We start from the raw sequence: 57,671 nt of genomic DNA, 5'->3' as shown, positions 1-57,671 counted from the left end.
GTGCCGCCACATGGAACCTGGCAGCCGGTTTTTGGACACCCACGCTGACATTACCCCCTGAAGTGATCCGCATTCTTTCTACCGGCCCGCTTACTGATCCCGTAGTATGAAAGGTTAAATCCATTCCCTGTACCAATGCCGCATTTGCCTGGTAAATATTTATTCTTTCCGCCCGGATACGCGCGCCGATGAGGCCAGGCCCCACATCCCTCCATCCGTGAAAATCAATGTTATAAGCCCCCCCGGTAGGCGCCCATAATGGGACATTCTGGTTGCCGGGATCGCCGCTGCGGCCGATATCCAGCACAGGGATACTACTATCCATCGCCAACTTCGTGAATTGCGCATTGTAACGTTTAATGGAGTCCTGCGCAAAGCTTACCTGCGCCAGCAACAAACAGGTGGCAACAGTCAGATACCTCATAGGATGATCCATAAAGATCAGGGATAATTTCTTCATACATTATATTATTATGTCAGCAGAATACCAGGTGAAGGAAGGTGGTCGGTCAACAAACAATTCCTTGCTTACAATGATAAAAATAAATTCTCAGCCTGCAAATATCTTTTTAAAAAACCTACCTTATATCTTCGCAGTAAATCATACCATGGAGCTCTATAGCATTGTTATCTTTATATTGGCTATTATGATCATCTTATCGGCGATGGCCGATAAGATTAAGTTGCCTTACCCGGTATTGCTGATCAGCGCCGGTATTGGCATTGGCTTTATACCGGCGTTGCCCAATATTTCGTTGAACCCTGATGTGGTGTTCCTTATCTTTCTGCCCCCCCTGTTATACGATGCCGCCTTTAATATTTCGCCGCAGGAATTCAAAACCAATTTCAATACGATTGGTACGCTCGCCATTGGGCTTGTTTTTTTAACGGCAGCAGCTATCGCGGTGGTGGCACATTACTTAATCCCTGGTATGACCTGGCCCCTGGCCTTTGTATTAGGCGCTATCCTTTCTGCTACCGATGCGGTGGCCGCTATGAGCATCACCAAAGGATTAGGACTTTCCCATAAAACCATTACCATCCTTGAAGGTGAAAGTCTCATCAACGATGCCTCTGCCCTGGTCACCTACCGTTTTGCCATTGCCGCGGCCATGGGTACGGCCTTCGTGTTTTGGAAAGCATCACTGGAATTTATTGTACTGATGGCGGGCGGCGTATTGGTGGGACTTTCCATAGGTAAGCTGTTACATATTATCCTGAAAGTGGTACATAAAAACGACCTGGTAACGATCAGTTTTATGCTCCTGATGCCTTTTGTTACTTACCTGCTGGCAGAAGAACTGCATGTATCTGGCGTGATTGCCGTAGTAGTGCTGGGTCTCATGACTGCCAGGATCAGCAACAGGGCCTTCCCTGAAAAGTTAAAACAACAGTCCCGGGCAATCTGGGACATTATTATCTTCCTGCTCAACGGGCTCATTTTTATATTGATAGGATTACAGTTTCCTTATATCATTAAAGACATCCCAGCCGATATGATATTTCCCTACATCGGCTATGGAATTATAATTACCCTGGTAGCACTGGTGTTACGCATGGCCCGTATCTTCACCCAGCAACTCAACCTGGAACAAGCCTTTAAAAAAGGTAAAGGGAGGATCACAGAAAATGCGTTGCTGGATTTTAAGAACAGCCTGATTATCGGCTGGTCGGGCATGCGGGGCATTGTTTCCCTGGCCATCGCCATCGGGCTGCCGATGACGTTAGGTGATAACAAATCATTCCCCGAAAGAAATGCAATCGTATTTATTTCCGTAGTAGTGGTGTTGTTTACCCTGATCGTACAAGGTATTTCTCTGCCATGGATTGTAAAGGCGGTAAAGCTGCCAGGCGCACATCCCAAGAAAGTACATAGTGCCTGACAAGGAGCGCTTGCTTTTTATATCGCGGTACTAAAAACATAGTTTCCTGCCGGCAATTCATATGCTACCCCTCCATTTTGCCTGCGCTGCTTTTTAAGTGGCGCCTGGCCCGCACTAAGGCCTGCCGCTTCCTGCTCCGTCAACTCCAGCGTGGCCGAGCAGTTAGGTGGTACCGATAGTTGCAATGTTAAGTGGCCGTTCTCTTTTTTCCAGGATGTTTTAATTATTCCGGCAGAGGAGCCAAAACTAGTGTTAGCCCAGGTCATTGGAGGGCTATTGAAAGATGGCAGCCGCACCAGAAAATGCTGAAATCCTTTGGTAGAAGCAGGATCACGCCGTATGCCAGAGGCGCCGTTGATATACCAGGCGCCGGGGTAAAGAAAGGAACTATGTAAAAGAGAGTGTCCCGGTAAGTCCTTTTCCCACATTTCCCAGATAGTGGTGGCATCATTGGCTTTCATATAACCCCAACCGGGGTACGATGTCTGTGAAGTCATGCTATAGAGGAGGTCATCACGTCCTTCGTCGCGAAGCAAGCGGAACAACATGGCGCCACCGGTAATCCCCACATTGATATGTCCTTTGCGTACTACCAGGATTTCATTTTCCAGCCGTTTCATCACAGCGGCGCGCTGATCGGGTGTGGGAACTCCGGCCAGCAGTGCAGCGGCCATATTGGCCATGGAGCTGTCGGAGTAGCTATGGTCTGCTGCGTTATAAAACCGGGCATTGATAGCGCGACTGGATAACTCCGCCTGTTGTTGCCATTCGGCAGCTTCTTTAGTTTTGCCGAGCACCTTCGCTATTTTAACGGCTGTACGCAGGTTAAATACGCGGTAACAATTGTTCAGGCAAAGCGTTTGTGGTTTATTGTTATTCATTCCTTCGGCGGTAGCCCCCGGCCAGAGCCAATCTCCCAGGAAATCCCAGTTGCCGCCAAATCGCTGTAAGAGATGGTCTTTGGTTTGGGTATCCAGGAAAGCCAGCCAATTTTTTATCATCTCGAAGTTCCTTTCCAATACCCGCCGGTCACCTTCCTGCTGATAAATAAACCAGGGCAGGGACACGCAGATGCCTCCCCAGGGCGGACCACCTCCACCCATATATGTAGGTGCGGAATGAGGTTGTATTCCTTTATGCAGGTGACGGCCGCTCATCAGGCCTTTGTGGGCCCAGGCGGTATCGTACATGTTGCCTACAATGGCCTCTGATCCCTGCACATCGCGCCAGTCTTCCATCCACTTGGTATAAAAGGCGCCGAGATGATAGTTATACATGCCGGTTTCACAGGTAGCGTGGGCGTCGCCTCCATAGCCCAGTCGCTCCCGTTGCGGGCAATCTACAATATAACCGCCGAGCGACAGGTTTTCGTAGGTCCATCGTACCCGGTCGTAGATCCAGTTTTGGAGGGAGTCGGAGCAGGTGAAGCTGCTGGCAGCCATATATCCTGTTCGTACCAGCCAGCCACGGATATCAGTAAGTGCGGGCGCATATTTTAATCCCCGGATAGTGATCCAACGCCCGGAGCTGTAATTAAAACGATTGTGAAAAGTGGCCGTACCATCATAGCCAATCACCACCGCGCTATGCAACGCGAAAGTCATGGGTACGTGCGCCCTTTCTGAGTACTGGAACTGGATTGTATCACCGGGATGGCCATGCACCTGAATGGCTGTCCATCCGGCAAAGTTAACGCCCATATCTACAATATAGCTGCCATCAGGCGCTGGGGTGACCGATACCGGGTTTATTTCATTCATCACCAGGTTAGGCTCCACCATCTGGGCCGACAGCAACAGGGGCGGGTGATACACTACTGCCGGTTGCCAGGCACTGTCATCACATCCAACAGCATTCCAGTTTTTTATTTCCCTGCGGGCATCCCAGATCTCTCCTCCCATTTTGTGAAAGTCCCAGGTGCCCAATAGCCGGTTGGGGCTGGGATGTGTGCGCCAGGACCCGTCTGTTTTAATGAACATGAATGGCGTAGTGGCGTTCCCGTTATACAGTGCTGCCTGCGCAATTACAATAGGTGTATTGGGCTTACCTGGTGTAATGTATGGCCCGAATATAGACCAGGAAGTACCCAGCCAAAGGGCAATTACATTCTTTCCCGGCTTCAGTTCCTTTGCAATATCATAGGCTATATAGCGGGCTCTTTTCGTGTGATTACTTACTGCGGGGGCCATCACGCCATCCCCGATTTTTCTGCCGTTGACATACAATTCATGGAATCCTATAGAAGCCACAAACATATTGGCTTTGCGTGGCACTTCTGTTAAATCAATTGTTTTTCTCAGCCAGGGGTCGTTGATATTGCAATCGCGCTGATGCGGATCAAATACCTCTGCCGTGCCTATCCAGGAAGCCTGCCATTCGCCGGGCTGAAATAGTCCGGTGGTCCATTGTGCTGTTTCACTCCAGGGCGAAATGCGTCCCTGCTCGTCCTTTACACTTACTTTCCAGTAATACGACTGATCCGACTGTAAGGGTTTTCCTTTGTATTCAATCTGCTGCATGTCGCTGGAATTGATCCATCCAGACGACCACCATGACCCTTTGTTGTCGTTTAATTCTTCCAGTGTAGCCGCCACCAGGATGCGATAGGCGGTTTGCCGTTGCCCGAAAGCCTTTGGATCGGTGGCTTCAAATGTCCAGCCCAAGCGTGGATGCGGTTCATCTATGCCAGTGGGATTTACCAGGTATTCACAACGCAGATGAGCGGGTAACAGGGAGCTTCCCCCATTAGCTAATGTGGGGGCGGCCCATAGTAACAATAGCCAGCCCAGGAATAAAACCCTTTTCATAGTTGTTAATGCAGCTCTTTTATATTGATAGATAATACCCTGCCCATTTGCTTGCCGTTGCGGTACGTCACCACTTTGACATCGGAGGCGCCGGCAGGTATTGCCACCGGCGTACCGGTATATTTCAATGCGTACCGGTCGGGGCGTACGCCTTCAAACGTATAGTACAGCTCCAGGTCAGGCGCCTCGGTGAACAGGACCAGGTTTACGGCACCTGTGGCATTCTTTTCCGTGCGCACCTGGGGATCATAAATAGCGGGGGCATAGTTGACGCCGGCGTCAGACAAACGTACGAAATGCTTTTCTACCCTGCTAAGAAAATCCGGTAACACACGTTCTTTTTTTGGAGACCACAGTACCTCGGCCAGGGCGAAGGCCCGCGGCCAGGTCATATACTCCGCCCGCCCCGGAGAAGCAATGAACTCGGTCCACAGGTTGCCTTGTCCCCCGAGAATGTAAGCGGGATCTACTTCTTCGGGCACCGGTTCAAAGCGATAGGTATCCGTCAACGTTAGGTGGTTGCCGCCGATCTGTTCGATGTGCCAATCTGTTTGCAGGTAATCCAGGTAACAAAACTGCAGCGGTGTCATTACCACGGCATGCCCCGCTTTGCCGGCAGCAATACCGCCTTCTGGTCCCCGCCACGACATCACTGCCGCACCGGGAGCCAATCCCCCTTCGAGGATCTCGTCCCAGCCTATCAGCTTTTTGCCATATCGCTCTACGATCCTGCTCACTCTTTTAATAAAATAACTTTGTAATTCGTGTTCATCTTTCAACCCTTCCTGTTTCATACGGCGCTGGCATTTGGGGCATTGCTTCCAGAACGATTTATCCACCTCATCGCCGCCGATATGGAGGTAGGTACCAGGAAATAACGACGCCACTTCGCCCAGGATGCTGTCCAGCAGCACAAAGCTTTTTTCTTCTCCGGCACAGAGCACATTATCGCCGGGACCTTCACTGCTTCCCGGATACGTAGGATGGTGTTCGTGCTTGCAGGATACTTCCGGGAACGCGGCGATCAGGGCGCCGCTGTGACCTGGAACATCTATTTCCGGTACGATGGTAACATGCCTGGCGGCGGCGTATTGTACTACTTCGCGGATATCCTCCGCTGAATAAAATCCGCCATCAGTGGCCCGCTCTCCTGGTACAGGTCCGCTGTAAGTTCCCCAACGTCCTGTTCTGGGAACACGCCAGGCGCCGATCTCTGTGAGTTGTGGATATTTTTGGATGGCCAGTCTCCAACCCGGATCATCAGTAAGATGCCAGTGGAATACATTGAATTTGTATTTGGCCATCTGGTCGATATACTTCTTCACGAATGATTTAGAAAAGAAATGGCGGCTATCATCCAGCATCAATCCTCTCCAGCCGAAGCGGGGATAGTCTGTTACCGATACGGCTGGCAAAGTCAGTGCCTGCTGCATCAACTGCCTTTTTTCTATGGCTGGCGGGAGTAGCTGTAATAATGATTGTACGCCATAAAAAATGCCTGCTGGCGTATTGGCGCGGATAATGACGCCCGCCGGTGTAATATTCAGCCGGTAGCCTTCCTTCCCCAGGGCCGCTTCGTTGGAAGTATTGAGCTGCATGCGGATTGCCTTACCGGTATTGCGTGCTGACACTAACGGTAGCGGATACCCGGTAACTGCGGTTAGTTGTTCTCGCAGCAGCGCTGCTTCTCCATGTAATGCGGCATCGGCAGCGATAGCGGTTTCCCGGGAAATGGGGAAAGCGCCTTTACCGGTAACCATTTCTACCGGTATAGGAATCAACGGATTGGTTAACTGTGCCCGCAGTGATGATGCCGGCAGCAACAGGCATATTACGAGCATTGTCTTGCTAAATAAGTACATAACGGGAAAATTTAAATACCTGCATTTTGATTGTAATCAGATAACACCGGGCTGACAAGGAATGCTGCAAATTTCATTGTTCAGGGGCAGCACTTATCCAATATTACAGGTAAAATCCGATGATGGCATCCTGCCCCATCCTGTTCCTGCGTGTGAGGCATACCGTTATACCTTCTAAAACCTGGCGATCAGGTCTTCCATGCTGATCTCCTCGGTACTGAGTTGCCGGGGACTTCCATATTTTTTCAGGTACTTCCATTTATGTGCGGCGGCAATGGAAAGCGGCATAATTTGTTCGCTCAGGGTGTATACCTGGCGGCCGGTAAGCCTGGTAAATTCTTCGGGGTAGATATCAAAATTCAGGCAGGGCAACCGTTTGCTTAACTGGTAATTATTATCCCATAAATAGAGTACGGCGTCTGGTTTATAAGCGACCAGGTATAAATCGCCTTCATCCTCATATTCGGCTGCCAGCGCTATCTGTAGGGCATTTACCCTGGTAACGGTGAGCCTGTTTTGCATCAGCAGCGAGTTGGCGACCGACCATTTGCGTTTTATGCGCCTGTTGTTCTGGTATCTCTCAAAAGGGGCAAATAAGACAACAAAAAAACAAAGGCCAGCCAGCGTGCCAAATACGGCGACGCCCATACCGGATTTGATCATGGTGGCCATATCCGCAAAGGCGATGCCGGTGATAAAAATCAACAGCAAGTCATATACCTTCAGACGTGATACGGCCTTCTGACTGTATTTAAGTTTCAGCTTATTCAACAGGCGGATTTCATCCGGGAAAAAGGGTCTACTGATTAATTCCATATTGTTTGACAGGTATAGGAGCAGATAATAAAAATAGCCTGCGAGACCGCTACACCACTGCACTCCCCTCTTCTTCCGCCAACTGCCGCTGCAGGTCTTTGCTAGTTTGCGACTGTCCGTCGTGGCTCCATCCCGGCGCATAAAACAGGTATTTCAGTTTATCTGCCGGTGAATCAGCTTTTTTCATGTCCTGCCAGAGAGCAATAAACTCATGAAAAATAATGTTCACGGGGCCACGGTTCTCCAATTCTTTTACCAGTCCGTACTTTACCTTATCTTCCGGCAGTTCTTCCTGGAAGGTGCCAAATAGGCGGTCCCAGAGGATCAGCAGCATACCCATGTTTTTGTCGAGGTACCGGTAGTTACTGGCATGATGTACCCGATGGTGAGAGGGCGTCACAAATATATACTCAATTACCGGGTGCAGTTTTCCGATGGCCTGGGTATGCACCAGGTTACCGTATATCTGTGTAATATAGTAGGCAAACAGGATGTCCAGGGCGCTAAAGCCCAGCAGGCTCAATGGCACGAAGAAGAATAACCGGTACATAGGCTCAAATACGCTGGAACGGAATCCGGTAGTGAGGTTAAACTGTTCAGACGAATGATGGGTAACATGTACTGCCCAAAACAGCCTGATATAGTGCCCGGTGGCGTGCAGCAACCAGTACAGGAAATCCTGTAGCAGGATCAGCACCATCCAGTAAAGGAATGTGTTGGGAATGATAAAAAAACGATAGCGCCGATAGCAAAAATCCAGTAAAAGATAAGTTCCGGATTTCATGACCACGTTTACGAGGAAGTTAACGCTCATCAGGTAAACGGTGGTCAGGGTGTCTTTGGAATCATAGTATTTCTTATCATGTTTATAGCTGAAATAAGATTCCAGGAGGCTTAAAATAATAATAGTTCCGAACAAATAAACAATAGCCGAACTCAAAGTTGATTCTGTCATAGGTAATACATTTCCAGGGATTTCTCCCATTACAGGTTTCCCTTGCAAATTTAGACGAGTGCCGGGAAAAAAACCCCTATACTACTACTAAAAATTATTTTTTGCAAGGAAAAGGCGATCAGCGGCCATGTATTGGCGATGAACGTTCCTTTTTTACCGGCAGGCCCCATATGGGCTTCATAGGGGGATTTTTCATTATCCCCTGCTCCTCCTAATTATAAAAAAACGACTTCCTTTCTGAGGAAGCCGTTTTCTATATTTTAAATTCCGGTGCGTACTATCCCGGACTTTTGTTGTGCGCAGTTTATTTCCTATTAGCCGCCGGGCTTAAATCCATGATCTCAATATGCCTGAAGTCCACCGGTTGTCCTTCACTTTGTAAGGCGATATACCCTTCCGACAGGAGTTTACCGTCGATCTTGATGGCAGGATTATAGTCATGTACTACGCCCCCGCCAATCTGCGGTTTGGAGTACTGTAATACCGTATCTCCGTTGATAATATGCGTGATCAGGGAATCGCCCAGTACAATCAGCTCCCCGCGTACCCACTGTTCCCCTTCATAGGTATGGGAAGATGATTCGATGCAATGCGTTTCATCCAGCTTTCCTTTGTATACCACGTTGGTACCGGGCGAGCACATATTACCTGTGGGCCGGCGTTGGCCATTTCCCAAACCCGCCAATAGTTGCATTTCTATAGAAATAGGCCAGTCCTGCTCTTTGGGCATGGTACGCGGATCCTGTGAATGAAACATGACGCCACTGTTGAGTAACGTATATTCCGGTGCAGTAGGGCACCACTTCCCTACAAAGCGGTACTCGAACTTCAGGTGATAATGCGAAAAGGGTTGTTTATAATACAGGTGGCCAAACTGCTCATTGAAGTCACTATACTGGTCGTAGCGCACTTTAATAATACTATCCTCTACCCGGAAGGTATTCCCGAAGTTGTCGCCTACCTCGTGGTGATGAATTTTCACGATCCAGTCATTGATGTCCTTTCCATTAAAAAGAGGGATCCACTTAGGCGGGGTATCTTTTTTCACTGTTCCTGCGCAGGAAATAAAACCGGCAAATAAGGCCATAGCCAGCGTCCGGGAAAAACGATGCTTTATCATAACGTTAGAATTGTTCGACCGGCAAAATAGCTTTTTAAAATAAAGAATAAAAGTGTTTATTCCTATATTTGACCCTTCGCCAAAACCCGGATACCCGAATGAATAAATTTATATTACTGGTAGCACTTTGTTTGTTAGCGGCCAATGCCCAGTCACAGGAATTACATGAAAACATCACCAAACAGGATATCTCCATACTGCTACTGGTCAATAGGGAAAAGGGGTTGCTGAGAGGGCCTGTAAAATCGTACATACAATGCCTCATCAATTACGATAGCAAGGGTACACCCAGCAATACTTTAACTTATCAAGCGTTTGAGTTCACGACATCGGGCTGGCCATCGAAGCTGATGAACTATACCGGCACCGATAAAAGTATTCCCACCCACTACTACTATACCGGTAACCGGATAGACAGCAGTGACGGACCGGGAAGGAAAATATACCTGTACAACGATGACAACAGCATCCGACAGATAGATACCTATGGCTACATGGAGCACGACAGGTATACCCTTCTGCAGTCCGTGCAGCTTTTCTACGACAAGCGTCGCCTGGTGGACAAAAGTATTACCACGCAACGGGGTCAGCCGGAAACTACCACTACATATACATACAACAAGGCGGGGAAGTTAACCGGATCACATACGACCAGCACCAGCCAGGACATGGAATGGAGCCGTGAGTTTGATGAAAAGGCGCAGCTGTTCCGGTTTAAGACGAGCTATAAAAACACGCCGGCTAACAATTTCATGACCACCATGGAGTTGAATAAACAGGGAGATATATCAGCTACCACCTATAGTGGTCACGGGAAAGTATATATTAATACTTACCAATACGAGTACGATGCCAAAGGGAACTGGATTAAACAAACCCGGTTCATGAACGGGCAAATGGATTATGTGGCACGTCGCTCCTATCAATATTATCCCGAAGGCAATGAACTAACCGGGCTTGCCACAACAGCCCCCGACATGCCCCCCCTTCCCAACATGCTGCTGGCAACGGAAGTAGTAGACTCTTTTACCGCTGCACTGAACCGGCGCCAATATGCACATGCCTGGGAATATTGTACCGGTAAACGCTGGGGTACCGTGGCACAGTTTTCCAGTGTAAAAATGTATGGAGGCATCACCGCTGCTAAACTGCTAAAGCCGCTTTACCAGCCTATTCCCGGAGCCGAGCGGACTATCAACATCCAGGCAACCGTGGCGGTCGACGACCCCGTAAACGGCAATGGTATCTTTGAGCAGGAATACCAATTACAACGTGGCGATAATGGCTGGAAAATAGCCGGGATACGGTTGATCAGCAGCAGCCGGGCCAGCGACAACTGGAATCTCCAGGTGGCGCCCGCGCCGGATTTCAACGCTGACCAGGCAATGCGCTTATCCCGTGCGGTGTATGACACGGTATCCTTTTTTGCCGAGGTGGGCGATCACGACAGTATCATCAGATCACTGGATACGCTGCGCTTCTTTAAAACAGATAAAAAACTATATGCCCTGGCAATATTTACCAACCAGGGCCCCCAGTATGGAGCCGCCACTGGTTGGTGCGACATATTGCTGTTTAGCAAAAATGCAGATAAATGGCAACTGCAAACCTTTCTGCTCAACGCGGGTGGCGGCGGGATGTACGGCTATTCCGGCCGCTTCCTCAAACTATTACGTACCGGCGATGAACAGGTAGGCATTGCACTGCAAGGCGGCCTTACCCACATGGGAGAAAATGTATCCTGGGTAGATATTATTGGATTACAGAGCGATCAGCTGTCGCCGCTTACACACCTGGTTACGTCCTATGAGTATGATAACGGTAGTGATAACCGCCGGTGCTACGACAACAAATTCCGTTTTGAGAAAAATGGTCGCCCGGGGTATGACCTGATTGTAGAAACATCTTCTTCCTGCGGCGTGGCGCCCCGGAAATATATCATACCCTATAACGATGGGTATAGATTACCTGGGGCGCTGGAACAGGAATTATAAAGCAGAAAGCAAAAAGCTATTGTAGGGAATGATATCAGCGAGTCTTTAATCCTCATTGATTATTCGCTACAATAGCTTTCTGCTTTTGGCTTTCTGCTTTTTATAACTGGAACGCTATCTGTGTATCCGTCATATAGTATACTTTGCTGCCGGTATCGTATGAAAGAGGGAAAATGGAAATGCCGTTGATGAGACCAGGCGAAGCCTGGGCGTTGCTATCATCGTTAATAAAGTTATAGGCAGAGTTCTCGGGTGCGCCAAAATCACGCGTATATTCTGCGTTGGGGTCTATGCCGCTTACGGCATCACGAACAACAATGACGTAAAGATTCTTTGTGCCATCGGCTGCTTTTACGGGCAGTATTACTTTCTCAGACATGCCTCCTAATGGTATATTTTTAAGGATAGTAACCGAATCGGCTGGATTTGCCGTATAGTCTTTACTGTTATTACGGAAGATCGTTACATTGATTTTTCCGGAACCGAAATTGGTAAACTTATTAATAAGAATAAATGCAATGCTGTCGGTAGAAGGATGCTCAAAATCGCTTCCCTTCACAAACTGGTTAAATCCCAATGCAGGATCGTAGGCATAGGACAATGACAGGCTGTTGGTAGTGACATTTATGGTTGTATCTTTCAATACCGTGGCGCTGCCTTTTTTCCGTATGCTGAGCTGCAATTGACTTTTCTGTTTTAATAACACGCTAACGCTGTGGCCTTTAATATTTTCAGCTGTCCTTTCCAGGTGGCCATCCACAAATACATCTAGTGTATCCGTAGTAGTTAGTACAAAAGGAACCGACAATTCCATGAACTTCTCTCCTTCCAGCAGTGTGCCTTTCTTACAGGAAAACAATCCTATCCCTGCCAACAGGCAACATAATAATCTTACAATAGAATACCTCATTTGATAATACATTGATTAAAAAGTGACCGATCCCCCGGAGGGGACCAGTCACGCCATAAAAACTGATTAGTAATTGAATTTAGTCCATCCGGTAGCCCAGTTGTTGGTAGCTGTACCATCGAATGCACCTCTGTAGGTAGTACCTACTAAACCAGCAGGTAAGCCGGAAGTTAAACCACCTGTCAGCGCAGGAGAAGCAACCGCAGGAGCGCCTGTTCTTGGCAGATAGAAGTCAACAGGAACCCTGTTGAACGGATCTTTCAATCTGATAGCCAGGTTTGCATCTGTTGCGTTAGCATAGCCGGTGTTGTTATCAGCCGGGTCAGCATAAGGCTTGGTAGCGCTGTAAGGATAAGCAGGATTGCTGAAGAAAGGAACATTGAATGCGTGTACCAGGTTATTCTTGATTTTAGATACACCATCCCTGTACTTTTCCTGAGTGGTCTGATCTGCTGCAGTACCACCGGTAGGAACGGTATTGTCCAGGAGGATACCATTGTTGAAGCCCAGGAATACTGAGTTGTACACTTCAAACTGGCTGCTTCTTCTCCATTGTGCGGCTACACCATATTTGCCGGTACCAGAAGGGGCAAAGTTGGTTTTAGTAGCAAGGGCTTGGTTAGGCTGACCAATGATAGTGAGGTTAGCAATCAATGGTTTGGTTACCGGGGTACGGGGGTTACCGGTAGCATTGTTGTCTGACTCGATACCGTTGGAACCGCTCTTATCAGCACGGGTAGTATCTTCTACTACCAACGCATACTGAATACGCCCACGGAAACCGTTGTCGAAATCGAGACCATCATCCAGCGGGTTTACTACTACCACGTGTGTAGCGTTTACAGTACCGCCAAAGAATTCGATACCATCATCAGCCGCTTTGTACACTTCTACGTAGTCGATAGTAGTACCACTACCAACGCCGCCGAGGGTTAAACCGTTGATTTCATTGTCGGGTGACAGTTCGAAACCAGCATACTCAATACGTACATACTTCAGGATACCTGAGTTGTCGGTGTCAACAGAACCACCATAGTAAGGAATCAATGGAGGAACACCGCCAATACCTTCGATACGGGCAGTATCACCCAGGTTGGTGGTAGCACGACCCAGGATAATGATACCGGAAGTTTGGCCGGAAGCAGGGCTGGCGCTGTTGGTAGTGAAAACAATGGGAGCGCTGGAAGTACCATTGGCTTCAATTTTACCACCACGGGTAATTACCAGGCCACCACCCGGAACACCGGCAGCACCTGGAATTCCTTTGATAGTAGAACCGGCATCGATCTGGATTACATCCAGGGTGTCAACATATACCAGGCCGCTCAACAGGTAGGTACCACCTGTGAGGTGAATGGTATCGCGGGTAGCCTTGTTGGTACCGAGTACACCGCTGAGGGTAGCACCGTTAGCGGGTACAATCTGGGTAGCGCTCACCGGGCGATCTCCCTGCTGATGTGCGTCTTTTTTACAAGAAACTGTGAGTACACTGGCAGCCAGGATAGTTGCAGCTGCAGCGTAGAGGTTAAACCTGGTCATCAATCAAAGATTTAAAATTAGAAAATAGGAAACTAAAAACTGTATATACCGGTAATACATTCATTTACTAACGCTGTGACGGGGTTTCATTAAAAACTGTATCCCAGCGTGAAACTATACGTTCTGCCAGGTGTGAGCCGATGCTGAACATAATCTTTGCCTTTCTGATACATTAATTGCTTTGCTGTGCGTTGCTCTCCGGATGTTTCCTCTCCATCGCCGTGATTAATATAGATCAGTGAATAGCTGTTTAACAGGTTGCTCACGTTGGCACGAAGAATCATTTTATCCTTCAGCAAGCGAACGGCTACTTGTCCGTCCAATGATTCCAGGGGCCGTTCATACTGGGAAATATAAAAGTTCTGGTTAGGTATAAACAGGCGGTTAGTCACATAATTATACATCAGGCTCACAGATACGGGCTTGATATCGTAGTAGGCTCCTGCGTTGACCATCCAGTTGCTGGCGCCCTGCTGCGGCCTGTTTTCCCACTCACCAATGCTTTGTACCAGCACCATTTTATTCGACCCTGGAGGATCTTCTTTATAAGTGATGCTAGATGCCTTCTTCACCCGGGCAAACAACCGGGTGCCGTTGGCATACAACGTAAGGTTCCGGATCACCGGCACCTGCGTAAAAGCCAGTGATTTGCGTATTTCTACCTCTATCCCCCGGTTCTCGGCCACATGGCTGTTGCGCAGCGTATAGAAGCTACCATTGAAGTCTTTAAAGATCTCCATGGGGTTATCTATCTTTTTATAGAAAAGGGATAAAGACAGGATCTCTCCTGGCCCGGGATAGTACTCATAGCGGAGATCCACGTGTTTGATGCGCGTAGATACGATAGGGTCATTGCTCATATATTCATCTCCCAATTCAAAATCATACTCCTTGAAAAAGGTCAGTTCGCGTAAATCGGGACGGATGATGCTCTGCGCATAGGAACCTCTGATATTCATTTTATTAGTGGGGCTGTAAGTCAGGCTGGCGGAGGGAAACAGATTCCAGTTCTTCTCCCGGTTATACAGGGAGCTCAGGTCATACTTATTGGCATTGCCAATGCTACCAATCACTTTTTCCAGTACTTCATTCACCTTATTCAGGTTGTAATACTCTGCTCTTACGCCCCAAACCAACCTTAATTTACCCGCCAGCTTCTGATCAAACATGCCATATACAGCGTGTAAAGTAGCAAAGCGGTGGAAGTCATCTCCAAAATTATCAAAGGCAAACTTGTAATCCGGGTTGGCGGGATCGAAGAAGGCAGGTACCGGCAGGGGTATTTTAGAAACCGGACCTCCCGTAGAGGCACGCGCCACATAGAAAGAACGGTCTTTATACCAGCCTGCATACCCTGCTTTAAACGTATTGGTTAATACGGTATTGCCTATATTAAAACGGAAAGGTATCTGCGTATTTACATCCCAGTTAAAATCTGACTCATAGGCACGTGTCCACCAGCGCATAGCGCCATCAATCCCCCTGGCAGCGGGCGGGCCAACCATGAGGTAAGGATCGGCAGTTATGCTGTCATCCGGTGCGGCAGCATTCATATGATGGTTGTCGGGACGTTGCCTGTCTAGCTGCACATACGTGCCAGACCATTGTATCTTAATGCCTTTTTCGCCAATGCTGTGTTCCCCTTTCAACTGTGTTTGCCATAAGCGGGTCCATTGCACATTGTCGTAATACCCTGTTCTTTGTCCCTGGGTACCGCCTATATCGCTCAGCCCTTTTCCCAGGATCAGCTGTTGATCCAGTGTATTAACATATAAAGACTGAAGACTGATTTTATGCTTGTTGGTGGTATATCCCACACCAGCCAGGAATCCCATATTGGTGGTAAAGCCATATTGATTTCCCCGGAAGATGATGGAATCATCGCCGTTTATTTTACTGGGATCATAAATAAAACCATCCCGCTGTGATTCTACCCGCTGGGTTTGCAGTGTATTGCGATAGCTCACTGCTGCCAACAGTCCCAGCTGACGGCCATTGCCAAGGTTATTAACGTGTCCCCAGGCCACCTGGTAATTTTGTGAAGGATGAGCCCTCATGTTATAGAGCCCCCAGTTGTTATTTATCACCTGCCCTTTCTTTAAGGGATATTCATAGTTGCCGGTTCCAGGCTGAGGGGTAAGCCCTGCAGTTTGCTCCCGGATAGATGAGAGATTGGACCAGCCGAGCTTTCCGAAAAGTTCCCGGTGTTCCGATGGGCGCCCCAGGTATTCTTTATCCAGCTTCAGGCTGAGAAATTTCTTCCCGGTGGTATTGTCGTTTACGCTACCTCCCACGCTGATCGTAAAGAAATTCTGTGTAGGAATGGCTTTCGTTTCCACGTTGACCAGTCCCCCGCCGAATTCGGCGCTCATATCTGGCGTAATGGTTTTATATACGGTGATATTATCGATGATATTAGAAGGAATGATATCGAAGCTGAAATTCTTCCGGTTCAATTCTGTGCTGGGCATCAGCTGACCGTTGAGCATGGCGCCATTGTACCTTTCGCTCATACCGCGTACCACTACATATTTATTATCTACCGTCGCTACGCCGCTCACGCGTTTTAATACTTCTCCCACATTCTTATCTGGTGTACGGGCTATTTGTTCGGCGCTGATACCGTCGGTTAAAGCAGCGGCATTTTTCTGCCGGTTGTACAGCGAAGCGATGGATTCCCTTTTAGCGGTAGCATTGACTGTAACGCCTTTCAGGTTAGAAGCGGTGGCCGCCAGCATCACGTCTTTTATGGTAGCCTGGCCCGCTTTCACTGCAATGTTAGCTACACGGGTATTGGTAAATGCCAGGTGACTGAATTGTACTTCGTATATGCCTTCGGGTAAGGGAATGGTATAGGTGCCATCCACCCTGGAGGTGGTTACTTTGGTGCCTTTATTAACAGAGATGGTAACACCTGGCACCGACTCATTCTGGTCGTTAAAAATCCGGCCCTGGAGACTGCCCATAGCGGATTTGACGGTGCTTTCGTTTTTATTGCCTTTACTGCGGATAGCAATGATATTTTCTTTCAGCTCCACTTCCAGTGGCAATTGTTCATCTACCAGCTGTAAGAGCGCAGATAAAGGCATCGGGCTTTTAGGAATATTCAGGCGCAGGGAAGCTATTTGTGCAGGGTCGTACAGGTACCTGTAATTTCCCTGCTGTTGTTGCAGGGAAGTAAGTATGGCGGCTACCGGCTGTTTGCCAACCGGTAATTTTACCAACTGCTGTAAGCCTTCCTGGTGCTGGGCATACAGCGTTGTTAAAGGTAGGAAAGAAACAAGACACATGATCAAAACGATACTTCGTACAAATGACCTCATTGATAGTATAGCTTTTATTTGTTTTTAAAAATGACCCGTATGGGCAATAGTATAGCTGCTCAGCATATTGCGATGCTGTAGTGCGTTATTTGTTGTATCAAAAATTTACTCTTTGCTGATCTTACACCCCGATGGTGTATAGGTCACCTGTAGCTGATGTACAAAGGTGATGGCTGCCACAATGGTTTTGAAATCGTCTGATGTATTGAATGTACCTGAAATACGCTGCTGTCCTGCGGTTTCCGTTGCGGTCAATTGCTGGTTATACTGGTACGATAACCGGCGGCATACTTCTTTCAGGGTAGTATTATTAAAATAGATCTTATCTTTTATCCATCCGGTGGATTGTTTTACCAGGCTATCCTGCACAGGCTCCATCAGCTGGTTATCTTCGAAATCCACTTTCATGCCGGGTGTGAGTATACGGTCGCCGGCGCCGGCGGTGGTAACCGCCACCTTACCTTCCAGCAGGCTTACGCGGATAGCCGTGTCCCGTATGGTAAAGGCGCTGATATTAAAAGCGGTTCCCAGTGCGGTAGTGGTAATGCCGGCCGTGTGTACGCGAAATGGTTTGCTTTTATCAGGCGCCACTTCAAAGTACGCTTCTCCCAACAGTTCCACTTCCCGGGTAGCTTCATTATAATTATCCGGATAACGCAGCACCGCATTCTTATTCAACCATATTTTAGTACCGTCGCCCATCACAACAGAGCGGATAGCGCTGCCGCGGTTATCGAGTTCTTTCCACTCCTGCCGGGCTACCTGACTGACTACCGCTTTCTTTTTACCGGCAGTCAGGGCGTAAAAGATGGCTGTTGACAAAACAAGTAAACCTGTACATACGGCTGCATACTTCGCCCAGCTGGCCCGCAGTATGCGGATCTTAGCCTGGCGGGGTAGCGTAATAGGTGGTGGTGCTATAGTAGCAGAAGGATTTTCAATGGCATCCTTCCATTTCGATTGTAAAAATCCATCTAAAAGAGTATGATCACCGGCATCGAGGTAGGCTTCCACCAAGGTGCGCTCTTCTGCCGTGCATTGTTGTTTAAAATAACGTTCTAATAGTTGTTGTGTGATCACCTCTTAATATTTGAATGAATTATACAAACAGAACGAATGGCGATAAAAAAGTGAGGAGGAGAAAAAGGTGAATTCACATTTTGGTAACATTGGAGATGAAATCAGGGATGGGTAACCATTACCGGGTAAGCCATCGCTCCGGGTGTAATGTACTGCCTGGGCGCGTTTTGCGCTGTATGGGTTATACGGCCGCCAGGGGCGCCTATCAGCTGCAACGCCTTCGCCAGCAAAGGATCGCTGGTATTGCCGAGCGGCTGTAGTGGCAAACTGGCCAGTTCATCTACCGGGTAAGCGGGCGCCAGGCCCTGGTGATAGCCACCGGCGCCGGTAGCATTCAGCAATTTATAGGTAATGGGCATCAGCACCCAGGGAATCCGTTTAGGATTACGGGTATCCGTAATCGTGATCATGCCCTCATCTTTGCCAAGAGTGGTACCACCTATCTGGATCACAGTAACATAGGGTTTCAGGCTGTTAACCACCATTTCGGCCGCAGAGGCAGTATGTGCCCCTGTCAATATATATACTTTATTTAACGGCAGCTGCAGCCCCCATACCTGTTCAAAGCTCACCGGCGTACCTTGTTCCGGTAACGCCATTGCGCGTTCAAAAGTGATGCTACGGTTACCCAGCCGGCTATTACCGCTATATTGGGCAAAAATATCCGTGGGTTTAATATGGTTACTCGCCAGGGCGCACAATACCGCCGCCATGGCCACGCTTCCGCCGGGACTATAGCGCAGGTCGATCACCAGGTGCTGAATACCCTGTTGATGGTAGGTATTGAATGCCTGGAGCAGCGCGGCCGATTGCAGATCGTCGAAATAATTAAAACAGAGATAAGCCGTGGGCTGGGGTGTACCGGTAAGGATAAGGGATTGCTGCACTGCCGGTTCTTCTGTGATGCCGCCTCCTGTCACGAGTTGTTCGGTGGTTTCTGTCACCTTACCATCAGCGGCTTTGTCGGCCATTATGAGCTGGCCCTTACGGTCTTTAACCAAAGCCGACAACAGCGTGGCGGCGTTTCCCGTACTGAGTATCTGGCTGTTAATACGGGTAAATAACTGGCCCCGCGTGAGCCCTTTAGATGCGGCCGGCGAACCAGGTTGCACAAGCTGGATAATTCCCAGCGCGCCACCTGGCGCTTTATCATCGCTTACCACCGTTACTTCCATACCATATACGCTTCTTATACTGGCGGGGTAAGTATTCCAAACCGCAGGATCATATAAGAAAGAGAAACGGTCTGCCGCGTTTTTTAACGAGTTAAAATAGGCAGGCGCTTCACTGGAGGCATCCGGGCTACCCGGTAGTCCGTCTTTCCAGTAATAGAACCATTGCATACTATCCAATATCCAGCGGTTTACTTCCGCTGTTGTAACCGGACCGGTGGGAGTAGACGGCCCATCGCTTCCTTTACGGCAAGACCATAATGCCAGGGCGCCCACCAATATCACGGTGGTGTTGCCAATTCTTTTCCGGATAAAATGAGTGGCGGTTTTCAGATGGGTACGTACCGTTGTTACAGAGATGTTGAGCATAGCGGCTATTTCTTTATGTGAATACCCCGAATCGCGGAACTCATACACAGTACGGGGTTTGTCGGGCAATAGTTGCAGGATATTACTCAGCCGGTGTTTCAGCTGTTTGTAATCGATATTGGTAACCGTTTCGTCTACACTGCCGGTGGAGGTATGCAAGATATCCTTATACGCCTGGGCGCTGGTATTCGCCCTTCTGCTTTCATCGATGACTACCCGTTTGGCAATAACGAATAACAGGGGAAATATGTCTTCCTGGCTACTATCAATAGTATCTATTTTTTCCCAGAGGCGGAGAAAACATTGCTGGGTAATATCTTTCGCCCGGTGTGGGTCACCACAGAGCTTATAGGAGAAGTCATAGACCTTCTGATAGTTAACATTATACAACTTGATAAAAAATACCGCTGCAGACATTAGGTTGAAATATGATAACCAAAATAAGCTGTTACTATTAACGCAATGTTAATGGCAGCGATTTTTTTTCAAGTTGCGTATTTATAGTTGGATTACAATTGTTTAAAAACTATTATTTATTGGCCGGCGCAATAATTTCCGCCAGCGACCGGTCAAGATCCGCCGGGGAATTGACGATGCGGGCAATCTTCCCTTCGGGATTGACAATCATATGTGTGGGAAAGCTATTGACTTTCATAGCAGTTGGATAACTTTCTGGTACCGGGATAACCGCATAACGAAAGGGATGCTGTTTCAGAAAATTGACCAGCTGTTCTTTGGTATCAAAAGCAAAACTTAAAAATTCAATCTCCGGGTGAGTAGTATATTTCTGTACTACCTGGTTTAGCGCTGGCATCTCTTTTACGCAGGTGGTGCAATGAATAAACCAGAATTTAAGTACCAGGATCTTTCCTTTAGTGGTTGCTGCGTTATATACACGGCCCGTTACATCTTTAAAATCAAAGGCTGGATACACCTCTCCTTCCCGCTTATAGTCGTTATAAGCCGTAGTGCTATAATATCTCAAGGTTGCCACTGTGCCGGCGTCCATGTTCTCCCGTACGGGATATAGCCGGTAGCATACTGATGAGTCGCTGGTGACGAGCCTCACCGGCAGGTATTTTCCGCTGGCGAAAAGTTGCAGAAACTGCTTCCGGCTTATCTTATTGCCTGCTGTATCCAGTGAGGTGTAGTTAACGCTGAGATGCAGGTATTGTTGATTATAATAACCCAATGACTGCGCGTCTTTCAGTATCTTCTCCGGCGCTATCATTGGCATACCTTCTTTTACACGGGCAGCCGGTTGCGTGCAGCTGTGCAGGTAGCTGCACGCAACCAATATCAAAAAGCTATTCAACCATTTCATTGTACCAAAAAAGTTCAAAACAGGTGTGTATAGCTTATAAGTTACAAAAGCAATACTAGAAGTGCAATATTTATTTACATAAAGTTATCATCCGGCTATTCCAGCACTTTCAGGTAGCGCGCCATCCAGTAGGGCAACAGGAACTCATCGCCGGCCAGCTCTGAATCACCATTATGACCGCCATCCAGGGTAAAAGCGTTGGCATTATGCCGGTGTACAGGCAGTTCGTCGAGTGGCAATAAAGTAGCTGTGGCCTGGTTACGGAAGTTAGCCGGCAGCAGCGTAATATCCTGGCGGTGACTATTCGTGATGGTCCAGGTGATCAGATCCATGGGGAAGGTTTGCAACCACCAGGTAGTAGCTGTTGCATCAAAATTGCCGGCAGTAGCCATCGTAATGAGGTTCCATAGCGCATTCTTTTCCGGCCGTTCCATTTCCCAGTGATTACGGATAGCCGTTTTGTATTGTTCTTTCAGTTCCGGTGTAAAAGCATAACGGTATAGTACCCAATAGGTAAGAAACGCCATTTCATCATCGGAGTGGTTCCAGCCGCCGTTGCCCATGTCGATGCCCATATGCAGGTAACCTGGCGTAGGCTTAATGGTGCGGTAGTCGATGAGTATATTTTTCAGGTAACCATATTTCTTGATAAGTTCATAGGCAGCTGTTTTATAGCGTTCTTTACCCGTGAGCGCATACGCCAGTTGCAGCCCCGCCATAATGGTAGTGCTTCCCAGGCGGCGATCGCCGATGGTGGTAGGATACCAGTTGATGTATTCTGGTCCCCAGCGGCCCCAAAGCGTAGGCTTATTATCGATATCGGTGAGGGTATATTTATGGTCGAGGATATGCGTCATGATCTTATCAATGAAAGCAGTAACCCGTTGCTGTTCTTCTGGCGTTTCGGCCACCATTTCATGTAATACGGCCGCTATCCAGATATAGGCTACAAATTCGTCGCTGCTGGTATGCCCTTTCCACTCCCATTCCGGGTCTGGTGAATCTCTCCATCGTTCCGGATCTGAATTTTTGTAGCCTTTTCTTTCGAAGGTACGGGAAGGAAAACCGGTCAACTGGTTAACAGACAAAATTCTTTCAAAGGCTTCAAAGGCTTCCCAGGCATAACGTTTGGCTGCCGGCTCTTTGGTAGTAGCATAGCGGAATGCCTGGCTGCCCAGGTAGAAGCTGGTCCACAGGCCGTCATTGTCGGTATCGGCCATTTGGGCGGTACGTTCATCACCGGGGGGATCCAGCTGCAGGTTAGCGATGAATCCATAGCGGATATGCTTTTCACGGATCTTGCGCTGGAAATAAGCTGCTTTCTGGGCCAGTGTTTGCCGGTTGAAGGTAATTTTATTGAGACCTGTACCGGTTAGCACATATACATCGCCGTTACTATCCACGGTCATGCCTTTTACGCTGTCCTGGTCCAGCCAGCGGCGGGAGGCAAAATACCGGCAGGCGCTGTCGCCTTTCAGGAATGCTCCCTGCGGGGTACCTGCCCACACCTGTCCATTTACGACCAGTAACTGCGCAATATCGGTAACGGGTAAACGCAATTGGAGTGATAAACAGGTATCCCCGCTGCGGCGGTTCACGGCATAATACCCGTGATGGGTGCCCAGCACAATATCCTGACCGCTGAAAGCCATGGCGGTGGCGTTGTTTACGCGGTGTATAGGAATAAACCGGTTATCTTTCAGCTGGTATACTGCTTTAGGCGTTAGTATAAAAAATTCACCCCCATTCGCTTCCATCGAAGTAACGCCCTCCGGGATATCCGGAAGGGACGTTAGCTTTCCATTGTCGGCAATAGCCATAGCCTGATCCCCGGCCAGCAACATGCGGCCGTTCACGTCTACGGCTACACGCTTAAACTTTCCGGGCGGGAGATTAATGTAAGGAATACCGGCATAGCCGTTGGTCAGGCATTTGTCGGCATACAGGTAGTATAAATGCCCGCTGCCTTCGCGGGTGGTAACATCCACGGGGATCTTTTGTGCCAGGGGGCGAAAGCGCAGGTCCCTGACCAACTCCTGCCCACTCAGGCGATAAAAGCCTTCTTTGGTGAGCACCTGTACATTATCGTTGTAGTCGGTGACTACCTTTACCATATGCAAGCCTTGCGGCACGGTATATTTTACAGACACCGCCTGCGTAAAGGGATCATCGGGCGTAGCCCAGGCGGAGCATGACAGTAGCAGGCCTGTGGCCAGGTAAATAACTTTCTTCATCCGTATGCATTTATAATTTAATCAGCCACACTTCGGTGACCCTTGAATGTTGGCGCCAGTTAAGGTGTTCTTCGTCGATGTTGTCCCAGGTGAGCAGCAGTGTACCGGTTTTTGTCAGCTCCGCAGGTACCGGGAATTCTTTTAGCTCGCCAATACCTTTTCCATACAGACCGGGCTTGAGTCGCATGCCATTGGCTTTCAGCAGGCTTTCTCCATAACCGGTTACCCTCACTACATACCGTGCGGTGGTGTCGAGGTGATCGTACCGCAACGCCGACGGCCACCGCAGGCTCACCATCCACGACAAGCGTTTACGGCTATAGCCGCTCTCCCACCAGTCGAAGCCCGGCGTATCGCTGCGGCGCACAAGCGGATCAGTATGTAAATTTTCTGACCGGAGTACATGGGGAGATTTGGAAATATCCGCTACTGCATCGTAAAAACTGCCCGGGCCGGGGTTTTCCCAGCGCGCCAATGTATCCAGCGCTTTACGTTGTGCGGATAGTGCCAGCGTGCGGATATATTTGAACTTATCTTCCAGCCACCAGCGATTGTTTAAAGGCCGGTCAAGGAAGTCGAGCACAGCTCCTCTTTCCGGTCCTGCGGCTTTGTATTTGGCCACGCTGGTTTGCAACGCAATGGATTGATAGAGTGCCTCGCATAAATCGACGATGCGCTGCCGCCATACTGGCTCCACTACGGAATCCGCCTGTTGCAATATCTTTTCTGCGCGGGACATCACATCGCCGCTATCGGGCAGTACCTGGTTCACGGCTGCTTCCAGCGCAGCGTCGCGGATGGCGCGCTGCCGCGTATAGGCATCGTAGTAAGCCCTTAGCAGGCACATTTGCCAGCGCCAGTTGGTGCTGAGTTCCGGGTGCTGCTGCTCCAGCTGCTGCCACCATCCAAGGGTGGTAGCAATACCGGCGTTGCCGGCGATAGGCCCTTCCCAGTTCTTTTCCAGGGCCAGGATTCCTTCTGCGGCGGCATCCCTGGCAGCAGAACCAAAAAAGAAATTGGCGTATTGCTGCATGATGTCGCGGACATCTGCCTGGCTATTCCAGCCCAGCAGGCTCCAGGTCATTTTATTGATGTCATCATGGGCGCCATCAGAGTAACTGATAAATCCATCCATCACGGGTGCTATAAACCGATAGATGTTAGCATAGTACTGCGGTTGCGGATTCACCGGTTCCCGGCCCAGGGTAAACGCAAAGGCGGGATCCCACCATACCACGGGGTAGTCGCAGCGTACGGTGTGGGTAATATCAGGATAATGTCGGATTTTATAGCGGGCCGGCAATGCTGCCCGCGTATCTTCCAGCGAGGGGCTGGAGGGACCTACCACGATCCCTCCCAGCCACCGCGGCTGGCGTTGGGTGATATAGGAATAAACGAACGTACAGGCGTCGGGGTTAAAGCCCTGGAGCGATAACCAGATCAATGCTTTCGGGTGATATTTTTTCAGCCGGGGTGCCAGCTCTTCGAGGAAGGGCAGCACCAACTGCGGGGTATTGTCGCCCGGATCGCCACCCGGGAAGAATACAGCGTCCAGCCGGGGCGACTCCCGGAAGAGGGAATCGAATTGTAAAAGGAATTGATTTTTTTTGACGGTATCCTGCAAATCAAAGGTGGCGGGCGTCCATACTGAAAAGTCGAGGTCGTATTTTTTACAGTATTCGCTGATGCGAAGATTCATGTCGTGGGAAGGTAGATGGAAATGCGGCGATGGCGGCATAAAGGGAATAGCCTCTATGCTGTTGGCGCCAAAGATGGCGAGTTCGCGGATATAGCGTTCGTATTGTTCCGGCGTCCATCCATCGTAGGAGTTAGCAAGATTGCGGTAACCGATCTGGTGGCCGCGGATCGCCTTTTCCGGGGTAGCCGCCACGTTGATCCCGTCTGCCAGCTGCACCTGTTGCGGCAGGTAGGTCATGGTACGTAGGAGGTATCCCACGCCGTACAGCAAACCACGTGTATCCGGCGCCGTTACCTGGATCTGCCGGCGGCCGGCAGCCAGGATGCATTCAACATGATAGGATTCAGGTGCTCCCGGTGTTAATGCAAGCAGCATCACATCGCCAGTTGACGGCATCCTGGTGGCAATAGGCCAGGAAAGCCCCGTACGGCGCTGTACTTCTTCCTGCAATACCTGCGCAGCGATCTGTTTGTCTTTACAAACGATGGTAACATCTTTCCACACGGTAGCGGCGCATAACAGTGGAACCAATAGCAATAAAGTAAGGAATCCTTTCATTATTTCACCAGGAATATTTAACGGAAAAAAGCACAGGATTAGCAGAACAACTACAACCCCACACTGAAAGCATGGGGCTGTAGGTAATGATATTATTTCAGGTACCACATCAGGGTAGTCTGTTTATCCGGACCGAACTGCGTTAACGCTTTCAGGTATTCATCATTGTTCGTATCTCGTTCACCGGTAGGATAAATATAGCGTTTGGGCAAGCTGGTGGAGGCAGACAGCGGACCCAGTATAAACTTAGGGAACCCCGTGCGGCGGTTATCGAACCAAGCTTCCGCTCCTTTCAGGAACCCGGCAATCCATTTCTGGCCTATCAGCTGTTCCAGCGTACCGTTGTACTTTACAGACGGCTGATCGTAGTAATGGGCATCGGTAGCCGCCTGGTCTACGCCATAGTATTTCATGCTGGCACCAATACCATCATAGTAGAGGCTTTCGGCAGTTTTACCGGCTACGGTTATCTTGCCTGCCTGTACACATTCTGCCAGGATGAAGCATACTTCTGCGTACGTCATCATGGATGCTTTCACCATAGGATGACTATTACTTTTAAACATATCAGACAAGCGGGAAATATGAACTGCCCCTCCGTTATAGTCATAAGGCGCAGGGATAGCGTTCGGCACGCCGACATAAGGCTTTGAATCTACAGTTCCTCCCGAAAGGGAATCTACTTTGGCGATCCAAACACTGAGGCGGGGATCGTTGCGTTGCTGCAGCGCATCTACGATTTCCTTACTGGGTTTACGTTTGTCAAATTCTGAAAAAGAATTGGCCAGAAGGCCGCCGGGCCAGCTGTTGGCGCCCACGTCCCCCAGGTACTTTACCTCGGCATTGTCTGCATTACTTTCGAAGATGGGGTACTTTACCTTATCATTGATAATGGCCTGCATATCGGTAAATGCGGGCGCATAACTCTTTGATATGCGCAGCAGCATTCTTAACCGGAGCGAGTTGGCAAACTTGCGCCACAGTAAAGGATCACCGCCATACATCGCATCTGCGGTAGCATCTACTCTATTCGTCAGCGTAGCCAATTGGTCGTTGGCTTCTTTAAGTGATTGAAGCAAGGCAGGATATACCGCCTGCTGTTGGTCATATTTCGGATGCAGGATCCGGTCGTCTTTCAAACGCAGTGCGTCGGTATAGGGAATATCGCCAAACAGGTCAGAAAGATAGGCAAAGTTAAAGGCCTCCAATACTTTCCCAACGGCTATGTATTGCGGCACCTGCTGCTTTTTAGCCTGGTCCATCATTTCATAGTTGACCGAGAGTTTGGCATAGTTACCGTCCCAGCTCTGTGGACCCCAATCGAACTTGTCGTTGCCTTCGTTACGCACCATCGTGATGTAACGCCCGGCAGATGCAGGCTTATCGAAGTAGGCATCTTCCTGGTAATCATAAGCGGTATTGATCAACGAAGTAGACAGCAGGAATTCAGGGTTGATCACCTGCGACTTGTTCGGGTTTACGTTGATGTCTTCCAACCCCTTCTTACAAGCGGAGGAAAGTATCACCAGGCAAAACAGTAGATATATAACAGGTATGCGTTGCATAACCAACTATTTATTAGTTTAAAAATTGAATCCCAGTTTTACGCCATAGGAACGGGTATATGGTAAGCCCCAGCTGGTAACACCCGGTGAAAAGCTGCCATTGGCAATAGTCATGGCCGTTTCAGGATCGTACCCCTGTTCAGCGGCGGTCCAGGTAAACAGGTTCCTCGCAATAAATGCGATGGAGAGGTTGTTTATAGGCGCTCTGCCTAGCACTTTCTTCGAAAAGTTGTATGTCAGCGAGGCCTCTCTCAGCTTCACGTAGCTGGCATCGAAAGTAGAGCGGCTATTGAAACTCCAGTAGTACTCGCCGTAGTAATTCTCCGGATCCGTCACGATATCATTGAGTTTATATTTACCCGGGCTTTCTTCCACATATCCAAACAGGATCATTCCGTCGGTCCGGTTGTAGGTGCCATCGTTCCAGGCCAGTCCACCGGTTTGCGGATCGCGGCCATGGATGGTTGTTTGCGTACGTCCGTCACTCAGGAGATTTTTAGCTACATAGGAGAAGAACTTTCCTCCCTGGCGCCAGTCAATCAGCAGATTCAGCGTAAACCCTTTGTAGGTAAAGGTATTGGTGATACCGACCATGAAATCAGGATTGTAATTCCCTATTTTCACATAGTCATTTACTTTCTGATAGCTACCATCGTTGGCCAGCAAAGGTTGTCCTTTAAACTCTCCATCTGGCACCGTGGCCCAGTTTTGGGCATACATATCACCCATTTCTGTTCCCTCAGCCACCAGGAAGCGGATACCTTCTGCACCACCTACGAGGTAGTTGTTAATGCCCGGCATCAGCTCGATGATCTTATTGCGGTTCTTAGTGTAATTCACCTGTAAGTCCCAACGGAAAGCGCCTTTAACAGGGGTAGCATTCAACCCGATTTCAATGCCTTTATTTCCCACCTTACCGGCATTTGTCAGCAGGTTGCTATAACCGGTAGCCATTGTTACCGGAATCCTGAGAATCTGGTTTTTGTTGATGGTATTATAGTAGGTGACATCAATGCCCAGTCTTCCATCCAGAAAGCGAACATCGGCCCCGAACTCATGGGAGGTTGCAATCAGGGGTTTCAATTTATTATTCAACAAGGCATTGTCAATAATGGCACGCTTCACATTTCCCCAATCCTGTCCAAAGCCAAAGGTGTTATACAGGCTATACGGGTCTGTATCTCCGCCTACCTGCGCCCAGTTGGCCCTCACTTTGGCAAAAGAAAGTATGCTCGATTTGATATTGAACATATCTGTCAATATTAAGCTGAGGGAAGCAGAAGGATAAAAATACGAGTTGTTTTCAGGAGGCAATGTACTTGACCAATCGTTGCGGGCGGTCAGATCGAGGAAAGCGTAGTTGCGGAAAGCCACTTGTCCCATACCATACACGCTGTTAATACGTTTTGTGAAATGGTAGGAATCATTGAAAACAGTTCCGGCTTTAGCATTTGAGATACTGTATACGCCGGGCATGACCAGGCTTTCCGTTTTCTGCGTAGTTCCAGCGCCGGATTGATTCATCCGGTTGGCTCCACCAGATACTGAGACAAAGAAATCTTTGTTGACTTGCTTTTTGTAGCTCAACAGGAAATCTGTATTCTGTTCCCGGAAAGTTTCCGTTTCGATACCGTAGCCACCATTGGGATTCTTAACGGCGCTGAAGGCGCGCTTACTTTCGCGGTATTCAGAATAGTAGTCCATACCGCTGCGGGCCATGAGCGTTAGGTCCTTGGTGATATCTATATTCAACTCTACATTTCCCATAATACGATCACGGTTATATCCGTTGGTCAGCTCATACGCTACGAAGTAGGGATTATCAGTAGACCCCGGCACATGTGAAAACTGCTCCAATCCTTCCTTTCCAGGAATCCAGTAGTTACGGAGCTTCCTGATATCCACGTTGGGCGTAGTGGTATATATAATACTGGATACACTTCCACGGTTGTAGGTAGGCCTGTTGTCGCTCGTATTTTTCGTATAGCCAATATTGGTACTCACACGTACTTTCGGATGCAGCGTATACCCGGCAGACAGATTAATGGTATTTCTTTTCAAATCGGTATTAGGGGTAATACCTTCATTAGCAAGATTAGTGTAAGACAGGCGGAAGTTACCATCTTTATTATTACCGGTTACGGCGATGTTATTAGTCAAGGTAGAGCCGGTACGGAAGAAATCTTTATGGCGGTTAGGATAAGATACCCAGTCCGTAGGAATAGGATTACCGTTAGCATCCAGGGGACTATCCCACTGTACATGTTTTGTACCCACATCAAGGCGGGGCCCCCAGCTGGCTTCGGAAATGGTTTCATCCGAACCGGTGCGGTCCCCTGCACCAAATTCATTTTGGAATTTGGGGAATAGCGTGGCACGGTCGAATAGGGCGCTGGAATTAACGGCAACGCCTAAGCCTTTTTTGGCGCCGCTTCCTGATTTGGTGGTAATCAGGATCACCCCATTGAGTGCGCGGGAACCATACAGCGCAGAAGCACTGGCTCCTTTTAGAACGGTCATGCTGGCAATATCGTCGGGGTTGATATCAGAAATGGTACTGCCATAATCCACCACCACCTGTCCTACCGGTTGTTTGGGCGCGCGTACGGCTGGTGCAATGGGCACGCCATCTACTACATACAACGGTTGGTTATATCCGTCCAGTTTACTTTGGCCGCGGATCACTACCAGTGAGGTGGCGCCGGGATCAGAGCTGGTACTGCGTACATTCACTCCTGCTACTTTACCGGACAACGCATTGGCAACATTTACGTCCTTAACGGTATTTACCTGGTCGCTTTTCAGCGTGGCGATAGAATAACCGAGCGCTTTTTCCTGACGTTTAATACCGAGAGCGGTTACCACCACATCATCCAGGCTGCGTACTTCAGGACTCAACTGTACCTGCAAAATGCCGTTGCCGGCCGCCAGTTCCTTTGCCTGGTAGCCTACGTAATGGAATACCAATATGGCATTTGCACTGGCTACCTTCAAAGAAAAGTTGCCCTCTGCATCTGTGACGGTGCCATTGTTAGTGCCTTTTTCGCGTATGCTCACGCCAGGAGCAGGATTACCTTTTTCATCGGTTACCTTTCCTTTTACAATTTGTTCTGCTGTGCTGGTGTTGGTAGCGGATGCGGCGTCGGCGCTACGAATGGCATAGTCATGCCCGCTTAATTTCACCGCCAGCAAACCCAGTGGCAGCAATGTTCTGCGGAGTTGTGCTTCGAGGTCGGTCTCTTTACCGCGGGTAGTCCTGGCGGCTACAAATTTGCCCGCTACCTGTGCAGGGGCATAGTTAAAGCTGATACCATAACGTGTTTCCAGGTTGGCCAGCATTTGCTGTAAAGGAATTGATCCTGCTTCCCGGGAGGTGTTACCACTGCTGACCATTAATTGCTGTGCACCGGCACTGGTGGCCCAAAGCAATAATAGCAGCATAGCACTCCAGGGAGCATAAAGCTTCGTAAAGCTCTTTTGCATAACTGTAAATTTTAAACCCTTTATTCAAAAATGATGACTGAATTGTGTTGTTTCATTTTCAGCTGATGCACCGTGGCGACTGCCTGCAGTAATATTCCCGGATCACTTGCGGGTGCAGAACCGGTGAATAGCAGGCTTTCCATTCTTTTATCCCTGAATTGAATACGATATCCGTAAAGATCTTCCAGTTGCTGTACCACCTCGGATAAGGACGTATTGCTGAACACCAGCCGATGTTGTTTCCAGGCTGTTAATTGTACAGGATCGGCGTGTAGTCGTTGAGGTGAGCGTCCCCTGAATTGCATCATATCGCCCGGCAGCATTTTCAGGCTATCATTGACAACAATTTTTCCTTCTTCCAGCAACACATTAACAGTATGGCGGCGATTATATACGTTAAAAGCAGTACCCTTTACTTCTATGGTAACATCCGGTAGCAGTACCCGGAATTTAGGATGTAATCCCGCGGGCGCTTTGGATACATTGAAATAGGCTTCCCCTTCCAGGCTCACGGTCCTCACCTCTTCTTTCATCCACTGCGCAGGATAGCTTACGGCCGAGTTGGCATTGAGTTGCACAACAGAACCATCGGGTAAATGGATGGTTTTAGTTTCTCCGAAGCCGGTATGTACATAAACCTTTTCCGGTATATGATTTCCCTGGTAATACCATACTGCTATAAATGGTATCAGCACGGCGGCTACTGCACTAACGGCATACCCTATACGCCTGATCCAAAGCCCGTTATTTTTTTTAACGGATTCGTCCAGCAATTGATCTATCTGCTGTTTTATGTCTTCCATTTCATGGGGACATACTTCGTTGGTGCGAAACCGGAGCGCCAGTACCATGACGCGGGCTTCCTGTAACAAGGCTTCTTTTTCGGGATGAGCCGCCCGCCAGCTTTCCCAGAAAGCCTGGTCTGCGTTGCCTTCCAGCACCCATTCCCGAAATGAAACATCTGCCGCAAAATCAGCAGCGCCATACACATTGTAATCCATAAAAATACCTTGTACTATTAAGAAGAGTCAAAAAACGGGCGGATGCCCTCAGGAAAAAGAAAAAATTTTAAAACTTTTTTAGCGTACCATCAGGGCGGATTCATTAACCGCCAGCAGCTCCTTTAATTCGGCGATGGCCCTGTATATTAAAGTACGGGCGTACTTTACTTCCTTTAATACCATAATCTCTGCAATGGCTTCATAGCTAAGGTTTTCGTAAAAACGAAGATAGATAGCTTCTTTTTGCCGCTGCGTAAGTGTCTGCAACTGCTGCCGCAGCAGGCGGGCAGCCTGTTCGTCGTGTTGCCGGTTGATCAGGATACTTTCTGGCGACAGCTCCAGCTCAAAACCAGAAAGCGTGCCCTCTTCCAATATTCCCGGCTGCCGGGCGGACTTTTCCAGGTAACGGAATAACTTTCTTCGGGCCGACACCATCAGGTAGCTCTTGATATGTACTTCCCGCGCAAGACCAGCGCGTTGCAGGAACAACTGTGAAAAGAAGTCCTGCAACACATCCTTTACCAGTCCGCGATCGGCGGTAAACCGGATACAATAACGGAACAGCAGCGGAAAATACCGCCGGTATATCTCTCCGAATGCCTCCCGGTCTCCATCACAAAGGCGGCTCCAGAAGAGCTTTTCATCGTGCTGCGGATTGTAAGTGCTGGTGGACATCAAATTATGTGAATTAGGAATAAGGATCTTTCTCTAAACTACACATTAACCGCATGCAATCATCATTACTACCCTAAATATAACAACGAATTAATGTGATGTCAAGCGGGCGCTCACCACTTCCCGTATTTGCAGCCGCTCGCACCAACCTTTAAAGTCGCGGTAAATCTGCTGCAATACCAATTTCTGATCAGGCGTCAGCTCCAGGGCGTGTGCGCGACTGATGGTTCGTACCGGCATACCTCTTAGCTGCATAAAATACTTGGCGCTGAGGGGATAAGCCACATGGATCAACGGGTCTACCCTGCGCAGTTCTTCCTGTATCCATTTTACGTCCTCCTGGCAGCTTTCATCGTTCACATGGTTACAGAGCCAGACCAATATCTCCGGGTAAAAATTACCGGAAATAGACGACATACCCGCCGCACCCATTTGCATAGAGCTTACGCCATTGGGTGTATGCGCATCGTAGAATTCCAGGCGGCTTCCTTCCACTACGGCCAGCTTGGCCTTTACCTGGTCTGCATTACAGGAGGTATCCTTGTGATAGATCAGGCGGTTGGTAGCCAGCAATGTGCGTAATATCTCCGGTGTAATGACCCGCTTATAAGGCGCGGGGCATTCATACAATCCCAGCGGGATATTTCCGGTTAATGAAAACATTTGTTCAAAGCGCTGCAACAATACCTCGTCCGGCTCATCTACATTGGCGAAGTGCCCCGTGATCATAATTACGGAATCTACACCGGTATCATACAACTTTTCGGTAAACAGGGCCTTGTCAGGGATGGTGAGCCCAAATGACCCGGTGGCCACTACCGGCACCCGGCCATTCACATAACGTACTACATGGCGGGTAAGGTCCAATCGCTCATCTTCACTGATGCTGTACATTTCAGACGACAAACAATTGGCGAAAAAACCTTTTACCCCAGCTTCCAGGTAGAAGTCTACCAGGTATTCCACCATGCCCATATCAATCTGCGCTTTCAAATTAAAAGGGGTGATCATCACCGGTACAAATTTCTTTTGCATATCACTAAGAGGTTTTAGACGAAGAGGATGGCTGTACCCGCAGCCGTGAAAGCAGCATGCCTACCAGGAAAATAGACAGGGTGCCCACAACGATAATCATATGCACATGCAAAGGACTGCGCAGATGCTGCCAGCTAGCCGGCAGGTATTTCGACAGCGACATCCAGATAATAATCAGCATCCCGATAATCGTGGCTGTCAATGCTGCTGCATTCTTTGTTTTTGATATCATACCCAGGAGAAACAAGCCCAGCATGCCACCGGCAAAAATGCCCGACAGCTCCCACCACATATCCAGGATACTCTTTACGCCTATCATGGCAATACCAAAAATGATGGCCAGCATACCGCTCACGGTAGTGGCCATGTATAATACCTGCATATCCTTCCGGGAAGTGGATACCGGGGAGATATACCGCTGGTAAATATCTTTCAGAAAAACAGTTGCCGTACTGTTCATACCACTGCTCACCGTACTCATTGCAGCCGAAAGTATGGCTGCTACAATTAATCCCAGCAAACCTTTCGGCACCTTCATCACCATGAACAAAGGCAATACCTTATCGCCATAATCGGCGGGCGTCAACGACCCGGGCGCAACCTGTCTTTCCGCCGCCGCCTGTTGCTTTATCATGGCCAGCATATCCGGGTGTTGTTGCACGTAGGCGTACAATGCCGTGCCGATAAAGAAAAATACCAGGCTTACCGGTACATACCACCATACGCATACCCAGATACTGCGGGAGGCCTCCTGCGCGGAGCGGGCCGTATGATAACGCTGTACATAGTTCTGGTCCATCCCGAAATTATTCAGGTTAATAAAGAACCCATATAAAAACACCACCCAAAAAGTAGAGCTGCCAAGATCCAGCATATTAAAGCTGCCTAATGAAAACTTTCCATCGGCTACGCCTATATGAAAAATATCCGTTACGCCATGTTGCATGCCACTGATCACCAGTCCCAGTATAATCAATGCCCCGGCTGTTTTGATAATTCCCTGTAATACTTCCGTCCAGATCACGGCCTCCATCCCTCCAAGCACCGTATATACAATGATACAGCCCCCGGTAACGGTCATGATAGTACGCATTTCCAATCCCGTGAGCGCCTGTAATGCCAGGGCCACCCCGAAAAAGATAGTCCCCATCCTGGCCAGCTGCGTCAGTATAAAGCAGATCATGGCGTATGTGCGGGCCCACGGGCCGAAGCGACGTTCCAGGTGTGTGTATGCACTCACCTCCCCACTGTGGCGGTAGAACGGCACGAAATAGCGGGCGGCAATAAACGCTGCGGCGGGCATCGACAAACTGAAAACAAATGCGTTCCAGTTGCTGCCAAACGACTTCCCCGGCACACCCAGGAAAGTGTTACTGCTTAAAAAAGTGGCGTACAGCGATAATCCCAACGCCCAGCCTGGAATATTCCCGGATGCTGTTGTAAATTGAGCTGCATTCCTATTTTTCCTGGAGAACCATACGCCTACCAGGATCATACAAAGCAGGTAAATCGCAATAACAGCCAGATCTATTAAAGGCAAATAATGCATATCAGTTTTTCTATTTATTACTTACGTGGAAAACAGGAATATAATGCATTTCGGTTGATACCACTAAGGTTGGTAATTTTTACGGTTCAAACAATGTTGAATGTTATGAAAAGAATGGCTTAAATTACTGTCATCATGAGTCACACTGCCGCCAACATGCCGGGTACCTGGACCCTGCCAGCTCAGCTGCAACGCAAGCTGGAAAAGCATCCACTGGGAAAAAACCTTTTCATCACCGCTATCGGGCATTACCCCGAACATACTGCCAGCGCCATCCGCGAGTCAAAGGGTGCGCCAGTATATACCCTGCTGTATGTGCTGCAGGGCAAAGGTACGGTGACCATCGGCAAGCGCAGCGCTGCGCTGAAAGCCAATCAATACGTCCTGATTCCCAAGGGCACCGCTTTCCAGGCAGATCCTGCTACCGACCTTTCCTGGCGGATCTATACCCTGCAATTTGCCGGTCAACTGGCCGACGACATGTATGGGTACCTGGGCACTAACCTGCAACCACGTACTATTCCCCCGCTGGTGGGCCGCAATGCGCAGTTTGATGATATCCTGCACCACCTCGATCTTATGAATAATATTGAGAATCTCTTATACGCCAACTTCCGCTGTTACAGCTTCCTCGGCACATTCCGGCTCAGCGTTTTCAATTATATGAGAAAAGGCGCCGACAATATCATCGAACAGTGTATACAGCTTATGAAGCAGCGGCTGGACCAGCACCTGACGCTGGCCAATCTTTCGCGGGAAATGGGTATCTCCGCTTCTTATCTTTCTGCCTTGTTTAAAGAAAAGACCCGGTATGCGCCTATACAGCTGTTCACCTCCCTGCGCATGCAGAAAGCCTGTCAGCTGCTGAAAGAAACGCCCTGGAGTGTCAAGGAAATTGCAGCAGAAATGGGCTATCCCGACCCCTATGCATTTTCCCGTTCATTTAAACTGGTGATGGGAGTAGCGCCGAAAACGTTCCGGGACAAGCGGGGCTATAGAGAGCAGAAAGCGGAAAGCAAAAAGCTATTGTCCCGAACGAACTTAGCAAATATAAAATCGCGTTGATCATTCGGGACAATAGCTTTCTGCTCTCTATAGCATCACTACTTTGCCGGTGCGTACCGATTCATCGCAGGCGAAGGCGATACGCAGGCTGTTAATGGCGTCCTGCACGTGGTCGGTGAGATCGGTGTCCTCCTGGATAGCATGCAGGAAGTAGCGCTGCTCGCGGTTGCAGAGTTCCTGGTGATCCGGTTCCTCTTCCGTATTAATCCAGCTATCGGCTTCCACAAATTGTCCGTTGGCATCCAGGGCGGCATGGTGGAAACGCAGCGACTCCGTTTTCGTATGTGCGGCCACGTTATCAGAGTTGCCGCTGCTCCCCGCTTCTTTGGCCACAATAGATACAGCGCCTTTAGGCCCGATCACATCCTTCACGAAGAAGGCGGTTTGGCTCATCATAGGCCCCCAGCCGGCTTCATACCAGCCTACAGAGCCGTCTTCGAAACGTATCTGTAACTGGCCATAGTTATAGTTGCCATCGGCCACCTCATCGGACAGGCGGGCGCCGATAGCGCTTACCTGCAACGGTTTAGAGCGGGTCATCTGGCACATCACATCAATATAATGTACACCACAATCTACAATGGGGCTCAAACTTTTGAGCAGGTTGCGATGCACCTGCCACATGTTACCGTGACTTTGCTGGTTGAGGTTCATCCGCATTACCAGGGGCTTCCCCAACTGGTGAGATAGTTCCACAAATTTTTCCCAGGAAGGATGGTGCCGTAAGATATAGCCTACCACCAATTTTTTTCCTGCCTTGCGGGCGGCAGCAGCCACACGTTCTGCTCCTTCGACGGTATCAGCCAGTGGTTTTTCTATGAATACATGACAACCATTTTCAAAAGCGGTGATCGCAAAGTTTTCATGTGTGTCTGGGTAGGTGGATATGCAAACAGCATCCGGGCGGGTAGCTGCCAGTGCCGCTTCATAATCGTTGAACAAAGCATAGCCTCCACCCAGGCTGTTGTTCAGTACTTCTTTACTTGTTCCGGTAGAGACAAGACCGCAGATGTCAAAGCCATCCAACGTATGATAGGCCGTTGCATGGGATGCCCCCATGTTACCGCAGCCTACTACTAACACGCGCAAACGTTTTGCTGTTTCAGACATAATTTCCTTAGTTTTTCATTATCCAGATTCGTAAGATACAGTGCCGGCAATAGAATTGCAAGTAACGGCCGTGCTAATTCTTTCAACAAACTGTATATTTACGTTTTAACCTACTGTATGAATCGAGCAAAAATAGTGGTTATCGCCGGCGCAGTTGCGATGATAGCAGCCTGCGGACAAAACCAGCGTACTATCAAAGAAAAAGACAATGCCGATACTACGTCAGTTGCAGCAAGTAACGGCGCCTTCCCTTCAGCCAGCGTACCGGTAGAAGACATTGACCCTACTCCCGATCAACAGGCCAGGCGCACGGCCTCCGAAAAGATCTGCGCCGCTCATGGTATTCCCGTATATAAAAATCCACGCGCATTGTTCGCCATGCCAGAAAAAGAAGTCAGCCTCCGTAGTAAAGACGAAGTGGTAGACCGGGCCATTGCACTATGTTTCATGGAATTGAAAAGTGAGCAGCCAGCCAAAGAGGTACTCGATGAGTTCAGCAGGCATTACCGGGTAATGGAAAAACTGAGTGATAAAGAAACCATATTTGTAACCTCTCAGAGCCCCACCAGCCAGGAGATGATGGATGCCAACTGGAGAGCGGAAGGCGCACATGTGATGCTCTGGGCATTGGGATATATCGACAGCCTGTCATATCCTTCCACTCCCTGCAATGTTGCAGAGGATGTACATCATATCATCAGTACGTCCGAAGCGGATTTCCGGAATAAGGCAAAACTGAGAAGCAAGAAAGAAATCCTGGACCAGGCCGACCTGATTTTACGATATGAGTGGGCTTGTGTAGATGCCCGCCTGAGTAATGCGCCAATGCCCGGAGACCTGATCAGCGACGTAGTGATGGAACGACATTATGCCCTGAACTGGTTGATCCGCTACCTGAATCAGGATTGGGATAATGTCAGTACGGATTCCTGAGAAAAAACACAGGTGATATTTATCACAACAACTATTTAAGAGGATGGCAAACAGCGAAAAAAAAGCTACGTTAACATCTCGCAAAACATTGGTTAACAATAACATAAACACATAATCATTCAACCGCTTCCAGGGAGAAAATTTGCATATTACCAATCTTTTAATTCGCAAAAAATTCGCGCGGAATGCAGGATTATATGCTATATTAGACAAGTGGAACTAATGATCGGCAGGCTTTTTGATAATAAGCGACCAACTATACTTAGTTCAAAACGATGAAAACAGGCTTACAAAAAAGCCCAACTAATAACATGATGCCACGGGTTAACCCTGAAACTGTAGAAGCATGGGGCAACACCAGATCATAAAGCTGGAAAAATACATGAATCAATACCAACATTATTCTTTTGACCTCTGGTTAACACTCATCAAATCCAATCCTTTATTTAAACAGGAGCGGACGCGATTTTTTTATACCCACTTCAACCCGCTGCAGAAGCCGGAAGCAGCCGTGGGCCGGATTTTCCGGAAGGTAGACCTGATGTGTAATGCCATCAACGAAAAAACGGGCGGCAACATCGACGCGGAGGAAATGTACCTGATGGTGATCAATGAGATCAACGATTTCAGTCATTCGTTCGACACCATTGATCTGCCGGCACTTTACCAGGAAATGGAAAGCCTGGTGCTGCGATACCTGCCAGTGGTTTATTGTTCGCAAACCGTGAAGGTGCTGCGGCAGTTAAAACAAAACCCCGGTACTACAGTGAGCCTGCTGAGCAATACAGCTTTTATCAAGGGGAGCACGCTGCGTAAAGTATTACAACAGCTGGAACTGTCGCCCTATCTCGACTTCCAGTTATATTCCGACGAAGTGGGTATGTCAAAGCCCAATGCGGCATTGTTCCGGCTTATGCTGGATACCGTAGCCGCCAACAGGCAGCAACCGGCTGCTTTAGCGGATATCATTCATATTGGCGACAACAAAAGAGCGGATATACTAGGCGCGGATGCCATGGGCATTGCTTCGCTGCTGATCAATTCTAATCATCAATGTATTTCAACCCTGCTTAACTGATGACGACTACTTATTCATTGCACAAAATTACCGATACCGGCAATTTCGGATTTTGCCCTGATGACTACAGCCGTTTCAAGTTTGGAGACGATGAAGTGGCAGAACGCTTTGGCATAGGCCTGGCGGAAGGGTTTATCAAGGCACACCTGGAAAATGGCCCGGTCCCCCAGCTGGTAGTAGTATCCAGCCCCTACTCTTTTATTCCTACCGCTACCTTTGCGATGAAAAACCATTTCGTTTTTCGGCTCAATCGTTGGCTGGCCGCGCATGGATACCCCGTGTTACAGGAAACCAAGGTACACCGCACCATTACCTATAAAGAGGATTACGGAGAGCTGGATGCAGCCCAACGACTGAAACTGATCGGCAACGATAGTTTTCATATCGACAAAGCATTCCTGGAGGGGAAAAAAATCCTTTTCCTCGATGATATCAGGATTACCGGCGGACATGAAAAAATGATTCTCAAAATGGTGGATACTTACCACCTGCAGAATGACATTTACCTGTTGTATTATGCCGAATTGCAGAATAAGAGCATCCATCCTAATATTGAGAACCATCTCAATTACCATTTTGTGAAATCAATTTTCCATCTGGAAAGAATTATCCAGCAGGAACCATTCTTTATCAACACCCGCCTGGTGAAGTACATATTGAACTATGACTACGAATCTTTTTGTATTTTCCTGCAAAATCAATCGGATAAATTCATAAATCTTTTGTATAATATGGCGCTGGGCAATGGCTATCATACGATTGAAGCCTACCAGAAAAACCTTAACTTTATCAATAATTACTTATTCAACAGTAAACATAAAAGCGTACAACATGGCAATTAATTTGCAAAAGGGACAGCGGCAGGCGATCAATGCGCCTAAATTCACCATAGGATTGGGATGGGATGCCAACGCATCTACTACCGGCACCAGCTTCGACCTCGATGCCTCTATCTTCATCATGGGTGAAAACAGAAAATTATTGTCTGATCAGCACTTTGTTTTTTATAATAACCTGGTTTCTCCCGATGGCGGTGTAGAACATACCGGCGACAACCTCACCGGTGAAGGCGCCGGCGATGATGAACAGATCAAAATTGATCTTTCCAAAATGGATCCCCGCGTAACGGAAGTATGCGTGGTAGTAACCATTCATGAGGCGGAAAGCCGTCGCCAGAACTTCGGACAGGTAAGGAACTCCTATGTGCGTGTGTTCGATCCCGTAACTAACGAAGTGATCCTGAAATATGAGCTGGAAGAAGATTTTTCTATTGAAACAGCTGTAGAGTTTGGCCGCATCTATAAACGTAACGATGAATGGAAGTTTGAAGCCGTAGGCGTAGGCATGAAAGGCGGGCTCCAGGATTATCTCAACAAATACAATTAATCTATTTAAAATTACTATATCCTTATGGCAATCAATCTTCAGAAAGGTCAGCGTATTAACCTCGAAAAAAGCAATGGCGCCAAGCTGCAACACATCTGTGTAGGTATCAACTGGGGCGCTATCGAAAAGAAAGGCCTCTTTGGTTTATCCAAAACCAAGGAAGCGGTAGACCTGGATGGTAGCTGCGCCCTGTTCAACGAACAGAAACAATTGCTGGAAGTAGTATACTTCGGTAACCTCCGCTCAAAAGATAATGCTATCATGCATAGCGGCGATGACCTCACAGGCGATTTGAACGGCAACGATGGACTGGATAATGAAGTGATTACCCTTGATTTCTCCCGCCTGAATGCCGCCACCAACTATGTCGCGTTTGTGCTCAACAGCTTCCGCGGCCACGACTTTGGCACTATTCCATTTGCTTCTATCCGCATTTATGAAGGCACGCCTTCCCGGGTAAACGAAGTATTTGCTACGTATGATATTGCCAGCGGTCCGGGCTTTGCCGGTCACGTATCCATGGTGATGGGCGTGTTTTACAAAAAGAACGGCGAATGGAAATTCAATGCTATCGGGGAACCTACCAGGGATAAGAAGCTCCAGGAAACGGTAAATACCGTAGCCATGAACTACCTGTAGTCCCTGCATTTTCTGATCACTTATTGTAAAGTCATCATCACTATATAATCAGATACCTTATGGAAGTAAACCCAAATGTTACAGACCAGACCTTACCCGCGGTGCGGTTGGATAAAGACGGCAACGCCGATTTATCCCAGATTACGCCGCAGGATGCGCAAAAATATTCAGAACTGAATAAGTCGCTGGTAATTACGGATGTCAACTCCATCCTGAATTATGGTACCGAGGTACAAAATTCTATGGAAAGGTACAGTAACGAGTTTCTCACCTCTGTGCGTACCTACAATTCCGGCGAAGTAGGAGGTTTGATCAACGACCTGCTGTCGGAATTAAACTATATTGACGTTGATGAACTAAACCAGGGCGGCTTTAAAAGCTTCCTGTCTAAGGTACCTTTCCTGAAAAAGATTGTGTTCGACGCACAGAAGCTTTTCCAGAAATACGATACCGTTATTGCCAATATCGACAAGATCACCAACAAAATAAAAGCGGGTCGTATCAACTCCCTGAAAGACAATAGTTCCCTGCAAACGATGTTCGACAGCAACGTGAACTATATCAAACAGATGGAAGACTTGATCATTTCCGGTCAGCTGAAATTCAATGAGCTAAATGAGAAGCTGGCGCAGATGGAAGTGAATGCCGCCAACTACAACGACTATGAAATTGCCGACCTGCGGGAATTCATCAGCCGTTTGGATAAGCGCCTGGCCGATATGAAGGTGGTGCGTTTTATCATGTTGCAATCGCTGGCACAGATCAGGCTGGTACAAAACAATAATACATCTATCGCTGAAAAAGCCCAGTCTATTATTTCCACCACCATCCCGGTATGGAAAAACCAGCTGACCATTGCCGTAGCCCTGCAAAGACAGAAGGCCAACGTAGAAATGCAGCGCAAGATTTCCGATACGACCAACACCATTTTACAGAAGAATGCCGACCTGCTGAAACAAAACAGCATCGAGGTAGCGAAAGAAAATGAAAAGACCGTCGTATCAATCGACACGCTGAAACGTACTACCCAGTCGTTGATTGAAACCCTGCATGAAGTGAAAAGAATTCATGACCAGGGCGCTGAAAACCGTAAAGTGCTGAATGGCGAACTACAAAACCTGGAAACAGAACTGAAGAAAAACGTAACTAACGTTAGCTAATTGAGATAAAGTGATGGAGGATAACCTGGCAAGAATATTAAATGACTCAAATAAAACCATCAGCAAGCTACAATTGCTGTCCGCTTTTTTTGAAGAGGAGATTATTTACAAAATATACCTCCGAAGCCAGGTTGTCCATAAATTATTTGAAACGAACCCGGAACTCGATATCAATAAGCTGGAGCTGTTTCACTTGCAATACACCGCCACAGCCATTGAATTGCTGAAGAAAATAAAGACCAGCAATGAGCGGAATGTGAGCCTCATCTTTGATGAAATACAGATCAACAAAGAACTGATCGACAAAATCAATGACTCTGTTTTCTCAGAAAAGAATTTTAACCTGGACAAACAAAAGCAGGCACTTAAAATTAACCTGTCTCTCCGGAAATTGTACCAAGTGCTCTCTGATGGCTCCGAAGACTACCCTTTCTCCAAAAACATCAATGCCTTTAGCGCCCGCTTTTCCCAGGATTTTTATTTTGATATTTCCCCGGAAACATTGCAGGCATTGACGAGTTTTACCCCGGAAGAAGTATACCGGAACAACTATGCCATTATCCAGAAAAAGCTGATGGGATGGCTTTGTAAGACAGACTTCCGCAACGAGTTTTTCTACGGACTGAAAGCAGGGAACCTGGTGGTGGAAATTTATAAATTTACTACGGAAGATAAATTCTTCATTTATTATCCTTCCAAAAATCTCTTTCTCTTTTGTGACCCTTCCCAGGTAAAAGATATCGACTGGACCAATACCCTTTCTAAAAAAGCGAAACTGATACAGGAGCTAACCGATAAAAATGATCAGTTGATGAGCCGGGCCAATATCCTGAAAGTGGCTATACCGGACAATGTAAAAGGAGTGTTGGAAGAGTATTGCGAAAAAATCGGGGATGTAAATTTCCTGCAGAATATCGGCAACTTTGATGTACAGACGAATATTTTAAGGACGATGCTGAATACCGACGCTATCTGATAAAAGAATTGCACCAATCCGGAGACTGGTGCAAATCCTGTCTTATTTCTTTTCCAGCTCAGTGGAAGTATTGCGCTTAGGCACGTTCAACAGGGCTGAAGTAATAATCGGTACGATAAAAATACCCACTGTTAAGATGGAAGTCATAATATCTGCCTGTGAGCTTTCCAGGAAGTGTGTCAGTCCGGACTCCGGGAAGAAGTGCTCGTAAATAGACAACGTCAGTTTTATTCCCAGGATACCAATCACGATAAAGGCGGCTGCTTCCAGGAACGCAAATTTTGTCATCAGCTTTACGAAAGCCTGCGCCACAAAACGCATGGCCAGGATACCGATAAATACGCCAAGGCATACCAGGATGATATTATCGGTAAAGGCTACCGCCGCAAAAATGTTATCGATGGAAAACGCCATGTCCATGAGCTCTACCAAGGCTACTGTAGCCCAGAAAGGCCCGATGGCGCCCACAGTTACTTTATATAGCCATTTTTCAGATTTATCAATACTTTCTTCCTCTTCTTCTCCGTTGGCAGCTTCTTTTGCTTTTTTGTCTCTCCACCAGCCATATACCAGGTATAACAGGTACAGACCGCCTAATGGTTTTAGCCACCAGATTTTAATGAGGAAGGAAGCGAACAGCATCGCTAAACCACGGAACAGGTAAGCGCCCAAAATACCATATTTCAGGGCTCTGTCACGTTGTTTTTCCGGCAAATCCATTACCATGGTAGCTAATACGGCTGCATTATCTACTGACAACAGGCTTTCGATGATCACAAGGTTCCCTACTATGATCAGGGAAGGTATGGGATTGTCAATAATGTGTTGGATTAATTCATTCATCGCTGTTTGTTTTTTTATATAGGTTTTATTGATTGGCCATTGTAATAATTACGACTCTTCCTCCCTCCTCGCGGGACAACAACAATTTTTTCCCATCTGTTAATTCCACCATGCTGCCCACAGGGATTTCCTTGTCTTCCGTGAGGTCTTTCAGCGCCGGTAATTGCTGGTTTACCAGTACCCATTTGCCGTGGTAAAAAGTAAAATAGCCTACCGGCACCTTTTGTTCCGCGCTGAGCCGCTCGTTGCGGACCACATTGCGGTTCACATGCCATTGAAACAGGTATTGGTTGTGGTATACCATCAACCGGTGATTTTCGGGCCTCCACACTGTAGGTTTGAACTCGTAATAGAGATCCAATACCGGCAGGGTACCTTTATGCGGCGCACCACAGAAAGGGCATTTGGGAGAAACCGTATTGTCGAACACGTACCATTGCTGTTCGCAGGACGGGTTGCTGCAGGGCTGCATCAGGTCGGTCGTTTTCAACAGCGCCTGTTCCCACATATCGGCGGGCGGGCGCTGTGCCGGATCATGCAACCCTGTCACGAATGCCTGGTGAAACAGCTCTTTCAGGTAAGGTCCAGTGATGGTGTATGGTATTTTAGTGACATCGGCCCAGGGCAGTTCTTTGGGATTGAGGTGCTGCACCTTTGGCCGGTTAGACGCATCTGTTGGATGCTCTATAAACAGCGCCTTTTCTCCCATCGACAGCAGGTCATCTTTTTCAGTATCCAGGTCATGTACTTTTCCTCCTTTGAGGGGATGGCGGTACAGGAGGTACATATAGATCATCACAGCCAGTGCGTGCAAGTCGGTAGTGCGATTGGGCAGCTTCCTGCCCGGATCTTTCACATCCAGGTGTTTGGTAGCCAACACTTCCGGCGCAATGAAATCGGCGGTGCCAATAACATCGGGCGGGTACAAGCCTGGTACCACCAGCCCGTCGATATCAATAATAGCGGCAGATTTGGTAACAGGGTCTACCAGCACATTTTTATAGGAGAGATCTGAATGCGCCAGGCCTGCGGCATGCAGGCGCTTTACGCCACGAACTATATTTACGCATACCTGGTAATAGCTTAGCCAGTTGCCCAGTTCTGTTTCATCGAGCCGTAAGGCAAATTGCTTATTGCGGAATTTTGGGGAAGCAAACCACTTCCCTTCTTTCTCTTTTCCTTTAATAAGATCATTGGCGGCATATCCCTTCTTAAAGAAAAAATGTCCGGGATAGCAGGGCACAATGAGGCCCACTTGCTTATCGGTGGAGATCATGTCGGTAGGCCAACAATAGAGGTCCTTATAGTAGCTGCCGCCTTCACGGTTAAAGAAGCTGTTGTGATAATCGGTTACAATCTTTTTCAGCCTTTCTTTGGCATTATAATCGGGCATATCCCGGTAAAATGCCACTACATAAGATTTATCCGGGCTGAAGTATACGTCTTTCATCCCGCCACGCATAGGTTGCCCGTTATCAACGTATTGATAAGTTTTTCCTGTGTGAATGACGGAGCTGACTGTTTTTGTGTTCATATAGCTAGCATTACCGGCCCATGTAGGTTAACTGATAATCATTAAAGTCCGGTCGTCGTGATTACCGGGACTCCAGAAGTCCATCCAGTCAGATAGCTGTTGCGCTACTGCCGGAGGATACGTATCGAGTTCCACGATGGCATTCTCTTTATTATCTCCGCCCAGGTCGGCCAGCAGTGCTTTCCAGGCACTGACTTTCTCCAGGTTGGCTTCTACTTCAAACTTGGGATCGTAAATACCGTCTGTCATAAGCATCAGGTAGGAAAAGTCTGGCACCAGCTTAAAACCGAAGCGGGTAGCAAATGTATCACTTTTAAAGATTTCCGGCATCGTGATGAACCTGGTTCCTCCTCCAAACTCCCCTACATCCAGGCGGTTCATCAGGGTGATGGCCGACAAATCCTTATTTAATAAGCCAATGGGGCAGTCGCCCACCCCAAAACTCATGATAACATAGCCACAAGGATACTTTTTCAGTAGTGCAAATATAAGGGTCGCATGAAAATCTTTAACAGGAACTTGCTGGCTATGCGCAAATTCAGCGATTTTTTTATGAGTGGTAAAGGCAGCTTTTCCCAGCTGGTCGTATACGAAGCGGGTAAGCTGCTTCTCCGTTTTTTCGCTGGGATTGGCGGCATGTTCTGCCAGGAGGGTGTCGAACGGCGCCAGTGCTGCATTGGTAAAATGCTGTTCAAAGTACGCTACAATATGAGCGCATGCCATACGGGCGCCTTCCCGGGCCAGTGGCGCGCTACCGGCGCCGTCAGACACGGCCAGCACTGTCCAGCCGGTATCGGGAAAATGCCGGAACGCGAAATCATCGTCCCGGAACCCACCAGTATTGGCGTGAGAACGCCCCCTTCGCGAGGCTACTACCAGTCGTTTATCGCCCAGTACCGCCGATGTGGCCACATTATCTTCCCGCCAAAACGGAGCAGTGCTATCGCTGCTGATATTCTTCCAGAGCGACCTGGGGTCGGGATTTATGATGAGAGGCACCAATTTTTCGTGCAACGGCGTTTCCTCGGACTCGCCCTGGAGGCGATAACTGAGCTTTATGCGCCAGTCGCCATTTTGGGTGGGCGTACCGCTGATTACCGAGGTGGCGCTATCGAACTGCAGGCCCACGGCATCCAATCCAGTTATGGTAAAAGTGGTAAAATCGGTCCAGTTGAGTTGTTGAAAATCAAGCCTGGCTTCATATATCTTGCCCATGGTGGCATTAGGAATCACAACGGTTTGTTGCTGAATATCCGCCAGCCTGCTTTTTAACTGCCATCTGTCCATAAGGAACTGTTGATTTTCCAATATTTGTTTTACCCGGTGCAGGTTTTCTTCTTCCTGCACGAAGGCTTCGAATAATTGTTCCCGGTTACTGATATCGATCTGTTGTGCCTGGAAGAGCTCCCGGATAAATGATTTTCCCATACTGCTCTTATATTAACCCTGCGCGCGGTTTACATCAAATCCACCATCACTGATGCCGTATGTATTGCGGCTGCCACAACCCGGGCAGCTGCTCACCGTTTCGGTGCCAATACAGTGAATCTGGCCGCAACCACACATGGCGAAGGCGGTTTGATTGCCGCAACAGGGACATGTGGGATTACCGATCAGCTCATCGCTGTTAATGCGTACCGGGCCGCCGCTATGGTCCGACAGCTCATCGTACGAAGCATCTAACGGGAACGCCCCCACGAGACGGTATGACAAGCGATCCAGGCTGAGGCCATAAATTTCGGCTTCTTCTACCGATCTGCGGTACTTCATTAAATAAGCGCGGCCGGTATTTTGACATTTGCCGGCTACCACAGCATAATTGCTGTCCACCCCCTGCATAGATGGCAGGGATTGTGTAGTATCCACTTTTGTGAGGGTATCATCTTCCAGTATGCGGGCCAGCTCAAAGCCGGAAGCATTGTTTTCCACACTCTGGCTGCTGGTTTTAACGGAATCTGTTACCCATTTAAAGAATTCCTGGTAAGCGGCAGTAGTGGTATTTTTAAAATGCAATACATTTTCGGTCAACTCCTTCAACAAACTCAGGTCGGCCTCATTACCGAAAGACACCGCCACCGTGTTGACAGCCCGTTGCCAGTTTTGTTTCCACTCGGCAATAGCCGGCCGGGTATCATCGGTGGGCACGCCATCTGTGAATAAAAAGACTATTGGCTTCCAGTCGCCTTTCTTCTCGTAAGTAGTTTTTACCTGGTTTTTCCGAAGCTCCATCATCAGCTGTCCCAGGCCCCTGCTCAGGGAAGTGCCGCCGCCTACCGGAAAGCGGGGCGGATAAAACTGGATGATCTCCTGTAAAGGCACCAATGTTTTCGCCTGTCCGGCAAATACCAGGATAGATACCCATACCGTTTCAAGGGCATAGGGATCGGCTTTCAACGCCTGGATGACGGTCGACAATCCCTCTTCTACTTGCTGGATGGGCTCTCCCACCATGGACTCAGAAACATCTATCAAAAAATAAATAGGCAGTCTTCTCATTATCCAAAATTTACAGAAGTGACGTAAACGGTGCCGGGACCGGTGATCTTCAACATGGTAAGGCCCTCTCCTCCCAGCATATTATTTCCGGAAAAGTGCGACGACATCCGGTTTTGCATATCGGCATGCATGCAGATAAAACTTTTTTCATCTACAAATACCGTTTGGCCCGGCGCCAGGTCCAGCGTGATAGGCGTGCCTATCACGTCGATAAATACAGTACAAAAACCGGTTAACTTTTGCATGATCAAACCAGTACCTCCAATGAGGGAGGTCAGGTTCATTTTTACATCAATATCTACTTTGTCGGATGAGGCCACGTATACGCCGGCGCGACAGATAATACCTCCCGACAATTGTTTCAGGTTAATGGGTAACAGTCCTACTTTACCTGCTACCACGAGTTTTCTGGGCTGTGGATGTGCATTGCTGAGTGCTACCTGGAAAATGCTTTCTCCGGTTAACTTTCTTTTGATTAGTCCGGCTACTCCTTTATCAAATACATTGATGGTAGATTGTATACCTTCCTCATAATAAATCAATGCACCTTTTTCGCAATAGAATTTTTCCTGTGGGTCTAACTCTACCTGCAGGCACTTAAAGTCGTGCCCTATCAATTTTACGTTCATGCCTGGGGGTTATCAGATAATTAAATTCACTTCCTGGGGAGGTGGTGGCAATACTACCTGTGAGGTAGTGCCCATACTTTTGTTACCTTGTTCTATGGTATCGGATACCCATTTAAAAAACTGTTTCAGGGTGGCGCTGTCGGCTGTGTCGAGGTGCACAACGGTATCTGCCAGTTCGCGCAGCATCTCATTGTCGGCCACTTTGCCGGCCGCACAACCTACGATGGCGGCGAAGTTCAGCTCCTTCACCTTAGGAATCATGCTGCGATACAGTTGCAGATCGGAGGGCTTGCCATCGGTAAAAATAAACAGCAATGGGCGCCAGTCGCCTTTCTGCGTAGGCGTTCCTTTACGCACATCAGTGCTTACGCGGGCGTGCAGGAATTCGAGGCCGCTGCCGGTATGGGTAGGGCCGCTCTGCGGACAGGTGATTTCGGGCAATTGGAAGCTGACCAGTTCAGTGAGTGGCATCAGCTCCTTTACATCCCGGTCGAACGTGATGATGCTGAGCCAAAGGGAGTCCAGCGCCTGCGCATCCATGCGCAGGGTATTCACCATACCGCTCAGCGCATTGTTAAGTGCCTGAATGGGTTCTCCAAACATAGAACCCGAGGTATCCAATAAAAAATATACGGGTAGTCTTCGCATGGTTAAATTTTAATGCTTATACCACAATGTTCAGTTCAGCCGGAGGGGGTGGTAGTTCGTCCAGGCCGGCGAGTTCTTTACCAGAGTGTTCTATTTTCGTAGAGCTGACGCCGATAGAGGCGGTTACCCAGGCAAAAAATTTGGAGATGCTGTGGCTGTCGGCAGTATCGAGCCTTACCACGTTATTGGTGACCTGTTTCAGCACAGCGGAATCGGCCCCATTGCCGGCAGCGCAGGCCACGGTATATGCTGTTTTACGTTGTTTATAGGCAGCCAGGCCACTTTGCCAGTTGTCGGTAGGGATACCATCGGTCATAATGAATACCAGCGGCTTCCAATCGCCCTTTCGCTCCGTGGTGGTTTGCGCTACTTCCCGGTCTATGCAGCTGGCTAACAATTGCAGCGCTTCTCCCATAGCCGTAGTACCGGAAGCCCGGATATCGGGCACCTGGAAAGAAGATAGATCGGTAAGTGGCACCGCCTGCCGGGCGGTACTGTCAAAAGTGATGACACTAATAAAGGCGGTTTCAATGGCCTGCGGGTTTTGCCGCAATGAACTGATCATTACCTGCACCCCATTTTTCACGGCTTCTATGGGCTCTCCGCTCATAGAACCGGAGGTATCCAGCAAAAGATACACGGGTAGTCTTCTCATACAATACAGAATTAAGTGTTTGCTACAGAAAGGGGTTAACGGTTTAACATCAGGAATAGGTCAACTTCTTCAGTTCATCAATAAAACTATCAGATTGATGTGGTGTACCGAGTGCCCTGAATTTCCAGGCGCCATCTTTGCGATAGATCTCTGCAAAGGTCATAGAGCACATACCATTGTAGGTACTGTCGCCCGACAGGCTGTACTTCGCAATCTCCTTCCCTTTTCTGTCTACCGCGCGGATAAAGGCATTTTCTATCATGCCAAAGTGCTGGTTGTTCTGACGACCCTGGTAGATGGTGACCATGAATAATATTTTCTGATACCGGTTATCCAACTCATTGAGCTTGATGATAATCTGCTCATCGTCGCCATCCCCGGCGCCGGTGCGGTTATCACCGGTGAGCCAGATGTGGCCGGACGGATGTTTCATTGAATTGAAGAACACCACGTCCCCTTCAAAAAGGCCCATGCTTCTGCCATCGCGGGTTTGCACAGTGCGGCCCAGGTTCGCTACTTTTCCGTTATTATCGAGCAACAAGGCCACTGCATCCAGGTCGTATTCTTCTTCTTTCTGCGCGCCGCCAAACAGCTTGCCGAAAAAGCCATCATCCTTTTTCTTTTGCCTTACATCCCAGCCCAACCCGATAGTAACGGTAGACAGATCAAATTCTTCTCCGGAGTCGTTTTTACGAAGGTCTATCGTTTGACCTTTCACTAAATTAATAGCCATATGTGATGTTTATTTAATGATCTGACCTTTAAAATATTTGGAGAGGAAAAACGCCAGGTCTTCTTTATAACCTTTGCCGGAAGCTTCAAATTTCCATTTACCATCTTTCACATACAGCCGACCGAATTCAACACCTGTTTCGATAGAGAAATCTTCTCCCAGCTCGTATTTAGCGATTTCCTGCCCGTTGACATCGTCTACAATACGGATATAGGAATCACGCACCTGCCCGTAGTTCTGCTTACGGTTAAATGCATCATGGATAGTTACTACAAACAGGATTTCCTTCACCTTGGGATTTACTTTGGAGAGGTCTACCTGGATCACTTCATCATCTCCTACCGCACTGTTACCACCAGTAGGATCATCACCGGTATGGTGCAACGCACCATCGGGTGAATCAGTATTGCCATAGAAAATAAAGTATTCTTCCTGGAGAATTAATCTGTTTTCGTCGATCATAAAAGCGGATGCGTCGAGGTCGAAATCGTACCCGGTGCCTTCATTGGGATGCCAGCCTAAACCCACACTGATACGGGAAAGACCGATATCAATTCGTTGTCCTTTTTGTAAGTTAATCGCCATTGTTCTGAATTTTATCTCAGGAAAGGTAAACTATATAATTTTATCAGAAAAGAAACAGGGTATACCAGCTGCCTGACACACCCTGATTTGTAATTATTTTAACAATTACTTCGCCGGTATTTCCCGGAGGATATGCAGCAAATAATTATAGAACCGCCCCACAGAAGATACCTGTGCTCTTTCATCGGGGGAATGCGCACCGCGGATAGTAGGACCAAAAGAAATCATGTCAAGTTTACCATTGAAGTGCGCGCCTAAAATACCACATTCCAGCCCTGCGTGACAGGCGCCTACTTTAGGTGTATGTTCAAAATGGTCTTTATACAAATCGAGTAATAAGCGCAGGATGGCCGAATCGGCATCTGGCCGCCAGCCGGGATATTCTCCGTCCTGCACTACTTCTGCGTCTATATTTTCGAAGGCAGCGCGTACCGCAAAGGCCACGTCTTCCTTGGTGCTGGCAACGCTGCTGCGCTGCAGCGACTGCGTAATAAAAACACCATTCCTGGCGATGACCCTGGCCAGGTTGGATGAGGCTTCCACCAGGTCGGCGATATCGGGACTCATACGGAATACCCCATTGTGAGTAGCGTATATAGCCCGCAGTAATTGCATAAAATAGGCCGGGTCCATTACCAAAGATGGCGCCGTTACTGGCTTCAACTCCACCAGCAGTCCGGGTTCTAGCGATTTATATTCTTCCTTCAGCGTTGCCGCAAAGTCTTGTACAAATGCCGTGAACGATCGGCTATCCGTTTCCGGTACTGCGACGGTAGCGGTGGATTCGCGCGGAATAGCATTGCGCAGGCTGCCTCCATCCAGGCTGGCCAGCTGTATATCGAACAATTGTTTGGCCTTATACAACAGGCGATTCATCAGCTTGTTGGCGTTGCCCCTGCCTTTATGAATGTCCATGCCGGAGTGACCGCCCAGCAAGCCTTTGATGGTAATATCAAAACCCTCTGCGCGGGCAGGTGCGGGCACCTCCTGGTAAAGTCCTTTGGTATTGGTATCCAGTCCGCCGGCGCAACCAATCGTCAGTTCATCCTCTTCTTCTGTATCCAGGTTCAATAAAATGGTACCGGAGAAATTGGTGGGATCAAGTTGCTTGGCGCCCGTCATCCCGGTTTCTTCATCGATGGTGAACATGGCTTCCAGTGCGGGATGCGCAATGGTTTTATCGGCCAGCACCGACATGATCGCTGCTACGCCGATGCCGTTATCAGCACCAAGGGTAGTGCCCCGCGCTTTCACCCAGTCGCCATCTACATACATGTCGATGCCCTGTGTATCGAAATTGAATACAGTGTCGTTATTTTTCTGATGTACCATATCCAGGTGCGACTGGAGGATCACCGTTTGCCTGTTTTCCATCCCGGGTGTAGCTGGTTTGCGGATCACCACATTTCCGGTGGGATCTTTCCGGGTATCGAGGCCAAGGCTTTTACCAAAATCTTCGATGAAGGCGATCACCCGCTCTTCCTTCTTGGAAGCCCTGGGCACGGCATTGAGGTCGGCAAAATATTTCCATAAAGGCTGTGGTGATAAATCTTTTAGTTCCATGCTGTTTATTGTTAGACACAGCTTAGCAGCAAATAATTGCGCGTCGTTCTGTGCTGGGGCAATGTATACAAATCCTGTTAATCCATCAAAAAAGCGTTACAGGTCCTGTCGCTTCATGGCTTTCACAGCATAGTCGGCTGCTCTTGCCGTGATAGCCATATAGGTCAGGGAAGGATTCTGGCAGGCAGAAGAAGTCATACAGGCGCCATCTGTTACAAACACGTTCTTCACGGCATGTACCTGGTTCCATTCATTTAGCACGGACGTGCGGGGATCTTTTCCCATGCGCGCCGTGCCCATTTCGTGGATGGCCATCCCGGGATAAGAACTGCGGTTGAATGGCTGCACATTTTTCAGTCCTGCTGCTTCCAGCATGGCTACCGCTTCCTGGTCCATGTCTTTGCGCATCTGCCGTTCATTGTCTTTGAATTCGCAGTTGAATTTCAGCACTGGCTGCCCCCAGGCATCTTTAATGCTGTGATCGAGGGTTACCTGGTTTTCTTTGTAGGGCAGGCATTCACCAAAGCCCATTAGCCCCATTTGCCAGGGGCCGGGTTCCGATAAATAATCTTTGAAACTATTGCCGATGCCCAGTTCTGCGATCCCCCTCGCCCATCCACTGCGACTGCTATAGCCAGTGTAACCGAAACCGCGCAGGTAAGCGCGTTTATCGGCGCCTACATTCGCGAAGCGGGGAATATAAAACCCGGCGGGACGCTGCCCGAAATAATATTTATCGGCAAAATCATCGGACGTGCCGCTGGCGCCTGCATGAAAATGATGATCCATCAGGTAGTGCCCCAGCACGCCGCTGTCGTTGCCTAATCCGTTGGGAAAACGGCTGGATACGGAGTTCATCAGCAGGAAGGTACTACCAAGTGTAGACGCATTGAGGAAGAGAATACGGGCATAATATTCCGTCATCTCTTTGGTATGTTTATCAATTACCCGTACACCGGTAGCTTTTCCTTTTGCCTCATCGTAGATGATACTGTTTACGATGGCATCGGTATGTAAGGTAAGGTTACCCGTTTTCATTGCAGCCGGCAAGGTAGACGATTGTGTGCTGAAATAGGCGCCAAACGGGCATCCGCGGGCACAGCGATCGCGGTACTGGCATTTCCCCCGGTCGCCGATAGGTTGGGTAAGATTGGCGGTACGGAAAATAGTCATATGCCTTCCGGGAAACGTAGCTTCTATCCTGCCCTTCACCTGCTTTTCAAAGCAATTCATTTCCATTGGTGGCTGAAATACGCCATCCGGTAAATGCGGGATGCCTTCTTTCTGTCCACTGATACCTGCAAAGGCTTCCACGTGATCATACCAGGGCGCCAGGTCTTTATAACGTATGGGCCAGTCAATACCGATACCTTCTTTGGCGTTGGCTTCAAAATCGAGGTCACTGAGGCGCAGCGATCCACGGCCCCACATGATGGAGCGGCCGCCAACAATATCAGGGCGCATCCAGTCGAAACGCTTTTCTTCTTTGTAGGGGCTGTCACTGTCTTTCAGCCAGTAGTCAGCATTAAACTCAGTATACAGGCGGTCGCGCACCTGGTAAGGATGGTCCTTTTCTTTGTCCAGCGGCATTTTGCCGCGGTGTGTAATTTCCCACGGCGCTTTGGTGGCGGTGGTATAATCCTTAATGTGCTCCAGTTGCTTTCCTCTTTCCAGCAGCAATACCTTCAGTCCTTTCTCACATAATTCTTTTGCTGCCCATCCGCCGGAAATACCCGATCCTACTACAATAGCATCATAGGTATTTAATTCCTTTGCTTTTCCATTAACATTGATCATAACGTATGGATATGAATTGGTTGTCGGGAAAATAGTGAAATAATGGGAAAAGCAAAATAGAATTGGGACAGAAGGAAAAGACTATCCGCCCCCGCAGGCGCGGGGACGGCAGCATGTCGTTTCCGTTGTTAATACATTACGTCTGTCAACACGGTGTTACCCACTACCCGGGCAAACAATTCTTCGTTCAACAGGTCTTTAATTGACCTAATAATGAAATCTGGAGAATAACCAAAATGCGTGAGGTCTTCTTCTTTGGTCACACCCGAAAGCGTAAGAATCGTTGTAAAGCCCATGGACCCTGCACCTAATATATCGGTGCCCATAGTATCGCCTATCATCACTGTTTCGTCGGTCGTGAGTTGAAGTGCTTTCCGGGCCATGCGCATCATTACCGGGCTGGGCTTGCCCACGCTGAAAGCTTTGATGCCGCTGGCCGTTTCCAGCATAGCTACCATGGCGCCGCATCCAGCGCGATATTTGCCATCGCCCATGGGACAGTTCGGATCGAGATTGGTAGCAATCAGCTTGGCGCCTTTCATAATCATATTGAGCGCTTTATCTACCGACTCCAGCATGATCGTTCTGCCTTCCCCGATAATTACATAGTCGGGCTGATCATCTACAATAGAATAACCCGCATTGTATAATTCGGTGAGTAATCCTCCTTCACCGATAACATAGGCGGTTCCATTTTCCTTCTTGGAGGCAAGGTAGCGCGCAGTAGCCATGGCGCAGGTAAAGATGTCGGCATCCGTTACCCGGAACCCCATCTTATTCAGTTTGTAACAAACATCGCGGCTGGTCTTTTGACTGTTGTTTGTCAGGAACAGGAAAGGCAGGCCTTTATCTCTCAGACCATTAATAAATTCTACGGCACCTGGAATGGGTTCACTGCCCTTGTAGATAACGCCGTCCATGTCGATAAGAAATCCCTTTTTTTTCATAGCATTCAGATGTTGATTATTGTATAATGGTCAATAAAACTATCATAAAAACTATGGAACGGATAAAGGCTGGAAGCTGTGTAGATACAGCGGTGTATGATGAGGTGGTGTATGAAGTGCAGATACCGGGAGGGCCTGATATCTGCACTAAAGATAAGGATAAATTCCAGGAAAGCAACTACTTTTTAAAAAAATTAATTAACCAGTACCTGGTAGGTATACTGCACTACTTTCTTCTCTCCTGCTTTTAGTGCCAGCTGCCAATTCATTTCAGAATAAGGATTTTTATCGCCTTGCTGTGTTTTGCGTTTCACTACATTACCACCATCGCTCAATGGGTCTACGGCGCCATTCACGCATTTCTTTACATTCACGGTCACATCCTTCTGCTGGAAATTATTGATCGTCACGGTGCCGGTTACCGTCACCTTTCCGTATACCGCCTTACCTACCTTTTTGAAATTATCCACGCGGCCGGTCTCTTCTTCTTTATTCTGTAAAGTGATATCGATGGCTTTGGATATTTGTATGGCATTATCGGCGCCTACCGGCGTGTATTTCAGCTGATTTTGCGCAAGGAAGTTACCCTGTTGGTCCATGAGCATAATGGGCGCTGTGGTAAATGGTTTGTTCAGCGTATTTTTAATTTCATACGCATGGTATACATCAGCAAATCCGCCACTCTCCGCACTTTCGTCGCCACCTGGCTGGTAAGTGCCTACGTTGTCTGGGATCGTACAGCTATATTTTTCTTTGCAGGCAATGGTACCGGTGAAGATGGGAAAAGTAGCGGTTGCCTGTTTAGGCAGCGATATTTTGCCTAATTTGTAAATATAGAAATCGCCTTGCTTTTCGCCTTCCTGGGAGAAATCGTCCGGGGCTACGGCTTCATCGACTGCGCCGCGGGCTTCCGTCATTACGACGTTGTTGCTCAACTGCGACATATGAAACTTAGCGGTGGCAACATCCACCCCCATTTGCGCAAAATCGAAATTCATCGGGTCGCGCTGTGCGCCGAAATACAATACCGGCGAGCCCACTACCAATTCTGTTTCCACATCGGTCATGCGCTTGCCTGGATTGGTGAGCGTAGCCTTCATTTCCAGGTAGGCGGTTTTATCATCTGCTATTTTCAACAGGTAGGAAGGAGTCCAGTTCAAACCATCCTGCATATAGAGTTCTTTCAATGCAGTTTCTTTGGCGCTGTTTTCCAGTTCCACCACCACCATCCGGGCAACGCTGTCTTTTGCAAAAGCCAGTGGGCTGTTATCCATATCCACCTGGTAAATAGCCGATGTTTGCAGGGCCGTTACTTTGTTATCGTCCTTTCTAAGCTGCACCAGGTTGGCCGTAGGGCTTACCGACAAAATAGTACCGGTGATGGAGCGGTCGCCCCGTTCGCCGGCAGTGTAAGACAATGTTACCTTTTTGCCGGTGTTGGCCATCAGCATCTGGGAAATAGTGCCAATGGCGCCCTGGACTTTCAGGGTATCTGTTTTTACATCTACTCTTTTGACCGTATTGCCTTTGGGGGCGCCTATCCAGTAGGTTCCCAGCAACACAGCACCAGGATCGGGTAATGTGGCCAGTTTTCCGTTTACCGGTACGGTACCTTCGTTAACAATCAATGCGGTACCATTTTTAAACACCGTTACTTTCTTTGGGGGAACTCCCTGCTGGGCCATGGCAGTATGCAGCACTAACAAACTGGCTGCGGTAAATGCTATCTTGTACATTTAATAAGAAAAATTTTGGTGAATATAGGTAAAATCCAACGGCCACGGCCTTTGCCATGTAATCAAGCCTGGGAGTTTTTATGTACAGCGAGAAGAAACAACATTCATTCGGGCGACAAACATCACTTTATTTATTGTCCCCGATGTACGATATTTGAGGAGTCATGAAGAGCACAAGATGAGCAAAAAGATCCTGTCCCTTTTA

General features: G+C 48.4%; 44 protein-coding genes (1 of these 44 cut by a window edge). 10 read left to right on the top strand and 34 right to left on the bottom strand.

The window, feature by feature from the left end:
• Positions 1-460, bottom strand: the beginning of a protein-coding gene (locus HGH90_RS15900; RefSeq protein WP_169191519.1) for a hypothetical protein. 665 nt of this gene lie to the left of the window's left edge; only the first 460 of its 1,125 coding nucleotides appear in the window; its start codon is at positions 458-460; its stop codon lies beyond the left edge, outside the window.
• Between the two features lie 148 nt (positions 461-608).
• Here HGH90_RS15900 and HGH90_RS15895 point away from each other — a divergent pair, with 148 nt between their 5' ends.
• Positions 609-1,883 carry a Na+/H+ antiporter gene (locus HGH90_RS15895; protein ID WP_168762991.1) on the top strand — a complete coding sequence of 425 codons (1,275 nt, stop codon included), beginning with the start codon at positions 609-611 and terminating at the stop codon, positions 1,881-1,883.
• A 17-nt stretch (positions 1,884-1,900) separates the two neighbouring features.
• Here the strand turns inward: HGH90_RS15895 and HGH90_RS15890 are convergent, their stop codons facing one another.
• The 5 genes from HGH90_RS15890 to HGH90_RS15870 form a co-directional block, all read right to left on the bottom strand.
• A complete protein-coding gene (locus tag HGH90_RS15890; RefSeq protein WP_169191518.1) occupies positions 1,901-4,690 on the bottom strand; it encodes a family 78 glycoside hydrolase catalytic domain in 2,790 nt (929 codons plus the stop codon).
• 5 nt (positions 4,691-4,695) lie between these two features.
• The gene (locus tag HGH90_RS15885; RefSeq protein ID WP_211172648.1) at positions 4,696-6,552 is read right to left on the bottom strand and encodes a beta-N-acetylhexosaminidase; all 1,857 of its coding nucleotides are present in this window, start codon (positions 6,550-6,552) and stop codon (positions 4,696-4,698) included.
• A gap of 174 nt (positions 6,553-6,726) precedes the next feature.
• Positions 6,727-7,368 carry a hypothetical protein gene (locus HGH90_RS15880; protein ID WP_168762989.1) on the bottom strand — a complete coding sequence of 214 codons (642 nt, stop codon included), beginning with the start codon at positions 7,366-7,368 and terminating at the stop codon, positions 6,727-6,729.
• 49 nt (positions 7,369-7,417) lie between these two features.
• A complete protein-coding gene (locus HGH90_RS15875; protein ID WP_168762988.1) occupies positions 7,418-8,323 on the bottom strand; it encodes a sterol desaturase family protein in 906 nt (301 codons plus the stop codon).
• A 304-nt stretch (positions 8,324-8,627) separates the two neighbouring features.
• Positions 8,628-9,443 carry a DUF1080 domain-containing protein gene (locus tag HGH90_RS15870; protein ID WP_168762987.1) on the bottom strand — a complete coding sequence of 272 codons (816 nt, stop codon included), beginning with the start codon at positions 9,441-9,443 and terminating at the stop codon, positions 8,628-8,630.
• A gap of 98 nt (positions 9,444-9,541) precedes the next feature.
• Between HGH90_RS15870 and HGH90_RS15865 the strand changes: the two genes are divergently transcribed.
• Positions 9,542-11,437, top strand: a complete 1,896-nt coding sequence (locus HGH90_RS15865; RefSeq protein WP_169191517.1) for a hypothetical protein — start codon at positions 9,542-9,544, stop codon at positions 11,435-11,437.
• A 100-nt stretch (positions 11,438-11,537) separates the two neighbouring features.
• On the opposite strand, the gene HGH90_RS15860 is transcribed toward HGH90_RS15865, so the two are convergent.
• The 14 genes from HGH90_RS15860 to HGH90_RS15795 form a co-directional block, all read right to left on the bottom strand.
• A complete protein-coding gene (locus HGH90_RS15860; protein WP_169191516.1) occupies positions 11,538-12,347 on the bottom strand; it encodes a hypothetical protein in 810 nt (269 codons plus the stop codon).
• A 66-nt stretch (positions 12,348-12,413) separates the two neighbouring features.
• Positions 12,414-13,886, bottom strand: coding sequence for a hypothetical protein (locus HGH90_RS15855; RefSeq protein WP_169191515.1), 1,473 nt, complete (start codon positions 13,884-13,886; stop codon positions 12,414-12,416).
• An 89-nt stretch (positions 13,887-13,975) separates the two neighbouring features.
• Entirely contained in the window at positions 13,976-17,209 is a 3,234-nt protein-coding gene (locus tag HGH90_RS15850; protein ID WP_169191514.1) for a TonB-dependent receptor, read from the bottom strand.
• 105 nt (positions 17,210-17,314) lie between these two features.
• Positions 17,315-18,289 carry a FecR family protein gene (locus HGH90_RS31785; protein WP_168762982.1) on the bottom strand — a complete coding sequence of 325 codons (975 nt, stop codon included), beginning with the start codon at positions 18,287-18,289 and terminating at the stop codon, positions 17,315-17,317.
• Positions 18,290-18,390: 101 nt separating this feature from the next.
• Entirely contained in the window at positions 18,391-20,247 is a 1,857-nt protein-coding gene (locus tag HGH90_RS15840) for a sigma-70 family RNA polymerase sigma factor (protein ID WP_169191513.1), read from the bottom strand.
• 112 nt (positions 20,248-20,359) lie between these two features.
• Positions 20,360-21,154, bottom strand: a complete 795-nt coding sequence (locus HGH90_RS15835) for a TlpA family protein disulfide reductase (RefSeq protein WP_168762980.1) — start codon at positions 21,152-21,154, stop codon at positions 20,360-20,362.
• 95 nt (positions 21,155-21,249) lie between these two features.
• A complete protein-coding gene (locus HGH90_RS15830; protein WP_169191512.1) occupies positions 21,250-23,388 on the bottom strand; it encodes a hypothetical protein in 2,139 nt (712 codons plus the stop codon).
• 10 nt (positions 23,389-23,398) lie between these two features.
• Complete coding sequence (locus HGH90_RS15825) at positions 23,399-25,645, bottom strand: glycoside hydrolase family 20 zincin-like fold domain-containing protein (protein WP_169191511.1); 2,247 nt, start codon at positions 25,643-25,645, stop codon at positions 23,399-23,401.
• Positions 25,646-25,737: 92 nt separating this feature from the next.
• Positions 25,738-27,210 (bottom strand): SusD/RagB family nutrient-binding outer membrane lipoprotein, encoded by a 1,473-nt coding sequence (locus tag HGH90_RS15820; RefSeq protein ID WP_168762977.1) that lies wholly within the window; start codon positions 27,208-27,210, stop codon positions 25,738-25,740.
• Between the two features lie 18 nt (positions 27,211-27,228).
• Complete coding sequence (locus HGH90_RS15815; RefSeq protein ID WP_168762976.1) at positions 27,229-30,693, bottom strand: SusC/RagA family TonB-linked outer membrane protein; 3,465 nt, start codon at positions 30,691-30,693, stop codon at positions 27,229-27,231.
• A gap of 20 nt (positions 30,694-30,713) precedes the next feature.
• A complete protein-coding gene (locus HGH90_RS15810; RefSeq protein WP_169191510.1) occupies positions 30,714-31,694 on the bottom strand; it encodes a FecR family protein in 981 nt (326 codons plus the stop codon).
• 78 nt (positions 31,695-31,772) lie between these two features.
• Positions 31,773-32,369 carry an RNA polymerase sigma factor gene (locus HGH90_RS15805; RefSeq protein WP_168762974.1) on the bottom strand — a complete coding sequence of 199 codons (597 nt, stop codon included), beginning with the start codon at positions 32,367-32,369 and terminating at the stop codon, positions 31,773-31,775.
• A 90-nt stretch (positions 32,370-32,459) separates the two neighbouring features.
• Positions 32,460-33,404 carry a dihydrodipicolinate synthase family protein gene (locus HGH90_RS15800; protein WP_168762973.1) on the bottom strand — a complete coding sequence of 315 codons (945 nt, stop codon included), beginning with the start codon at positions 33,402-33,404 and terminating at the stop codon, positions 32,460-32,462.
• Positions 33,405-33,408: 4 nt separating this feature from the next.
• Entirely contained in the window at positions 33,409-34,953 is a 1,545-nt protein-coding gene (locus HGH90_RS15795; protein ID WP_168762972.1) for a sodium:solute symporter, read from the bottom strand.
• A gap of 135 nt (positions 34,954-35,088) precedes the next feature.
• On the opposite strand from HGH90_RS15795, the gene HGH90_RS15790 reads away from it, so the two are divergent.
• Positions 35,089-36,018 (top strand): AraC family transcriptional regulator, encoded by a 930-nt coding sequence (locus tag HGH90_RS15790; RefSeq protein WP_169191509.1) that lies wholly within the window; start codon positions 35,089-35,091, stop codon positions 36,016-36,018.
• Positions 36,019-36,045: 27 nt separating this feature from the next.
• Here the strand turns inward: HGH90_RS15790 and HGH90_RS15785 are convergent, their stop codons facing one another.
• Entirely contained in the window at positions 36,046-37,128 is a 1,083-nt protein-coding gene (locus HGH90_RS15785; RefSeq protein ID WP_168762970.1) for a Gfo/Idh/MocA family protein, read from the bottom strand.
• A 117-nt stretch (positions 37,129-37,245) separates the two neighbouring features.
• On the opposite strand from HGH90_RS15785, the gene HGH90_RS15780 reads away from it, so the two are divergent.
• From HGH90_RS15780 to HGH90_RS15750, 7 genes are all read left to right on the top strand, one after another.
• Positions 37,246-38,061 (top strand): DUF4272 domain-containing protein, encoded by an 816-nt coding sequence (locus tag HGH90_RS15780; protein WP_169191508.1) that lies wholly within the window; start codon positions 37,246-37,248, stop codon positions 38,059-38,061.
• A gap of 346 nt (positions 38,062-38,407) precedes the next feature.
• Positions 38,408-39,139: an HAD family hydrolase gene (locus HGH90_RS15775; RefSeq protein ID WP_211092903.1), complete on the top strand. Its 732-nt coding sequence runs from the start codon at positions 38,408-38,410 to the stop codon at positions 39,137-39,139.
• Positions 39,139-39,981, top strand: a complete 843-nt coding sequence (locus HGH90_RS15770) for a phosphoribosyltransferase family protein (protein ID WP_211092902.1) — start codon at positions 39,139-39,141, stop codon at positions 39,979-39,981. Before HGH90_RS15775 ends, HGH90_RS15770 begins: the two co-directional genes overlap by 1 nt.
• Positions 39,971-40,525 (top strand): TerD family protein, encoded by a 555-nt coding sequence (locus HGH90_RS15765; RefSeq protein WP_145667271.1) that lies wholly within the window; start codon positions 39,971-39,973, stop codon positions 40,523-40,525. Before HGH90_RS15770 ends, HGH90_RS15765 begins: the two co-directional genes overlap by 11 nt.
• A gap of 24 nt (positions 40,526-40,549) precedes the next feature.
• Positions 40,550-41,164 (top strand): TerD family protein, encoded by a 615-nt coding sequence (locus tag HGH90_RS15760; RefSeq protein WP_168762968.1) that lies wholly within the window; start codon positions 40,550-40,552, stop codon positions 41,162-41,164.
• Positions 41,165-41,223: 59 nt separating this feature from the next.
• A complete protein-coding gene (locus tag HGH90_RS15755; protein ID WP_168762967.1) occupies positions 41,224-42,324 on the top strand; it encodes a toxic anion resistance protein in 1,101 nt (366 codons plus the stop codon).
• A 10-nt stretch (positions 42,325-42,334) separates the two neighbouring features.
• Positions 42,335-43,300, top strand: coding sequence for a hypothetical protein (locus HGH90_RS15750; RefSeq protein WP_211172647.1), 966 nt, complete (start codon positions 42,335-42,337; stop codon positions 43,298-43,300).
• Between the two features lie 42 nt (positions 43,301-43,342).
• Here HGH90_RS15750 and HGH90_RS15745 read toward each other — a convergent pair whose 3' ends face one another.
• From HGH90_RS15745 to HGH90_RS15685, 13 genes are all read right to left on the bottom strand, one after another.
• On the bottom strand, positions 43,343-44,143 hold the full coding sequence (locus HGH90_RS15745; RefSeq protein WP_168762966.1) for a DUF475 domain-containing protein: 801 nt from the start codon (positions 44,141-44,143) through the stop codon (positions 43,343-43,345).
• 25 nt (positions 44,144-44,168) lie between these two features.
• Positions 44,169-45,677 carry a helix-hairpin-helix domain-containing protein gene (locus HGH90_RS15740; RefSeq protein ID WP_168762965.1) on the bottom strand — a complete coding sequence of 503 codons (1,509 nt, stop codon included), beginning with the start codon at positions 45,675-45,677 and terminating at the stop codon, positions 44,169-44,171.
• A 27-nt stretch (positions 45,678-45,704) separates the two neighbouring features.
• Positions 45,705-47,105: a PP2C family serine/threonine-protein phosphatase gene (locus tag HGH90_RS15735; protein WP_169191507.1), complete on the bottom strand. Its 1,401-nt coding sequence runs from the start codon at positions 47,103-47,105 to the stop codon at positions 45,705-45,707.
• A 12-nt stretch (positions 47,106-47,117) separates the two neighbouring features.
• On the bottom strand, positions 47,118-48,173 hold the full coding sequence (locus HGH90_RS15730; protein ID WP_168762963.1) for a TerY-C metal binding domain-containing protein: 1,056 nt from the start codon (positions 48,171-48,173) through the stop codon (positions 47,118-47,120).
• Positions 48,173-48,802, bottom strand: coding sequence for an AIM24 family protein (locus tag HGH90_RS15725; RefSeq protein ID WP_168762962.1), 630 nt, complete (start codon positions 48,800-48,802; stop codon positions 48,173-48,175). Before HGH90_RS15725 ends, HGH90_RS15730 begins: the two co-directional genes overlap by 1 nt.
• Before the next feature lie 12 nt (positions 48,803-48,814).
• Positions 48,815-49,450: a vWA domain-containing protein gene (locus HGH90_RS15720; RefSeq protein ID WP_169191506.1), complete on the bottom strand. Its 636-nt coding sequence runs from the start codon at positions 49,448-49,450 to the stop codon at positions 48,815-48,817.
• A gap of 16 nt (positions 49,451-49,466) precedes the next feature.
• Positions 49,467-50,105 (bottom strand): vWA domain-containing protein, encoded by a 639-nt coding sequence (locus tag HGH90_RS15715; RefSeq protein WP_168762960.1) that lies wholly within the window; start codon positions 50,103-50,105, stop codon positions 49,467-49,469.
• A gap of 49 nt (positions 50,106-50,154) precedes the next feature.
• Positions 50,155-50,838 carry a TerD family protein gene (locus HGH90_RS15710; RefSeq protein WP_169191505.1) on the bottom strand — a complete coding sequence of 228 codons (684 nt, stop codon included), beginning with the start codon at positions 50,836-50,838 and terminating at the stop codon, positions 50,155-50,157.
• Between the two features lie 9 nt (positions 50,839-50,847).
• Positions 50,848-51,423 carry a TerD family protein gene (locus tag HGH90_RS15705; RefSeq protein WP_169191504.1) on the bottom strand — a complete coding sequence of 192 codons (576 nt, stop codon included), beginning with the start codon at positions 51,421-51,423 and terminating at the stop codon, positions 50,848-50,850.
• Positions 51,424-51,528: 105 nt separating this feature from the next.
• Positions 51,529-52,986, bottom strand: a complete 1,458-nt coding sequence (locus tag HGH90_RS15700; protein WP_169191503.1) for an aminoacyl-histidine dipeptidase — start codon at positions 52,984-52,986, stop codon at positions 51,529-51,531.
• Positions 52,987-53,082: 96 nt separating this feature from the next.
• Positions 53,083-54,783, bottom strand: coding sequence for a GMC oxidoreductase (locus tag HGH90_RS15695; RefSeq protein WP_168762956.1), 1,701 nt, complete (start codon positions 54,781-54,783; stop codon positions 53,083-53,085).
• Positions 54,784-54,911: 128 nt separating this feature from the next.
• Positions 54,912-55,730, bottom strand: coding sequence for an HAD-IIA family hydrolase (locus HGH90_RS15690; RefSeq protein ID WP_168762955.1), 819 nt, complete (start codon positions 55,728-55,730; stop codon positions 54,912-54,914).
• A 194-nt stretch (positions 55,731-55,924) separates the two neighbouring features.
• Positions 55,925-57,466, bottom strand: a complete 1,542-nt coding sequence (locus HGH90_RS15685) for a DUF4139 domain-containing protein (RefSeq protein WP_168762953.1) — start codon at positions 57,464-57,466, stop codon at positions 55,925-55,927.
• Between the last annotated feature and the right edge of the window lie 205 nt (positions 57,467-57,671).

This window comes from Chitinophaga sp. Ak27 (assembly GCF_012726295.1).
Taxonomy (GTDB): Bacteria; Bacteroidota; Bacteroidia; order Chitinophagales; family Chitinophagaceae; genus Chitinophaga.
This window is presented reverse-complemented; position numbering and strand designations above follow the sequence as displayed.

Bases quoted from the DNA above. Each gene is read 5' to 3' on its own strand.
- HGH90_RS15790 (WP_169191509.1), top strand. From the start codon at position 35,089: ATGAGTCACACTGCCGCCAACATGCCGGGTACCTGGACCCTGCCAGCT.
- HGH90_RS15890 (WP_169191518.1), bottom strand. From the start codon at position 4,690: ATGAAAAGGGTTTTATTCCTGGGCTGGCTATTGTTACTATGGGCCGCC.
- HGH90_RS15865 (WP_169191517.1), top strand. From the start codon at position 9,542: ATGAATAAATTTATATTACTGGTAGCACTTTGTTTGTTAGCGGCCAAT.
- HGH90_RS15765 (WP_145667271.1), top strand. From the start codon at position 39,971: ATGGCAATTAATTTGCAAAAGGGACAGCGGCAGGCGATCAATGCGCCT.
- HGH90_RS15875 (WP_168762988.1), bottom strand. From the start codon at position 8,323: ATGACAGAATCAACTTTGAGTTCGGCTATTGTTTATTTGTTCGGAACT.
- HGH90_RS15735 (WP_169191507.1), bottom strand. From the start codon at position 47,105: ATGGGAAAATCATTTATCCGGGAGCTCTTCCAGGCACAACAGATCGAT.
- HGH90_RS15840 (WP_169191513.1), bottom strand. From the start codon at position 20,247: ATGTCTGCAGCGGTATTTTTTATCAAGTTGTATAATGTTAACTATCAG.
- HGH90_RS15690 (WP_168762955.1), bottom strand. From the start codon at position 55,730: ATGAAAAAAAAGGGATTTCTTATCGACATGGACGGCGTTATCTACAAG.
- HGH90_RS15705 (WP_169191504.1), bottom strand. From the start codon at position 51,423: ATGGCGATTAACTTACAAAAAGGACAACGAATTGATATCGGTCTTTCC.
- HGH90_RS15715 (WP_168762960.1), bottom strand. From the start codon at position 50,105: ATGAGAAGACTACCCGTGTATCTTTTGCTGGATACCTCCGGTTCTATG.
- HGH90_RS15755 (WP_168762967.1), top strand. From the start codon at position 41,224: ATGGAAGTAAACCCAAATGTTACAGACCAGACCTTACCCGCGGTGCGG.
- HGH90_RS15870 (WP_168762987.1), bottom strand. From the start codon at position 9,443: ATGATAAAGCATCGTTTTTCCCGGACGCTGGCTATGGCCTTATTTGCC.
- HGH90_RS15815 (WP_168762976.1), bottom strand. From the start codon at position 30,693: ATGCAAAAGAGCTTTACGAAGCTTTATGCTCCCTGGAGTGCTATGCTG.
- HGH90_RS15885 (WP_211172648.1), bottom strand. From the start codon at position 6,552: ATGTACTTATTTAGCAAGACAATGCTCGTAATATGCCTGTTGCTGCCG.
- HGH90_RS15850 (WP_169191514.1), bottom strand. From the start codon at position 17,209: ATGAGGTCATTTGTACGAAGTATCGTTTTGATCATGTGTCTTGTTTCT.
- HGH90_RS15745 (WP_168762966.1), bottom strand. From the start codon at position 44,143: ATGAATGAATTAATCCAACACATTATTGACAATCCCATACCTTCCCTG.
- HGH90_RS15780 (WP_169191508.1), top strand. From the start codon at position 37,246: ATGAATCGAGCAAAAATAGTGGTTATCGCCGGCGCAGTTGCGATGATA.
- HGH90_RS15700 (WP_169191503.1), bottom strand. From the start codon at position 52,986: ATGGAACTAAAAGATTTATCACCACAGCCTTTATGGAAATATTTTGCC.
- HGH90_RS15695 (WP_168762956.1), bottom strand. From the start codon at position 54,783: ATGATCAATGTTAATGGAAAAGCAAAGGAATTAAATACCTATGATGCT.
- HGH90_RS15855 (WP_169191515.1), bottom strand. From the start codon at position 13,886: ATGACCAGGTTTAACCTCTACGCTGCAGCTGCAACTATCCTGGCTGCC.
- HGH90_RS15860 (WP_169191516.1), bottom strand. From the start codon at position 12,347: ATGAGGTATTCTATTGTAAGATTATTATGTTGCCTGTTGGCAGGGATA.
- HGH90_RS15775 (WP_211092903.1), top strand. From the start codon at position 38,408: ATGGGGCAACACCAGATCATAAAGCTGGAAAAATACATGAATCAATAC.
- HGH90_RS15880 (WP_168762989.1), bottom strand. From the start codon at position 7,368: ATGGAATTAATCAGTAGACCCTTTTTCCCGGATGAAATCCGCCTGTTG.
- HGH90_RS15820 (WP_168762977.1), bottom strand. From the start codon at position 27,210: ATGCAACGCATACCTGTTATATATCTACTGTTTTGCCTGGTGATACTT.
- HGH90_RS15800 (WP_168762973.1), bottom strand. From the start codon at position 33,404: ATGCAAAAGAAATTTGTACCGGTGATGATCACCCCTTTTAATTTGAAA.
- HGH90_RS15730 (WP_168762963.1), bottom strand. From the start codon at position 48,173: ATGAGAAGACTGCCTATTTATTTTTTGATAGATGTTTCTGAGTCCATG.
- HGH90_RS15770 (WP_211092902.1), top strand. From the start codon at position 39,139: ATGACGACTACTTATTCATTGCACAAAATTACCGATACCGGCAATTTC.
- HGH90_RS15720 (WP_169191506.1), bottom strand. From the start codon at position 49,450: ATGCGAAGACTACCCGTATATTTTTTATTGGATACCTCGGGTTCTATG.
- HGH90_RS15710 (WP_169191505.1), bottom strand. From the start codon at position 50,838: ATGGCTATTAATTTAGTGAAAGGTCAAACGATAGACCTTCGTAAAAAC.
- HGH90_RS15795 (WP_168762972.1), bottom strand. From the start codon at position 34,953: ATGCATTATTTGCCTTTAATAGATCTGGCTGTTATTGCGATTTACCTG.
- HGH90_RS15835 (WP_168762980.1), bottom strand. From the start codon at position 21,154: ATGAAATGGTTGAATAGCTTTTTGATATTGGTTGCGTGCAGCTACCTG.
- HGH90_RS15685 (WP_168762953.1), bottom strand. From the start codon at position 57,466: ATGTACAAGATAGCATTTACCGCAGCCAGTTTGTTAGTGCTGCATACT.
- HGH90_RS15785 (WP_168762970.1), bottom strand. From the start codon at position 37,128: ATGTCTGAAACAGCAAAACGTTTGCGCGTGTTAGTAGTAGGCTGCGGT.
- HGH90_RS15810 (WP_169191510.1), bottom strand. From the start codon at position 31,694: ATGGATTACAATGTGTATGGCGCTGCTGATTTTGCGGCAGATGTTTCA.
- HGH90_RS15760 (WP_168762968.1), top strand. From the start codon at position 40,550: ATGGCAATCAATCTTCAGAAAGGTCAGCGTATTAACCTCGAAAAAAGC.
- HGH90_RS15830 (WP_169191512.1), bottom strand. From the start codon at position 23,388: ATGAAGAAAGTTATTTACCTGGCCACAGGCCTGCTACTGTCATGCTCC.
- HGH90_RS15740 (WP_168762965.1), bottom strand. From the start codon at position 45,677: ATGAACACAAAAACAGTCAGCTCCGTCATTCACACAGGAAAAACTTAT.
- HGH90_RS15895 (WP_168762991.1), top strand. From the start codon at position 609: ATGGAGCTCTATAGCATTGTTATCTTTATATTGGCTATTATGATCATC.
- HGH90_RS15825 (WP_169191511.1), bottom strand. From the start codon at position 25,645: ATGAAAGGATTCCTTACTTTATTGCTATTGGTTCCACTGTTATGCGCC.
- HGH90_RS15805 (WP_168762974.1), bottom strand. From the start codon at position 32,369: ATGTCCACCAGCACTTACAATCCGCAGCACGATGAAAAGCTCTTCTGG.
- HGH90_RS15725 (WP_168762962.1), bottom strand. From the start codon at position 48,802: ATGAACGTAAAATTGATAGGGCACGACTTTAAGTGCCTGCAGGTAGAG.